General features: G+C 43.2%; 50 protein-coding genes (1 of these 50 running past the window's edge). 14 read left to right on the forward strand and 36 right to left on the reverse strand.

Annotation, left to right across the window (positions count from 1 at the left end):
• The coding region (locus tag AACQ42_RS15590; protein WP_303396284.1) for a transketolase-like TK C-terminal-containing protein at window positions 1-355 on the forward strand (355 nt) is incomplete at its 5' end.
• A 113-nt stretch (window positions 356-468) separates the two neighbouring features.
• Here the strand turns inward: AACQ42_RS15590 and AACQ42_RS15595 are convergent.
• Window positions 469-1,086: an OmpA family protein gene (locus tag AACQ42_RS15595; protein WP_013867846.1), complete on the reverse strand. Its 618-nt coding sequence runs from the start codon at window positions 1,084-1,086 to the stop codon at window positions 469-471.
• Window positions 1,087-1,240: 154 nt separating this feature from the next.
• On the opposite strand from AACQ42_RS15595, the gene AACQ42_RS15600 reads away from it, so the two are divergent.
• Both AACQ42_RS15600 and AACQ42_RS15605 read left to right on the forward strand, forming a co-directional pair.
• Window positions 1,241-1,867, forward strand: coding sequence for a thiol:disulfide interchange protein DsbA/DsbL (locus tag AACQ42_RS15600; protein WP_047690361.1), 627 nt, complete (start codon window positions 1,241-1,243; stop codon window positions 1,865-1,867).
• Between the two features lie 19 nt (window positions 1,868-1,886).
• Window positions 1,887-2,360: an FKBP-type peptidyl-prolyl cis-trans isomerase gene (locus tag AACQ42_RS15605; protein ID WP_064626184.1), complete on the forward strand. Its 474-nt coding sequence runs from the start codon at window positions 1,887-1,889 to the stop codon at window positions 2,358-2,360.
• A 27-nt stretch (window positions 2,361-2,387) separates the two neighbouring features.
• On the opposite strand, the gene AACQ42_RS15610 is transcribed toward AACQ42_RS15605, so the two are convergent.
• Window positions 2,388-2,993: a beta-phosphoglucomutase family hydrolase gene (locus AACQ42_RS15610; protein ID WP_013867849.1), complete on the reverse strand. Its 606-nt coding sequence runs from the start codon at window positions 2,991-2,993 to the stop codon at window positions 2,388-2,390.
• 194 nt (window positions 2,994-3,187) lie between these two features.
• Here AACQ42_RS15610 and AACQ42_RS15615 point away from each other — a divergent pair, with 194 nt between their 5' ends.
• On the forward strand, window positions 3,188-4,960 hold the full coding sequence (locus AACQ42_RS15615) for a methyl-accepting chemotaxis protein (RefSeq protein ID WP_176429633.1): 1,773 nt from the start codon (window positions 3,188-3,190) through the stop codon (window positions 4,958-4,960).
• A gap of 96 nt (window positions 4,961-5,056) precedes the next feature.
• Here AACQ42_RS15615 and AACQ42_RS15620 read toward each other — a convergent pair whose 3' ends face one another.
• Window positions 5,057-5,626, reverse strand: a complete 570-nt coding sequence (locus AACQ42_RS15620) for a YceI family protein (RefSeq protein WP_013867851.1) — start codon at window positions 5,624-5,626, stop codon at window positions 5,057-5,059.
• A complete protein-coding gene (locus AACQ42_RS15625) occupies window positions 5,623-6,162 on the reverse strand; it encodes a cytochrome b (protein WP_017047204.1) in 540 nt (179 codons plus the stop codon). Before AACQ42_RS15625 ends, AACQ42_RS15620 begins: the two co-directional genes overlap by 4 nt.
• A 341-nt stretch (window positions 6,163-6,503) precedes the next feature.
• On the opposite strand from AACQ42_RS15625, the gene AACQ42_RS15630 reads away from it, so the two are divergent.
• Window positions 6,504-7,139 carry a hypothetical protein gene (locus tag AACQ42_RS15630; RefSeq protein WP_026027861.1) on the forward strand — a complete coding sequence of 212 codons (636 nt, stop codon included), beginning with the start codon at window positions 6,504-6,506 and terminating at the stop codon, window positions 7,137-7,139.
• A 278-nt stretch (window positions 7,140-7,417) separates the two neighbouring features.
• Window positions 7,418-8,209 carry an EAL domain-containing protein gene (locus tag AACQ42_RS15635; protein WP_013867855.1) on the forward strand — a complete coding sequence of 264 codons (792 nt, stop codon included), beginning with the start codon at window positions 7,418-7,420 and terminating at the stop codon, window positions 8,207-8,209.
• 116 nt (window positions 8,210-8,325) lie between these two features.
• Here AACQ42_RS15635 and AACQ42_RS15640 read toward each other — a convergent pair whose 3' ends face one another.
• The 15 genes from AACQ42_RS15640 to AACQ42_RS15710 all read right to left on the reverse strand — a co-directional run bounded on the left by AACQ42_RS15640 (window position 8,326) and on the right by AACQ42_RS15710 (window position 27,565).
• Window positions 8,326-9,918, reverse strand: a complete 1,593-nt coding sequence (locus tag AACQ42_RS15640) for an ABC transporter ATP-binding protein (protein WP_088733397.1) — start codon at window positions 9,916-9,918, stop codon at window positions 8,326-8,328.
• A complete protein-coding gene (locus AACQ42_RS15645; protein WP_017047205.1) occupies window positions 9,915-10,958 on the reverse strand; it encodes an ABC transporter permease in 1,044 nt (347 codons plus the stop codon). The genes AACQ42_RS15640 and AACQ42_RS15645 overlap by 4 nt, the downstream gene beginning before the upstream one ends.
• A complete protein-coding gene (locus tag AACQ42_RS15650; RefSeq protein WP_013867858.1) occupies window positions 10,955-12,040 on the reverse strand; it encodes a microcin C ABC transporter permease YejB in 1,086 nt (361 codons plus the stop codon). Before AACQ42_RS15650 ends, AACQ42_RS15645 begins: the two co-directional genes overlap by 4 nt.
• Window positions 12,041-12,049: 9 nt before the next feature.
• Window positions 12,050-13,867, reverse strand: coding sequence for an extracellular solute-binding protein (locus AACQ42_RS15655; RefSeq protein WP_254918550.1), 1,818 nt, complete (start codon window positions 13,865-13,867; stop codon window positions 12,050-12,052).
• A gap of 251 nt (window positions 13,868-14,118) precedes the next feature.
• Window positions 14,119-15,066: an exopolyphosphatase gene (locus AACQ42_RS15660; protein WP_038148427.1), complete on the reverse strand. Its 948-nt coding sequence runs from the start codon at window positions 15,064-15,066 to the stop codon at window positions 14,119-14,121.
• A gap of 315 nt (window positions 15,067-15,381) precedes the next feature.
• On the reverse strand, window positions 15,382-16,002 hold the full coding sequence (locus tag AACQ42_RS15665; RefSeq protein WP_088733400.1) for an ATP-dependent zinc protease family protein: 621 nt from the start codon (window positions 16,000-16,002) through the stop codon (window positions 15,382-15,384).
• 28 nt (window positions 16,003-16,030) lie between these two features.
• Entirely contained in the window at window positions 16,031-17,212 is a 1,182-nt protein-coding gene (locus AACQ42_RS15670) for an amino acid aminotransferase (RefSeq protein ID WP_013867862.1), read from the reverse strand.
• A gap of 62 nt (window positions 17,213-17,274) precedes the next feature.
• Complete coding sequence (gene nrdG / locus AACQ42_RS15675) at window positions 17,275-17,742, reverse strand: anaerobic ribonucleoside-triphosphate reductase-activating protein (protein ID WP_013867863.1); 468 nt, start codon at window positions 17,740-17,742, stop codon at window positions 17,275-17,277.
• Between the two features lie 23 nt (window positions 17,743-17,765).
• On the reverse strand, window positions 17,766-19,886 hold the full coding sequence (nrdD, locus tag AACQ42_RS15680; RefSeq protein ID WP_026028505.1) for an anaerobic ribonucleoside-triphosphate reductase: 2,121 nt from the start codon (window positions 19,884-19,886) through the stop codon (window positions 17,766-17,768).
• Between the two features lie 544 nt (window positions 19,887-20,430).
• A complete protein-coding gene (locus AACQ42_RS15685) occupies window positions 20,431-21,861 on the reverse strand; it encodes a transporter substrate-binding domain-containing diguanylate cyclase (protein WP_094164876.1) in 1,431 nt (476 codons plus the stop codon).
• A 231-nt stretch (window positions 21,862-22,092) separates the two neighbouring features.
• A complete protein-coding gene (locus AACQ42_RS15690) occupies window positions 22,093-25,239 on the reverse strand; it encodes an efflux RND transporter permease subunit (protein ID WP_094164878.1) in 3,147 nt (1,048 codons plus the stop codon).
• A gap of 1 nt (window position 25,240) precedes the next feature.
• Window positions 25,241-26,260 (reverse strand): efflux RND transporter periplasmic adaptor subunit, encoded by a 1,020-nt coding sequence (locus AACQ42_RS15695; protein WP_411848012.1) that lies wholly within the window; start codon window positions 26,258-26,260, stop codon window positions 25,241-25,243.
• Window positions 26,261-26,316: 56 nt separating this feature from the next.
• On the reverse strand, window positions 26,317-26,775 hold the full coding sequence (locus AACQ42_RS15700; protein ID WP_013867868.1) for a YeeE/YedE family protein: 459 nt from the start codon (window positions 26,773-26,775) through the stop codon (window positions 26,317-26,319).
• Window positions 26,776-26,785: 10 nt separating this feature from the next.
• Complete coding sequence (locus AACQ42_RS15705) at window positions 26,786-27,205, reverse strand: YeeE/YedE family protein (RefSeq protein WP_013867869.1); 420 nt, start codon at window positions 27,203-27,205, stop codon at window positions 26,786-26,788.
• A gap of 30 nt (window positions 27,206-27,235) precedes the next feature.
• Window positions 27,236-27,565 (reverse strand): ArsR/SmtB family transcription factor, encoded by a 330-nt coding sequence (locus AACQ42_RS15710; RefSeq protein ID WP_013867870.1) that lies wholly within the window; start codon window positions 27,563-27,565, stop codon window positions 27,236-27,238.
• A 132-nt stretch (window positions 27,566-27,697) separates the two neighbouring features.
• Between AACQ42_RS15710 and AACQ42_RS15715 the strand changes: the two genes are divergently transcribed.
• Window positions 27,698-27,883 carry a YgaP family membrane protein gene (locus AACQ42_RS15715; protein WP_017042380.1) on the forward strand — a complete coding sequence of 62 codons (186 nt, stop codon included), beginning with the start codon at window positions 27,698-27,700 and terminating at the stop codon, window positions 27,881-27,883.
• 52 nt (window positions 27,884-27,935) lie between these two features.
• Window positions 27,936-29,639 (forward strand): FAD-dependent oxidoreductase, encoded by a 1,704-nt coding sequence (locus tag AACQ42_RS15720; protein ID WP_064626196.1) that lies wholly within the window; start codon window positions 27,936-27,938, stop codon window positions 29,637-29,639.
• Between the two features lie 41 nt (window positions 29,640-29,680).
• On the opposite strand, the gene AACQ42_RS15725 is transcribed toward AACQ42_RS15720, so the two are convergent.
• The 9 genes from AACQ42_RS15725 to AACQ42_RS15765 form a co-directional block, all read right to left on the reverse strand.
• The gene (locus AACQ42_RS15725; RefSeq protein WP_094164880.1) at window positions 29,681-31,036 is read right to left on the reverse strand and encodes an HD domain-containing phosphohydrolase; all 1,356 of its coding nucleotides are present in this window, start codon (window positions 31,034-31,036) and stop codon (window positions 29,681-29,683) included.
• A complete protein-coding gene (locus AACQ42_RS15730) occupies window positions 31,012-32,670 on the reverse strand; it encodes an EAL domain-containing protein (protein WP_094164882.1) in 1,659 nt (552 codons plus the stop codon). The genes AACQ42_RS15725 and AACQ42_RS15730 overlap by 25 nt, the downstream gene beginning before the upstream one ends.
• 4 nt (window positions 32,671-32,674) lie before the next feature.
• Complete coding sequence (locus tag AACQ42_RS15735; protein WP_088733407.1) at window positions 32,675-34,006, reverse strand: sensor histidine kinase; 1,332 nt, start codon at window positions 34,004-34,006, stop codon at window positions 32,675-32,677.
• A gap of 26 nt (window positions 34,007-34,032) precedes the next feature.
• The gene (locus AACQ42_RS15740) at window positions 34,033-35,340 is read right to left on the reverse strand and encodes a sensor histidine kinase (RefSeq protein WP_017047214.1); all 1,308 of its coding nucleotides are present in this window, start codon (window positions 35,338-35,340) and stop codon (window positions 34,033-34,035) included.
• A 9-nt stretch (window positions 35,341-35,349) separates the two neighbouring features.
• A complete protein-coding gene (locus tag AACQ42_RS15745; RefSeq protein ID WP_013867877.1) occupies window positions 35,350-35,931 on the reverse strand; it encodes a chemotaxis protein CheC in 582 nt (193 codons plus the stop codon).
• Window positions 35,928-36,293 carry a response regulator gene (locus AACQ42_RS15750; protein ID WP_019282209.1) on the reverse strand — a complete coding sequence of 122 codons (366 nt, stop codon included), beginning with the start codon at window positions 36,291-36,293 and terminating at the stop codon, window positions 35,928-35,930. Before AACQ42_RS15750 ends, AACQ42_RS15745 begins: the two co-directional genes overlap by 4 nt.
• Before the next feature lie 36 nt (window positions 36,294-36,329).
• Complete coding sequence (locus AACQ42_RS15755) at window positions 36,330-37,505, reverse strand: HDOD domain-containing protein (protein ID WP_088733408.1); 1,176 nt, start codon at window positions 37,503-37,505, stop codon at window positions 36,330-36,332.
• 4 nt (window positions 37,506-37,509) lie between these two features.
• Window positions 37,510-37,815: an Hpt domain-containing protein gene (locus tag AACQ42_RS15760; RefSeq protein ID WP_019282211.1), complete on the reverse strand. Its 306-nt coding sequence runs from the start codon at window positions 37,813-37,815 to the stop codon at window positions 37,510-37,512.
• Between the two features lie 164 nt (window positions 37,816-37,979).
• Window positions 37,980-38,954, reverse strand: a complete 975-nt coding sequence (locus AACQ42_RS15765; RefSeq protein WP_088733409.1) for a diguanylate cyclase domain-containing protein — start codon at window positions 38,952-38,954, stop codon at window positions 37,980-37,982.
• Window positions 38,955-39,092: 138 nt separating this feature from the next.
• Between AACQ42_RS15765 and AACQ42_RS15770 the strand changes: the two genes are divergently transcribed.
• On the forward strand, window positions 39,093-39,530 hold the full coding sequence (locus tag AACQ42_RS15770) for a DUF3069 domain-containing protein (protein WP_017046416.1): 438 nt from the start codon (window positions 39,093-39,095) through the stop codon (window positions 39,528-39,530).
• A 117-nt stretch (window positions 39,531-39,647) separates the two neighbouring features.
• Here the strand turns inward: AACQ42_RS15770 and modC are convergent, their stop codons facing one another.
• Genes modC through AACQ42_RS15790 form a run of 4 tightly spaced genes read right to left on the reverse strand, consistent with a single transcriptional unit; the run spans window position 39,648 to window position 43,683 of the window.
• The gene (modC, locus tag AACQ42_RS15775) at window positions 39,648-40,754 is read right to left on the reverse strand and encodes a molybdenum ABC transporter ATP-binding protein ModC (RefSeq protein WP_040122869.1); all 1,107 of its coding nucleotides are present in this window, start codon (window positions 40,752-40,754) and stop codon (window positions 39,648-39,650) included.
• A complete protein-coding gene (gene modB / locus AACQ42_RS15780; protein ID WP_176429635.1) occupies window positions 40,754-41,443 on the reverse strand; it encodes a molybdate ABC transporter permease subunit in 690 nt (229 codons plus the stop codon). Before modB ends, modC begins: the two co-directional genes overlap by 1 nt.
• Entirely contained in the window at window positions 41,433-42,206 is a 774-nt protein-coding gene (gene modA / locus AACQ42_RS15785) for a molybdate ABC transporter substrate-binding protein (protein ID WP_088733412.1), read from the reverse strand. The genes modB and modA overlap by 11 nt, the downstream gene beginning before the upstream one ends.
• Before the next feature lies 1 nt (window position 42,207).
• Window positions 42,208-43,683 carry a cobyric acid synthase gene (locus AACQ42_RS15790; RefSeq protein WP_094164887.1) on the reverse strand — a complete coding sequence of 492 codons (1,476 nt, stop codon included), beginning with the start codon at window positions 43,681-43,683 and terminating at the stop codon, window positions 42,208-42,210.
• A 157-nt stretch (window positions 43,684-43,840) separates the two neighbouring features.
• Here AACQ42_RS15790 and AACQ42_RS15795 point away from each other — a divergent pair, with 157 nt between their 5' ends.
• From AACQ42_RS15795 to glgC, 4 genes are all read left to right on the forward strand, one after another.
• The gene (locus AACQ42_RS15795) at window positions 43,841-44,212 is read left to right on the forward strand and encodes a YgiW/YdeI family stress tolerance OB fold protein (protein WP_026028331.1); all 372 of its coding nucleotides are present in this window, start codon (window positions 43,841-43,843) and stop codon (window positions 44,210-44,212) included.
• A gap of 136 nt (window positions 44,213-44,348) precedes the next feature.
• Window positions 44,349-44,873 carry a hypothetical protein gene (locus tag AACQ42_RS15800; protein ID WP_017046411.1) on the forward strand — a complete coding sequence of 175 codons (525 nt, stop codon included), beginning with the start codon at window positions 44,349-44,351 and terminating at the stop codon, window positions 44,871-44,873.
• Between the two features lie 182 nt (window positions 44,874-45,055).
• Window positions 45,056-46,966 (forward strand): sensor domain-containing diguanylate cyclase, encoded by a 1,911-nt coding sequence (locus tag AACQ42_RS15805; protein ID WP_094164889.1) that lies wholly within the window; start codon window positions 45,056-45,058, stop codon window positions 46,964-46,966.
• Between the two features lie 168 nt (window positions 46,967-47,134).
• Entirely contained in the window at window positions 47,135-48,349 is a 1,215-nt protein-coding gene (gene glgC, locus AACQ42_RS15810) for a glucose-1-phosphate adenylyltransferase (RefSeq protein WP_013867890.1), read from the forward strand.
• A 112-nt stretch (window positions 48,350-48,461) separates the two neighbouring features.
• Here the strand turns inward: glgC and AACQ42_RS15815 are convergent, their stop codons facing one another.
• Both AACQ42_RS15815 and AACQ42_RS15820 read right to left on the reverse strand, forming a co-directional pair.
• A complete protein-coding gene (locus tag AACQ42_RS15815; protein ID WP_094164891.1) occupies window positions 48,462-51,617 on the reverse strand; it encodes a chitinase C-terminal domain-containing protein in 3,156 nt (1,051 codons plus the stop codon).
• Between the two features lie 356 nt (window positions 51,618-51,973).
• A complete protein-coding gene (locus AACQ42_RS15820; protein WP_094164893.1) occupies window positions 51,974-52,855 on the reverse strand; it encodes an AraC family transcriptional regulator in 882 nt (293 codons plus the stop codon).
• 165 nt (window positions 52,856-53,020) lie between these two features.
• On the opposite strand from AACQ42_RS15820, the gene AACQ42_RS15825 reads away from it, so the two are divergent.
• The gene (locus tag AACQ42_RS15825; RefSeq protein ID WP_026029117.1) at window positions 53,021-54,169 is read left to right on the forward strand and encodes an iron-containing alcohol dehydrogenase; all 1,149 of its coding nucleotides are present in this window, start codon (window positions 53,021-53,023) and stop codon (window positions 54,167-54,169) included.
• A 181-nt stretch (window positions 54,170-54,350) separates the two neighbouring features.
• On the opposite strand, the gene AACQ42_RS15830 is transcribed toward AACQ42_RS15825, so the two are convergent.
• Window positions 54,351-55,619, reverse strand: coding sequence for a sigma-54-dependent transcriptional regulator (locus tag AACQ42_RS15830; RefSeq protein ID WP_013867894.1), 1,269 nt, complete (start codon window positions 55,617-55,619; stop codon window positions 54,351-54,353).
• On the reverse strand, window positions 55,609-57,671 hold the 3' portion of the coding sequence (locus AACQ42_RS15835) for an ATP-binding protein (protein WP_094164895.1). It continues 286 nt past the right edge of the window; only the last 2,063 of its 2,349 coding nucleotides appear in the window; its start codon lies beyond the right edge, outside the window; its stop codon occupies window positions 55,609-55,611. The genes AACQ42_RS15830 and AACQ42_RS15835 overlap by 11 nt, the downstream gene beginning before the upstream one ends.

A 57,671-nucleotide genomic window follows, 5' to 3' on the forward strand; every position in this document is an offset into this window, starting at 1 on the left:
TGGTCAGCCTGAGCTTATCCTGATTGCCACTGGCTCTGAAGTTGAACTGGCGGTGAAAGCTGCAGAGCAACTTACAGCCGAAGGTAAGAAAGTGCGCGTAGTGTCAATGCCATCGACCGATGCGTTTGATAAACAAGACGCAGCCTACCGCGAAGCCGTACTACCAGCAGCCGTGACTAAGCGTATCGCTATTGAAGCAGGTATCGCGGACTTCTGGTACAAGTACGTTGGTTTTGGCGGCAAGATCATCGGTATGACTACCTTTGGTGAGTCAGCACCGGCGGATCAACTGTTTAAAATGTTCGGCTTTACGACTGAAAACGTGGTGAAACAAGCACAAGAGCTGCTTGCTTAAGTCTTCTTATTTTTAATGCAAAAGCCCAGCGAGTCATTCGCTGGGCTTTTTTGATCTTGTCGCGTGTGAAAAGAGATACATCACTTAAAAGGCACGCCACCAAAAGGCATAACTTAATTATTGGAAACAATAAATAACACTTCCACACGACGGTTACATGCTTTACCTGCATTGGTTTTATTCGTACAAGCCGGAACGTATTCACCATATCCACGGGTAAAAATAGAGTCCATCGCCACATTACTTTTCACTAAAGTGTTCTTTACCGCTTTCGCTCGACGTTCAGACAAACCATCATTAAAAGTGGGCGCTCCACTACTGTCCGTATGACCATCAATCACAATATCAATACCGGGTTCTGAGGCTAAATAACGTCCCATCATAGTAAGCCAATCACCAGAGCCAGAGGAGACGGTGGACGAGCCCGTTTCAAATTTCACCGTATCTTTCAATTTAACCATAATGTGGTTACCCGGGAGAACCTCGTAATCAACGCCATTCTTCAATAAAAAACTTTGCAAAGAATCATAGCTACTCACGCGCTGCTGTCCCATCGGTCCTTGAACACCTGTTGAAGCAATCTTCGGCGCATAGCCCCATTCAGGGTAGAGCACGTCAAAATCACCTTTTGGCGCTGCATCCAATAGATTGTCGCTAAACATCCGATCTGCGGTGGCTAATGTTCCACACCCCGTTAACAACATCAATAACGGTAAGGCTAAATACTTCATTCAAGCATCACTCCATTCTCTTACTACCTAAACTGTATCGGCCAAGACTGTAAAACTTTATATATATTTGGTAGCAATTTCGTGGTTGTTTCTGTTTTCCTTGTCACGGTAAGCCGTTAGAATTCAAGTATTCTTTTTTAACTCAATACTCGTTATGAAAAAAAACACACGCTATTGGTTGACTCTCATCACAACACTACTGATTCTAGCAGGCTGCGGTGACAACACTACGCCACAAAAAGGGAAACAATATGATGAGCTTCCCGTAAGTCTTGCAACATACCGCCTGCCAGCCGTCACGGAAGTGTTTTCGCTGACTTGCGGACACTGTCGTTCAATGGAAAAGGTCATCCCAGAGCTAGAGAAAATAACAGGCGAAACATTTGGCAAACTGCATGTCACCTTTAACGAAGGCGCACAGATTGGAGCCATGATTTACTATTCAGCCGTGATGCAACTGGGAGCAATTCCCGATCATGCCATGATGGAACAGCTATTTTCGGTCGTGCAAATGGATGAAGAAGTAACGTTAAGTGAGCGTAAAGAAGCGATTGATTTGGCCTTCAGCCAACGAGGGCTAATCAGCCCGTATTCGTTAGATGATGAGCAGCAAAAACAGTTATTCCAAGAGATTCAGCTCGCTGATGATATTTCAGTGAAAGGCCAAATCAATGCCGTTCCAACCTTTATTGTGAAAGGCAAATATTTAGTCATCACCTCCGGTCATAAAGATGTAGCAGATATCGCGAATACCATCTCATATTTATTGACTCACCCCTAATCCACAAGGCTTTAAAAATATGTCTAAATTTGTATTTCCAATTATTATTTTTTTACTGGCTGGCTTTTTCATCTATCGTACGTGGAATAACCACAAAATTGCCGATGAAAATTTTGCTAAAGGCCAAGCGTTTTTGGCTGAAAATACTCAGCAAGATGGCGTGATAACAACCGAAAGTGGCCTACAATATCTCGTACTCCAACAAGGTACTGGCACCATTCATCCGAAAGCCAACAGTCGTGTAAAAGTGCATTATCACGGTACTTTACTTGACGGTTCGGTGTTTGATAGCTCAGTTGAACGTAACGACCCGATTGTGTTTGGTTTGAAGCAGGTGATTCAAGGCTGGCAGGAAGGTCTACAACTGATGGTGGAAGGACAAAAAATGCGCCTGTTCATACCCAGTAATTTAGGTTATGGCAAAAGTGGCAGCGGCCCTATCCCACCTGCATCCGTACTGATTTTTGATGTGGAATTAATTGAAATCCAGTAAAGCGGTGTTGAGCCGCATTACGCGGCTCTATTCTTGAGAAGGGACTGGATAAAACACCAGTTTTCCTTCCTCTACCATCACACAATCCATTCCTCCAGCGTGAGCGGCTTGTTTACCCAAATGAGTATCTTCAAACACCACACAATGCTTAGGTTCGAGATCTAATAAAAAGGCTGCACGCAAAAATGTATCTGGATTCGGTTTATGGTTTTCAACATCAGACGCCGTTACTACAGCATCAAAGCGATTTAATAGCCCAGACTTTTTAAGCAATGCGAGTGCACTTTGCCTTTGGCTTCCTGTCCCAACCGCAAGCTTCTTTTTACCATAAAACTGCTCAACAACTTCATGAGTACAAGAAATTACCTCGCCACTATTTTCGATAGAAGAAAATGCCGCCATTTTAAATTGGGCGACCAGCTCTGGCACCAATTTGAGATCGTGCAGCTTATTGATTTGTGAAACGATTTTAGCGCTAGGCATGCCACCTAAACTGTGCAACCACTGTTCTGAGAATGGGAAACGAAAATGTCGCGCTGTTTTTGACCAAGCCTCTAAATGCGCTGGCATGGTGTCAAGCAACGTACCATCCATATCAAAAATAAGTCCTTGGTAATTTTCTAATTCAATCATGTTTACAGAACGCCTCTAACAAATTCTATGGGAATCAACAAAATAAAAGTTCCAATATTGTGTCACGATAATGAATGTAATTTATATTTTTGCGTTCATTGATATACGCTTCATTTAATCCTAACATTCTAATTAAACATACTAATAATTACATTTTCATCAATTATTGTCATTTTACTTAGGTGTATAATCTCATGAGTATCAAACAAAAATTATATTCACTGGGTGCTATTGCGGTTATCGGGGTTCTGGTAATGTTAGCCACTACCACACATTTTTCCCAAACCACCGAAACGCTCAATCAAGCCATTAACTTAGTCGATAAACTTGAAATTAGACTGCTCAATTTGCGGCGCAATGAGAAAGATTTTCTTCTGCGAAGCGACGTGAAATACCTTGAAACCTTTAAAAAAAACAGCACTCTTTTTTTAGATCTGGAACAGCAACTTTCCCTCATCCTGTTAGATCGAGATCTCCCCTCTAGTAGCCAACTCCGACAAGATCTTTTGGCTTATAAACAAGGTTTTGAAAAATTGGTGCAGGCTTATAGCCTATACGGATTAAATGAAAAATCCGGCCTTTTAGCCACTTATTTACAAGCATTGGAAACCATAAAACCTAATGCTGATGATGCATTACTTTTAGAGCTGATGGCGTTTGATCAAAGCGTGCAGGTTGGAGAGCTGCAAAACAGCACAGTGACTAACCGTTTTCCGGCATTAGCACAGGCCGCCCAACAGCTTGCCGATCAGAAAAAAGTGATTGGTTTGAGATATAATCAAGGGCTGCTTGGTGAAGTACGTAACCTTTCTCATAATGTTGAACAACAGTTTGTCACCTTTTCTGAAGTGTTAAATAAAGAGATTACAAGTATTGAGCAAGAACTTAACTATGTGAAGCAAGGGCTCAGTGCGTTAGTGATCGTGCTAATCCTTGGCTTTATTCTCCAAATAGCGCGCTCCATTAACGTGCAAGTGAGTAAGTTGTTGTCAGTGATGCAAATGATTTCAAACAGCAACAACATCAGTTTGCGTGTTGAGCTGACTGGCCGCAACGAGCTGGTATCGATCGCAACTTACTTTAATATCTTACTCGATAAGTTCGAAACTCTTATCGCTGGCTCTCAAACAAAGTCTCACCAGCTATCGAACAGTACATCAAGTATGCATAACGAATTAGAAGATGTGATTGAACAGTTTCACGTTCAGGCTGACCACACCACGACAATGGCAACGGCCGTTCAAGAAATGGTGTCCACCATCAGCGAAATTTCAGAAAGTACTAGTGTAGCGGTAGAAGGTGTACACAAAGCCGCGCACAATGCTCAGCAAGGGCGTTTGGTGGTGGAATCAACGGTAAAAAATGTCGATGAACTCTCACGAACATTGGAAAAAAGTCAAATATCCATCGCCTCATTGAACAAGCATGTCGAACAAATTGGCGGTGCTGTTAACATCATTCAAGGTATCGCAGAGCAGACCAATTTACTGGCATTAAATGCCGCGATTGAAGCCGCTCGCGCCGGAGAACAAGGCAGAGGCTTTGCTGTGGTCGCCGATGAAGTCCGCGCACTTGCCAGCCGCACGCATCAGTCAACGGAAGAGATCACCAATGTCGTTTCTGCAATTCAAAGCCAAATGAGCACCGTTGTCACTGATATTGCACAATGCAATACTCAAGGCCATGCGACGCTAACGGCTTCAGGAGAACTGGATAATAGTTTACGTCAGATTCTCTCTGACATGGAAATGATACAAAGTAACTCTGAGCGAATCGCCTCTGCAATTGAAGAACAAGGCATTGTGATGAACCAAGTCAGTGAATCGATCACCGAACTTAACTCTATCTCTGATAATAATATGCACTCAGCTAAACAGTGTTTGATTGAAGTCGATATCGTTTCCAAACAAGCAAACGACATGGACAACGCGGTCGCCGAATTCCAGACTCAGAAATCCGTCAGTTAGCCAATGTATAGAGATAAAATATAGCGAGAGTTAGTGAAAAGGGTCTAGAGTTAGACCCTTTTATTCATGTTTGCTTAAAGCATAACAAGATGTGGATTACTTTTGTATTCCTTCAACATAGAGTTCCATATCGACGTAGCTTGAAGCGCCCATTACTGCAATATTGAAATCCGCGAGTTCGATACGTGTTGTCCCCGAAAAACCAGCGCGTTGGCCACCCCATGGGTCTTTACCTGCACCAATAAATTCTGCATCAATAGTAATGGGTTTGGTTTGACCATGCAGGGTAAGATCACCGAGCACTTCTAGTTTACCATTCCCTTTATCAACCACTTGAGTACTGGTAAACGTGGCTTGTGAATATTTTGATGCATCAATGAAATCAGCACTACGAATATGTTTATCACGTTCAGCATGGTTACTGTCCAAGCTGCGAGTATCCACATTAACTTTCACTTTTGAGCTTGCAAGGTCGTTAGGATCGTAGGAAAACTCACCATCAAACTTGTTAAAGCGGCCCTTGGTAAAGCTATAACCAAGATGGCTGACTTTAAAGTTAATTGAAGCATGCGCACCTTTGGTATCTATAACATAGTCAGCAGCGTTTGCACCTAGCGGCATGAGTGTTGCGAAAGCCAATCCAGTAGCAAGTAACGTTTTCTTCATTTAGAAGCTCCTATCATTTTTCGTAGCGTATCGTCTTTATCAATAAAATGGTGCTTGAGTGCGGCAACAGCGTGCACGCCTGCTAAAATAATCAGCGTCCAAGCTGCGTAAAAGTGAACCGTACCAGAGAGATCGGCTTGTCCTTCAAACAACAAGCCCATACTTGGTACAGTAAACCAATTGAAAACATCAATCCCTCGGCCATCTTCTGTTGAGATCAAATAGCCTGATACAAACAGCGTCATCAATAATAAATACATTAATCCGTGCGCCGCTTTAGCCGCAATGCGCTCATAGTGGCCGCCACCAATGGCAGGAGAGACACTCACCAACTTCCAGAGTATGCGGAACAGGGTGACCGCGAGCAGCAACAAACCGACAGATTTATGCCAATGTGGCGCGGTGTTATACCATTGACTGTAATAGGTTAACTCAACCATCCAGATCCCAGCACCAAACATACCGATGATAACGAGTGCGGATAACCAATGGATAAGACGCGTGACTAGGTTGTAATTTTTAACTTCAGTTGTCATAAATTTTCTAAACCAGCAAGTGAAACAGCAACAAAGTGAATTGAATCTATATTCTAGCCTAAATTATTAACACAGTATTTACCATACTTTACATTGTGGACATACTTTAGTACTGATTGAGTTATTCGAAAAAACTGAAGGAACTTATTGTGGATATAGATAACCACGACTTAGGCTCAAACAACTTGAAACAACGGTAGCTTCAAATCATAAGGGTTTAACACCTGTAGAATGCTCGTATTAGAAGAATAGTGTGAAAGATCAAGAACTCGCCATTTGCTGCTCGTGCTTGTTGATAACTGTGGTAATCTTGCTTGGCTTTATTAAAGGAGAACAACGAGTTGCTACTGGACATACTCACGCAAAGCGTCAACGAATTTCAAGCTGACTGTCTAAAACTTTGTGAAAAGCACTACCCCACCATACACAACCAAGGAATGAGTGAACATCACTTAGGACTAGCTTTTGCTCGCAGGTTGGCTCGTACACTCAGTGAATTTGGGCACCCATGCCACTATTCTGTTATTGAATCAATCCCTCAGCGAGACATGCCACACCACTACCGAGTGAGCAGTGATGCAGGAACAGTATGGATCCTGACTCACCATATGGTCAGTGCTGGTAAAACCTGTCGAGAAAAGTTGATGCAAGACATTGCGCAGTGGAAATATGAGTACGCTTACGCGATTCAACCGAATGATTTACTGTTATTACTGACCGATCACTGGATCAGTCGTAGCCAAAAAAGTCGCGAGTTACTTCATTGGTGGACAGGGCAATTACCCGATGAAATAGATCAATACCTCGCACAAGGTATCACGCTGTATGAAAGTGACTCATTGCTAACTCAATCTTTAGAGAACCGTTTTCAAATTAGCCCTTGTTATATTAAATTTAGCCATCCTTTAAAACGCTCTAAAAACCAGCAACTAGTCCGAAAATACGTTCAATTATATGCCGTATTACAATGGGCGTAACGTAAACAAACCGCCCTCATTTTCTTCCAAATTCTAGATTTTATATTACCCTCTTCATTGGGCTGTCTTCTGATTTAGCACACTCTCAATCAATTGAGCCTGCCGCATCACATTCACTAAATAATTCAATATTTGTGACGCTGTTTTGACAACCCACAAATTTTCATCTTAGCCAAAGGTACAATTGACAAAGGTCAAGGTGGGTCAATAATATGGCATGGCATATTGGCGCTCGGATGCTTCAAGCAAAAATTAATGATTAGGATGTCGAAAATTGTATGCTTTTAACTAACAAAACTCAGTTTTCAAAATGCATGTCTCTGGATTCCGATGGCCAGTTTATTGCTCATTACCAACATCTTGTGCTGCGAAGCGTTTTCCAGCCGATATTCTCGCGGGATAACCGTATTGTGGGCGTTGAAGCCCTAGTGAGAATAACCGCCAATGGCAGCACGACCATTCGCCCCGATTGTTTTTTCCATTCCGACACTATTAATCCCATCGACAAACTTAACGTAGAAAGACTCAGCCGAGTTATCCACATCCGAAACTATGCCCTTTCCGAATATCGTCAATGCCAATTATTTCTAAACTTACTGCCTGTCGCAGGTGAATTGTTTGCCATCAGCGACATCAACAAAGCATTGCTATGCGATCGCCTCAAAGAACTGCATATAGAACATAATCAACTGGTCATGGAATTGATTGAAATCGATTCAGAAAATGAAAGCAAGCTGCAATGCGCAACGCAAAGTCTGGCTGCAAATGGTTTTAAAATTGCCATTGATGATTTTGGTACTCAAGCCTCAACACCACAACGGGTTAATTTGGTGACGCCTGATATCATCAAATTTGATCGAAGCTTATTACTCAAATATATGCAAGGTGATTGTGACCCACTTATGGATGGCATTACCCTTGCGAAACAGAATGGTTCCAATACCGTTGTAGAAGGCATCGAAACCCAAGCGCAACTCGAAGCAATGCAAAAACTCGATATTGATATGTTTCAAGGCTATTTTTTAGCCATGCCGGAAGCGATAGTACCAGCCATTAAGATGGCCATTTAATCGCGATATTCTTTACATGCGCGTAGCACCCCAACTTTACTGCTACTTTCAAGGTTCACTCACTGTTTTCCTAGCGACAACATCACGTTATTTAACTGTCTGACATAGCGTGATGTTTAATAAGAAAAGGAAATAAGCTCTTGGGTATAAGGGTGCTGAGGATTGAGAAACAGCTGTTGCGTTTCCCCTTGCTCAACGACTTCACCTTGTTTCATCACCATAGTGTAATGGCATAATGATTTCACCACATGTAAATCATGGCTAATGAACAAGTACGTTAATCCATATTTTTGTTGCAGCGATTTAAGCAAATCCAACACTTGCGCTTGAATCGTACGATCTAAAGAAGAAGTTGGTTCATCAAGTAAAATGAACTCAGGTTTAAGCACCAATGCCCGAGCAATCGCGATACGTTGTCGTTGCCCACCTGAAAACTCATTGGGATAACGGTAGCGAGTGGCTGGGTCGAGTTCAACTTCTCGCATCACATCACAAATCATTCGTTCAACAGTTTGTCTATCATAACGGCTATGAACCTCTAACCCTTCACCAATAATCTGCGCCACCGACATTCTCGGATTCAGTGCTGAAAATGGATCTTGAAAAACGACTTGCATCTTGCTGCGATAAGGTAACATAGCTTTCCTATCTAACCCTTGCAGCTCATTATTGTCGTAACAAATCGAGCCTTCCGAATGGACTAATTTTAGTATCGCCATGCCAGTGGTCGATTTACCCGAACCGCTCTCGCCAACAATTCCTAATGAATGTCCTCTTTTAAGCTTAAACTGCATGTCGGTGACAGCTTTAATATGCGAGACCGTGCGCTTGAATAAGCCGCCAGTGATGGGAAACCATACTTTGAGATGCTGAAGCTGCACTAGAATTGGGTTGTCAGGGTTTACGTCAACGGGCAAACCTCGAGGATCGGATTCAATCAATTTTTTGGTATAAGAGTGAGAGGGTGATGAGAACAGCGTTTTGGCATCATTCACCTCGATCACTTGCCCATTTTGCATTACGGCAACGCGATCAGCGATACGCTTAACAATACTGAGATCATGAGTAATGAACAACATGGCCATACCCAGTTCTTGTTGCAGGTTTTTAAGTAGATCTAATATTTGCGCCTGCACAGAAACATCAAGCGCAGTGGTTGGCTCATCAGCAATCAGTAATTCAGGCTCATTGATCAAAGCCATCGCAATCATGACTCGCTGGCGTTCTCCCCCAGAAAGTTCATGTGGATAAGCATTGATCTTAATTTCTGGCGATCGAATACCCACTTTTTCTAACCATGCAATGGCCAACTGACGTGCTTTGCTGCCTCTTAGTCCTCGATGAATCTCAACAACTTCGATCAACTGTTTACCAACTTTGTGCAGAGGGTTGAGTGAGACCATTGGCTCTTGGAAAATCATACCAATCCGCCCGCCTCGTATACCTCTTAATTGCCTCTCGCTACAGTTCAACGTGTTGATACCATCAAAAAAGATCTCCCCTTGCAAATAGTGGGCAGCACTTTTCGGTAACAACTTCAAAATGGCATTCGCCGTCACTGATTTACCAGAACCACTTTCCCCCACCAGCGCTAAAGTTTCCCCTGCAGAGAGAGAAAGTGACACCGCTTTAATCACAGGTTCAAGATTGTCTTTTTGACCAAACCCGACCGAAAGATTTTGGATAGAGAGTACGATTTTACTCATCATCTTCTCCCTGTCGAATGCGGGTCAAAGGCATCGCGTACCGCTTCGCCGATAAAGACCAATAATGTCAGCATTAACGAGAGCACCACAAATGCTGAAATACCTAACCATGGAGCTTGTAAATTGGCTTTCCCTTGCGCCAATAATTCGCCCAAAGAGGGCGAGCCGACTGGCAAGCCAAAACCGAGAAAATCTAAGGATGTTAAAGTCGTAACTGAGCCTGAAAGAATAAAAGGCATCATGGTTAAAGAAGCCACCATCGCGTTAGGTAGCATGTGGCGAAGCATAATGCGGCGATCACTCACACCCATCGCTTGCGCAGCCCGCACATAATCAAAATTACGACAGCGTAAAAACTCCGCTCTCACCACGCCCACTAAACTCATCCAACTAAAAAGAACCATAATACCGAGCAACCACCAAAAATTCGGTTCGACGAAACTCGATAAAATGATCAGCAGAAAAAGCGTTGGCATCCCTGACCAAACTTCAATAAAACGTTGCCCAAGTAAATCAAGCCAACCGCCATAATAACCTTGAGTGGCACCAACGATAACGCCTATTACTGACGAGACGAGTGTTAATACAAAGCCAAACAAAACCGAAATGCGAAACCCGTAAATAATACGAGCCAACACATCGCGCCCTTTATCATCAGTACCAAGCCAGTTCACTGAATCTGGCGCTGACGGCACTGCACTATTGATATTAAAGTTGATGGTGTCGTAACTAAATGGGATCAATGGCCAAACAATAAAGCCTTTTTTTTCAATCAGATCGATGACGTAAGGATCGGTATAATCCGCTTCGGTTTCAAACTCACCACCAAAACGAGTTTCTGCATATTGTTGAAAGGTCGGGAAAAACCACTGCTGATCGTACTCAACCAAAAGGGGTTTATCATTTGCAATCAGCTCAGCAAATAGGCTCACCACAAATAAAAGCGTAAACAACCATAGTGAATAAAAACCGCGCCGATTGGACTTAAAACCGTGCCAGCGCAATACGTTTAATGGGTTGGACAGCCTTTTTTTTACCATCATGAACGAGCCTCAAAGTCGATTCGAGGATCAACCCAAATATAGGTCAAATCGGAAATGATGCTGAGGACTAATCCAAGTAACGTCATGATGTATAAAGAACTAAACACTACAGGATAATCCCGTTGAATGGTCGATTCAAAACCAAGTAGCCCTATACCTTCCAGTGAAAACATCACTTCAATCAGCATCGAACCGGTGAAAAATATGCTGATAAAAGCACTCGGAAAACCGGCAATAATAATCAGCATCGCATTACGAAAAACGTGCTGATAAAGAATACGTCCTTCATCCAGTCCTTTTGCTCGAGCCGTCACCACATACTGTTTGTTGATCTCATCAAGAAATGAGTTTTTCGTTAGCATACTCAAAGTGGCAAACCCACCGATCACCATTGCAAAGATGGGCAAAGCCAAATGCCAAAAATAGTCGCCAATTTGTTGATACCAAGTCAGATCAGCAAAATTATTTGATACTAAACCACGCAGTGGGAACCAACTGAAATAATTTCCACTGGCAAAAATAATGATCAAAATGATCGCAAATAAGAAGCCAGGAATGGCGTAACCGATGATAACCACTGCGCTTGACCATACATCAAACCTTGAACCGTGGTGAATGGCTTTTAAAATTCCGAGAGGAATGGAGATAAGGTAGATGATCAGCGTACTCCACAGCCCTAAAGAGATCGAAACGGGCAAACGCTCAGTGATCAAATCAATAACATTGCCCCCTTTGAATAAGCTGTCACCAAAATTAAAGGTTGCGTAATTTTTTAGCATTTCAAAATAACGGACATGAAGTGGCTTATCGAAACCAAACTGTTTTTTTATCGCTTCGACTACCTCGGGGTCTAAACCTCGAGAACCTTTATATCCTCCAGTGTTAGCCGACAGCGACATATCCACCTCTTGGCCGCCTCCAGTAAATCGCTCCATAATTCCGTCACCATGTCCTTCCATTTGTGCAATCGCTTGCTCAACTGGGCCTCCGGGGGCAATTTGGATGATAAAAAAATTAATGGTAATAATCGCCCACAGCGTGGGCACAACGAGCAGCAATCGGCGGAAAATATAAGCAGTCATTGCATCCTCTTAACGGCGTTTTTCTGGTAGCAATTGCGCTTTCTGCTCCGAAACCCACCAAGTATCAAGACCAATATCATATTTTGGCATCACACTAGGGCGCTCGAATTTGTCCCAAGTTGCGATACGATATTGGCTCAGATACCACTGTGGGATCAGATAAAAATTCCATTGTAGAACGCGATCTAATGCTCGGCCTAAAGGCAATAATTTTTCTGGATGCTCTTGATTGGCGGCAATTTGTTCAGTGAGGAAGTCGACAACTGGGTCTGCCACTCCAGCACGATTGTACGTGGAATCGATGTAGTTTGAATTCCAGATAATCAACAAGTTAGGACTTGGGTAAGGATTCGCCGCATAGGCCGACGAAAGCATGTCAAAATCTCTATCGCGCAAACGCTTAAGATATTGTGTGGTATCCACTGAGCGAATCTTCATCTCGATACCAAGCTGTTTTAGATTTTTTTGCAAAGGAATAGCAATGCGTTCCGTGGTCGGACTGTAGATCAATAACTCAAACTCAAACGCTTTACCCGTTTCTTTATGAGTCATCACTTTATCTTTCAACTCCCACCCCGCCTCTTTGAGCAATTGAAAAGCGACTCGTAGTTGTTGACGAATACGACCAGACCCATCCGTCACTGGTGGTTGGTATTCTTGGGTAAAAACACGTTCTGGGATCTTATCTTTTAGTGGTGTAAGAATAGTAAGTTCATCAGTAGAGGGAAGACCTTTCGCTTCATACTCTGTGTTTTGAAAATAGCTACGCGTTCGTGAATATTGATCGTAGAACATATTTTTGTTCATCCATTCAAAATCCATCGCATAGGTCAAAGCCTCGCGCACTTTCGGATCACTAAACACTTCTCGTTGAATATTAAATACAAAACCTTGGGTTGACGCTGGACTATTATGCGCGATCGCTTCTTTCTTGATGAATCCTTTATCGAAGTTCAATCCAGTGTATGAGCTGGCCCAAAACTTCGCCGAACTCTCTTGGCGAATATCAAATTCCCCAGCTTTAAATGCCTCAAGCATTACGGTATCGTCGCGGTAATAGTCGTATTGGGTCTGCTTGAAATTATGCCGCCCAATGTTGACTGGTAAGTTGGCAGCCCAATAATCTTCCTGCAACTCATAAGTGACACTCTGCCCAGTTTGATAACGTACGACTTTGTAAGGACCGCTGCCGACTGGCGGTTCATTTAATGGTTCTGCTAAGTTTTTATCCTGCCAATAGTGCTTAGGCAACACTTGAGTTGATTGAGCCAAACTAAAAAGCTTTTCTCTATTAGGTTCTGACATCTCAATACGAACCGTTAAAGGATGGATCGCCGTTACCGATTTAACCGCTTTGTAAAACAGTCGATATTGAGGCACCCCTTCTGTCATGAACTTGTTGAACGTAAACTCAACATCTTGCGCGGTGATCGGTTTACCGTCTTGAAAACGTGCGTTCGGGTTGATATCTAGTTCTAGCCACGAATAGTCATCAGAATAACGAACTTTAGAAGCAATCAATGGATAATAGGTATCAATTTCGTCGCTGGGCGCAAACATCAGTGAATCATAAAGCTCACCACTGCCTGCCGCCGGAGCGCCTCGGGAAGCAAAGCGGTTAAAATTGTCGTAAGTACCTACCTCGCCATAAGTTACTTTTCCGTACTTAGGTGCGCTTGGATTAACATAATCGAAATGAGAAAAATTGGCGGGATATTTGGCTTGCCCAACGCCGGATAATGTTGTGGTTTCTACAACATCCGCAGTCGCCAAAGCACTCATCAGCAGCACAGTCACACCTAACAGCGTAGGCTTAATTTTTCTCATACTAGAATCCTTCCATTGATAACTTCGCGACATTCCATCGGTGTAAACTATTAATAATTCAGTCACTTGGGTAAGTATAGAGAAAAATAAGATTTACGAAACCCCAAGCTGCAATTATAACGAAACAACTTGGCATTGCTGGTAAGTGGTGCGTCGCAATAAGAATTGGTAACTTTGTGGTTTTAGGAACGAAACGTATAGAAAACGCCGCGATGAGATAAAAAGCCCTGCCATGCAGGGCTTCATCGGCTTTAACCATCTGTGGTAATTTGGCTGATCAGCTCTTTTTCTACCTGCTCGGCCATTTCAAGAGCAATTTGGCACGTTCCAGCCGCTTGATGGCCTCCACCACCATATTTGAGCATTAATCCGCCCACATTGGTTTTAGAGCCACGATCAAAAATAGATTTCCCCGTAGCAAACACGATATTTTGCTTCTGAAAGCCCCACATTTTGTGAATCGAGATATTACACTGGGGAAATAAGGCATAAATGATAAACCGATTCCCCGCGTAAATAATTTCTTCGCCCGTCAAATCAAGAATGACAAGGTTTTTATAGACTTTGGCACAACGTTGAATCTGCTGTTTAGATAGAATTTCATGCTCACGGTACAAAGTAACGCGCTCTTGAACGTCCGGCAGGGCAAGAATCTCAGCAATGGAGTGGTTCGCACAGTAGTCGATAAGATCCATCATTAACTGATAATTGGAGATACGAAATTCATGGAAGCGCCCTAAACCTGTTCTTGCATCCATCAGGAAATTCAGTAAATTCCATCCCGCAGAATCAAGCACTTCATCCCGAGTAAACTGCGCGGAGTCACCTTTGTCGACAGCAATCAGCATCTCTTGCCACTGAGAGGGAAACGTATCTAGTCCGCCATAATATTGCCATACTACATGCGCGGCAGACGGCGCGTTTGGATCAATAATATGATTCGGCCTTTCACCTTGATTGCGAATAGTTTCCGATAAGTGATGATCAAAAATTAAGTGAGCATTAGCGACGTAAGGCAGGTTAGTGACAATGTCACGCTCAGTTGTCGTCACCTTCCCATCTTGCATATCCTTTGGGTGAACAAACACGATCTCGTCAATTAGGTTGAGTTTTTTGAGCAACACGGCACAAACCAGCCCATCAAAATCGCTGCGTGTCACTAATCTAAATTTACTTTCAGCTTGTTGATGCTCAGACATAGACAATTTCCTTATTAGCAGTCATATCACTGCTCGGCGTGGGTTTAAGCAGTGTTTTGTATATCAGATCCTGAGTTAACACCTTTTAGGTTTACCAATGCAGGTGGTATGTTTTAATTTTAGACGCCATCGTCCTTTTAACAAACTTAACACAATGGTTTTCAAACATTATTCAACACAGCGCATCATTTTATTGAGCAAATATCGAATGAAGTAATGATGTATGAAGACTGCTGTTACAACTAGGGAATTGAAGGTAAGAAAAAGCCAGCAACAAGTGCTGGCTGTTAGGTTGAGCTAAGAAGTGAGGTATCTCTATTTACGTTTATCCTGCACGTACTTTCGGCTCACATCAACAAGCGCTACATCTTTAAAGAAACTACGACCAAGTAACAGTGGATAAGTCAGATGTGTACGATCGGCAAGCGTAAATTCGGTTCTCTCTTTGAGATCACCAATTTCAATCCAAGCGACAACGACCGCACGTCTTTGTGTACCCTCTGCACTGGATTGCCGAATTCTGACCCAGCGTTCAACAGGTAAACTTATCTCATCACTTTTGATGTCATCGTGTTCAATCCTGAACTTGACCCAATCATTTCCATCGCGTTCAAAAGCAACAACATCCACGGCACTAATTGAAGAGGTGGCCGCTCCGGTATCGATACGCGCTTTGAAGCTTTCGTTCAAACTCGGCACATAAACCCACTCTTTTTCGCCCAAAATAAGCTTACCATCAGAGGTTTTTTTGGCCTTCACCACAACTGGCTCTTTTGAGGGTTTTTCAACCGGTTTTTGTGCCTCAGTATTGTGTTGTTTTGGCTCTTCAACTTTTGGCTTTTGCTCTGGTTGTGTTGAGGTTTGGTTTAGCGTACTACATGCCATCAAACCAGTACTCAACATTAAAAGAGCAATAAGTTTCAAGTGTTGTTTCATTGACCCACCTAATCAAACTGATAAATATTTAAGAGACATTCACTATGGCTTGAGCAACATACGGAATATGTTGTTCTGATAAGCCTGCAATGTTAATTCGGCCATCACCTACCCCATAGATTCCATATTGATCACGTAGCTGAGCCATCTGTTCTGGAGTAAAGCCTAGCACAGTAAACATCCCTTTGTGACTTTCGATAAAATCGAATTGTGAAGTATTGTGCTGATTTCTCAAATGATTACACAAGGTTTGACGCAGGTTTAACAAACGCTGTTGCATTTCACTTAACTCTTGCTTCCAAATCGCGGTTAATGCTTGATTTTGTAAAATAGTTTTCACCAGTGCAGCACCATGATCGGGCGGCATAGTGTAGGTCGAACGGGCTAACGTTAGTAATTTACCTTTTGCATTCGCTACATCTTGTGCATTTTTACCGACAACAATCGCGGCACCAGTTCGTTCTCGGTAGAGACCAAAGTTCTTTGAACAAGAGGTGGTGATCAACATCTCTTCGACGTTGTTTGCCATAAAACGCAGCCCTTTCACATCCTCTTCAAGACCTTCACCAAACCCTTGGTAGGCAACATCAACAAAAGGGATGAAGCCATTTTTCTGCGCAAGACTGGTGATCGCTTGCCATGCGGCGAAATCAATATCCGCGCCAGTTGGGTTATGGCAGCAACCATGGATAAGCACCACATCTTTTGGCCCTGCTTGCGATAAATCATCAAGCATCCGTGCAGTATCGACTTGTTTAGTCTCGCGACAGAAGTAAGAATAATATTTCACTTTTAAACCCGCCGCTTCCATCACAGGTTTATGATTGACGTAACTTGGGTCAGTAATCCACACCGTCGTTTCTGGTTGTGCTACGTGCATTAAGTCACCGAGCATACGCAGCGCACCACTTGCTCCGGGCGTTTGAATCGCAGCCACACGATCAAGCACTGAAGTGCCAGACAATAATAAGTTCACCATGCTTTGGTTAAACTCTTCACACCCAGCAAGCCCAACATACGATTTAGTGGTTTGTGTGGCAATCACGTGCTCTTGCGCTTTGGCAATGGCGCGCATAATCGGCGTCTCTCCTTGGCTATTACGATAAACGCCAATGCCTAGGTCAACTTTTTCGCTGCGAGGATCGTTGCGGTATGCAACCGATAATGAAAGTATTGGATCGAGTGTTGGTGTTGGTAAATGTGAAAACATGAAGGTCACAACCCTTTGAAATTCAAGTAATGACCTTCAAGTTAGCACTAGATACATAATTTTTACAGTTTAAATTGATGGATTATTTGATTGGCACTGCCTCGCCATTCTAAGCTTGGATCGGCTTTATCCTGTTCAAATTTTCCATCAATCAAGACATCAACATATTCAATGACTTGTCTTTGAGCATCACTGAGTTCGTTTAGGGTATATCCCGTCCATAACCAGATATCTTTCCCCACACATTCAGTCTTTACTCGTTTAACCAATTGCAAAATAGAAGTAAGGTTTTGCGGGTGTAAGGGATCGCCACCCGACAAGGATAATCCTCGGCGCTTGATGCGCGTGTCGTTCAAATCGGTGATGATCTGCTGCTCTAGTTGCTCATTGTAAGTGTGGCCAGAATGCAGCGACCAAGTCCCTTTGTTATAACATCCTTTGCATTGATGTTCACAGCCGGAGACGAACAGCGTACAACGCGTCCCCGGGCCATTCACAACATCAATCGGATGATATTGGTGATAATTCATGCCAACAGGTTACTCACTATCACTTACAAGTGTTTAACGCGACGTTTAACTTCTTCTTGTTTACCGAAGTTAAACGGACGAGCATCTGGGCTACCAAGGTAGCCACACACGCGGCGGGTTACGGAGACTTTGGATGAGTCGTGATTACCACATTTAGGACAGGTAAACCCTTTACTCGTACACTCAAATTCGCCAGTAAAACCGCATTCATAGCACTCATCAATTGGCGTATTGGTCCCATAATAAGGAACACGGCTGTAACTGTAATCCCAAACGTTTTCAAGCGCTTCTATGTTTTTCTGCATATTCGGAAACTCTCCATAACAGATAAAGCCACCACTTGAAACCTCTGGATATGGCATCTCAAAATCAATTTTATCGTATGGATTAACTTTCTTTTGCACATCCAAATGGAAGCTATTGGTGTAATAACCTTTATCCGTTACGCCTTCAATCACACCAAATTCTTTGGTGTCGATACGGCAGAAACGGCTGCAGAGGTTCTCACTTGGCGTACCGTACAAACTGAACGCGTAACCGGTTTCTTCCGCCCATTGGTTAACGGCCCCTTTCAGGTATTTAATGATATCTAACGCGCGATCTCGCAGTTCGCTATCATCATAAACATGTGTGTCACTGCCATAGAGCGCGGTAATGGTTTCGTGCACACCGATGTAGCCCAAAGAGATAGATGCTCGGCCATTTTTGAATATATCGGCAATAGAATCATCGGCTTTTAATCGAACACCACATGCCCCTTCCATATACAAAATAGGCGCGACGCGTGCTTTGACTTTTTCAAGGCGGCTGATGCGAGTTTCTAAAGCACGGCGAGCCAGTTTTAATTTTTTATCGAGTAATGTGTAGAACTGTTCAATATTTCGGCCCGCTTTCAGCGCGATACGAGGTAAATTGAGACTGACTACCCCCAAATTATTCCGCCCTTCGTGAATCAGCTCACCACCTTCTTCATATGTATTTAAGAAGCTGCGGCAACCCATTGGGGTTTTGAATGAACCCGTCACTTCAACTACTTTGTCGTAGTTGAGAATATCCGGGTACATGCGTTTGGTCGCACACTCTAATGCGAGTTGTTTAATGTCATAATTTGGATCTTCCGCTTTATGATTTAAGCCATCTTTGATGGCAAATACCAACTTAGGGAATACAGCCGTTTTACGATTTTTGCCTAAGCCAGCAATGCGATTTTTCAAAATTGACTGTTGAATCAATTTAGAGGCCCAACTGGTCCCTAGACCAAAGCCGAAAGTGACAAACGGAGTTTGCCCATTCGCGGTATGCAAAGTGTTGACTTCATATTCAAGTGACTGGAATGCGTCGTAGCACTCTTTTTCTGTACGGGACATAGCAAAGGCTTCGGGATGATGAATATCCCACTCTTTTGCTATTTCTAAATGTTTGTCGTAACTGGCTGTCACATAAGGTTCAAGCACTTCATCGATACGGTTGATGGTGGTGCCGCCGTAAATATGGCTCGCAACCTGAGCGATAATTTGCGCGGTCACTGCGGTGGCGGTTGAAATTGATTTTGGCGTATCAATTTCCGCATTACCCATCTTAAAGCCATGAGTGAGCATGCCTTTTAAATCAATCAGCATGCAGTTAAACATTGGGAAAAAGGGAGCGTAATCCAAGTCATGATAGTGGATATCACCCTCTTCATGCGCTTGCACAATATCACGCGGTAAAATTCGGGTTTTAGCGTAGTGTTTCGCCACAATACCAGCCAGTAAGTCACGCTGCGTTGGGATCACTTTGCCGTCTTTATTCGCATTTTCATTGAGCAGATCGGCATTACTTTCTTCGATAAGGCCTTCAATCTCTTGCGTCAAGGCACTTTGCTTCTCACGCGCGATATCACGATCGTGTCGGTACTCGATGTATGAACGAGCTAATGCTTTATAGGGCCCTTGCATTAGCTCGTTCTCTACTAAGGTTTGAATCTCGGCGATATGGACTTCATCGTAATCTTTGAGCTTCAGTTCTACCGCCAACGCCACATTGAGTGCGTAAATAGCGATCTCTTTATCAATATGTTCAGCTGCACTTTCCACGGCAGATTGAATGCGATCACGGTTGAACGGGGCTCTCGATCCGTCACGTTTGATTACGATAGGTTTCACCATTTCTCCTTACCCCTAGCATACTCACAGAGTTATCCACAAATACACTATATAGAGCAGTTTATTATCCGACTGACACAATATATTGTGGTGCATTTAACGAAAACTCCCAACTTAGGGTATTGATTTGGATCAATAAAAACCGAGCATTGAACAAGATCAATGCGATCTTGGAGTAGTAGATCTCACTTAGAAAAGAAACGATGAAAATTGCAAATTTTTGATTTTTCCTCTTGAAATTTCACCGAACCTGATAGGCTAAGCCTTCGGATTCGATCAGTGAGGTATTGCGATGTTAAAATCAAAATGTGTATGTCGATTAGCGGCAGCAATACTCTTTATTCCCTCTTTCGCGACTTGGGCACAAAGTCTCACATTAGCGACATGAAATGTCGAATTCCAGCACACTATTTCATGATTAATCGAGGTCATTTCGTTGCCAAAAAACATCATCCATACTTTTCTTGGAATGGCTTTTCTTGAAACACTGTCCTCGGGCGAGACAAGTGATAATAGATGGCCGAAATGAAGTTAATAGGAATGATCAATCCGCACATTGATCGACTTTAACAACTACAGCACGATTTTTACCCGCCGACTTGGCTTGGTACATTAAACTGTCCGCAACAGTAAGTGAGACCTTATCAGGAACAAGATCGTAATAGGCGCCACCCAAACTGATACTGAGCGTGATCGTATCACTGGCTACTCGCATTGGATTTTCATAGACAGATTGACAGATATATTGAGCTTTCAATTTGACCTCTTCAAAGGCATAGAGAGTAAGAATAATGGCGAACTCTTCTCCACCTAAACGAGCAATAAAGTCATTATTGGATAACTTTCTCTGTACATGTCTAACCACATGAATAATGGCTTGATCACCCACTTCATGACCAAACTGATCATTGATTAGCTTAAAGTTATCAATGTCAAACACCAATAAGGTGAAGGGGACGGGAGTTCCTTGCAATTCTGCTATCTTTGATTGGAAGTGTCGGCGATTACTGATTTTTGTTAGCTCATCAGTTTGCGCCAATTTCTCTAGCAAGTGATTTGCTCTCTCTAAATCGATGGTTTTATGTATGACTGCGCGTCTTAACATCAAGATGTAAATACAGAGAACCATCAGAGCTACGCTAATGATGATCGGGATAAAATTTTTTGGGTAAACCGTTTCCATGTAGATCCAGCGACTAAATAACTGCATTTTAGAGGCATCAGATACCTTATCTGTCGCATTTGCGAGCTTCTGCCAAAGAACGTCATTGCCCTCTTTCACCCCAAAGCGTAACGGCTCAGAATAGAGAAACTTAACTGGCACATATTTTTTCGGGCTATTTTCTGTAAACATAAAGAGATTAGCGACTTGATAATCGCTAATAAACCCTTCTAATTTTGCACTGGAAGCGGCATACAACATATCTTCATTCGTGGCAAAGTAGACCAAGTTTAATTTAGGTAAATATTGAGCTGCGTAATACGCCTCATAGCCACCCAATACAACACCAACCTTAATATCGATTTCACCTGAAAATATTTTGTCAAAATCCGTACCGAGTAAGTGTTGATCTAAGAATACGTGCGTCTCGATCGCCATAATTTCAGGTCCAAAATCGAGGAACAGATCTCGCTCAGGTGATTGAATTAGACCAGCATGAACGTCGGCTTGCCCATGTTTAACCAGCTCTAGTGATTCGTTCCAGCTTACTAGTTTAAATTCAACATCGAACTCGCTTTGCTCAGCAACGACTTTCCAATAATCGACTAAGATTCCGGCAGGCTCTCCTTGCTTATTAATATACGAATACGGTTTCCACTTGGCTGAGCTTGTAATAAGCAGAGGTTGAGAAAGATCATGCTCGCTGGAGAGCGGTTCACCGACTTCTGCCGTAGAAACGATGACTGGAAGCTGCAGCGCCAATACAGCCATCACTCGAGAAAATATCATCAATAACGCAGATTTCAGTTTCATGTTTTCCTAACTGGGGAGTTTGGTTGACTCAAACACGATTAAGCTTGCACCGCTTTTCTTGTTATGAAACACCTTTAGTTATAATCATAGCGAATTTATCCGTAATCTACCTATTTAAAACTGCATTTTTAATATCCATTGCCTGCTGACATTTTAAAGCTGACAAAAAGGGCGCTGACTACTCAGCGCCCTTTTTATAGTTAGAGCAAGGGAATAGTTAGAACAGAAAGATCAATGACGCATAACCGTATAATACAAAACAGGAATAACCAATAAAGTTAAGACGGTAGAAACAAAGATGCCGAAAATCAGGCTAATGGCTAGGCCATTAAAAATGGGATCATCTAAAATAAATACCGCCCCGATCATGGCCGCTAAAGCGGTAAGCATGATGGGTTTAGCACGAACAGCCGCCGACTGAATAACCGCTTCGGAAAATGCCACACCTTCTTCAACCTGCTGATTAATGAAATCAACCAGCAAGATGGAGTTACGTACAATAATCCCCGCGAGTGCTATCATCCCAATCATCGACGTGGCGGTGAACTGAGCACCAAGTAACGCATGGCCGGGCATGACGCCAATAATCGTCAGTGGAATTGGAGCCATAATGATCAACGGAACAAGGTAGGACTTAAACTGCGCGACAACCAGTAAGTAAATAAGGATCATCCCAACCGCGTAGGCAATGCCCATGTCGCGGAATGTTTCATAAGTGATCGTCCATTCACCATCCCAGAAGATTTCGACACCATTTAACCCTGTAGGTTGGTGGATATAATACTGTTCCACAGGTAGGCCAAGTGCATTGATGTTGAACACCATTTCAAACATACCGTATAAGGGGCTGTCTATTTCACCCGTCATGTCCGCCACCACCATCACCATTGGTAACAGGTTTTTATGCACAATGTAGTCATCCATTTGAGTTTGGCGAATAGTGACTAAATCAGACAGTGGATATGCACTGCCCGCAGTGCTCCCTACTTTCATGTTCAACACTTGATCTAATCGGACTTTGACATTTTCACTAGCTTGCACTTGAATGGGGATTGGGTACTTGCTGTGCTCACTGTGCAAATAGGTGATCGGCTTTCCACCGACGGCCGTCGCCAAAGCATCGACTATCGAAGCATAAGGTACTTGATAGTGTGACGCTTTGCTGCGATCAATCACTACTTGCCATTTTTGATGCACTTCCGGTAGATACATATCGATATCGACAATATCCGCTGTTTCGTGGAAGATCCCGCGTAGCATCCTTGCCGCTTGTGCCCGAATGTCATGTGTCGGACCATAAACTTCCGCTAAAATAGGTGACCAAACGGGTGGCCCCGGTGGAACTTCAACGACTTTGACTTTACCGCCAAATCGGCTGGCAACCTCATTAAGCTTGGGGCGTACCTCACTTGCAATCGTATGACTATCTTTATCGCGCTCTTTTCGCCCTAACAGGTTCACCTGAATATCGCCTTGGTTGGCTTGATTGCGCATAAAATAATGACGCACAAGGCCATTGAAGTTGATCGGTGCGGCTGTACCTGCGTAAATCTGATACCCACTGACTTCAGGCACGCTATTTAACACCGCGCCAAGTTCAAATAAAACGCGTTGCGTTTTCTCAAGCGACGCCCCTTCAGGCATATCCAATACCACTTGAAACTCTGATTTATTATCGAAAGGCAGCATTTTTAAAACCACGGCCTTTGTGATTGGCAGTAATAGGGAGCCAGCAATAAGCGCAAATACCGCAAGCATCAAGAAAAAGCGGTTACGTCTTTGTGCAGCCGAGACCACGAAAGGATTCATGATTCGGTGAAAGATGCCTTGAGTTGATTGAGATTGTGCTTGATGCGATGAAGGCTTAAGAAACTTGGCCGCTAACCAAGGTGAAAAGACAAATGCAACCGCCAATGAAATCAGCATTCCCATCGAAGCATTGATGGGAATTGGGCTCATATACGGGCCCATAAGCCCAGAGACAAAGGCCATTGGCAATAGTGCGGCAATCACGGTTAAGGTGGCAAGGATTGTGGGTCCACCCACTTCATCAACCGCCGTAGGAATGAGATCCACCAGCTTGCGCTTACCTAACGCCATATGACGGTGGATATTTTCCACAACAACAATGGCATCGTCCACTAAAATGCCAATAGAGAAAATTAACGCAAAAAGCGAGACCCGGTTGAGTGTAAAACCCCATGCCCATGATGCAAACAGTGTCATCATCAAGGTGACAACAATAGCCATACCGACCACGATAGCCTCGCGCCATCCCATCGCAATAACCACCAAAATAACGACTGCAGTGGTTGCAAAAATCAATTTACCGATCAATGTATTGCTTTTATCGGCGGCGGTTTTCCCGTAGTCACGCGTGATTTCAACACTGATTCCGTGTGGAATTAACTGATTTTCAAGTTCTGCAACTCGAGCTTCAACCATCTCAGCCACACGAACGGCGTTTTCACCTCCTTTTTTAGCGATGGCTAAGGTAACTGCTGGATAAATACCTTGCTTATCACTGGTCCAAACTTGTTGGGTTGATGTATCAACACCCAATTGAACCGTAGCGACATCCGCTAAATATACCGGTGTCTGGTTATGCAGCCCAATCACCAATTGCTTTACTTCTTCAACTTTTGTTAAAAACTGACCAATTTGGATGGGAAACTGCTGATTTTCATGCGTCAGTTTCAACATTGGAGAGCTGTGGTTCGCCGCAGGAAGATGCTGATTCAGTTGATCTAACGTGATGCCAAAGCTGTTCATTTTAACGGGGTCTAAACGTACATCAACAATAGTAGGGTGGCGACCTATCGTATAAATATCTCGTGTACCATCAATGCGTTTGAGCTCTGTTTCTAAACCATGGGCCACTTGCGTTAACTGCTGGTTGTCCAAAGTACCCGTTTTATCGGATAACGTAATGCTGACGATAGGCACATCTTCAATGCCTTTAGGTTTAATGATCGGCTCGCCCACCCCAACGCCTTTTGGCATCCAATCTTTATTGGAATAGAGTTTATTATAAATACGAACCACGGCGTCGTTTCTAGGAACGCCGACATCAAAGATAGCCACAATCATCGCACCATCGGGTTGTGAAAAAGAGTAAATTTTATCAATTCCCTCAATTTCAGAGATGATCTGCTCTGCTGGGTTCGTCACTAAACTTTCCACTTCCGCCGGAGAAGCTCCGGGAAAAGGAATATACACATCGGCAAAGGTCACATCGATTTGCGGCTCTTCTTCTTTAGGAGTAACCATTACCGCAAAAACGCCCATCAGTAACCCAACAATCGCGAGCAACGGCGTCATCGCTGAAGTCTGAAAAGCTTTGGCAATACGTCCTGAGACGCCTAAACGATTATCCATATCACTCACCTACTTGTGTAAATACACGGCTTGCAACCGTATCGCCTTGTTCCAAGCCAGATAATACTTCCACATATTCACCATAGGTTTGCCCTAATCGCACTGGATTTAGCAGTCGTTTATCATCAACGATGCGATATACGGCACTCAGTTCTGCTCGGCGAATCACAGCGGCAACAGGAATGAGCATCACCTCACGTTGACCATAATTAAACTCTGTCTTGACCCACATTCCTGGCATCACTTGCCCGGACTTGTTAGTTTGATCTGCACGAGGCAGCTCAAGACGGATTTTGAATGTATGTGATTGAGGGTCTGCATAACTGAATAAGCTGTAATCGATTGGGGTTATTTTATCGCCCGTAGGCATAATGACTTGGAATTGAGCAACATTGGTGACTGCAGGCTGATAGCGCTGCGGAATGGCCGTTTCAACACGCAACTCATTGAATGAGAAACCACTGAGCAGCGCAGTACCCGGAGCCACCGTTTCACCCAGCTCTACATGTCGCTCCGTCACGACACCATCATAAGGGGCGGTAATATTGGTGTATCCAAGTGACTCCTTCGCCTGCACGACTGCGGCTTTTGCCGCCTTGACGGCCGCAGCAGCACTTCGAGCTTGAGCTTCAGCGCCATCCATTTGGTCTTGTGAAATCGCACCTTTAGGAAACAGCAGTCGATAACGCTTTAGTTGAGCTTGAGCTTCACGATTTCGAGCCTCTGCACTGGTTAACTGAGCTTGAGATGCGTCTAAAGAAGCCGATTGCTGAATAGCGCTGATTTCTAATAGCACGTCGCCCTTTTTAACAAAATCGTTAACGTCGACATACACACCAACGACTCGACCAGAGGTTTGAGCCGCAACTGTCCCTTTGTTAACTGGCTGGACAACACCTTCAAATGCAATCTGCTGTGGTATCTGCTCATAGGTCACGATATAACGATCATCAGCATAGCCAACGGCCCAATAACCGCTCGTGATTAAGGCAATACACGCAATCCAAATTCGCCTTTTCATACCCATCCCTCATGTTAATCGTTACGATTCCACTTGCTTATTGAATTCTAGTTAGATTAAACCGTTTGCGTTTGCTGTTGTTTATTATTCTTAATGCAGATCAACAAATTAGTTGCACCAAGCCCAACCATCATTGAGACAAAGAATAGCCATACCTCAATATTACCCAGTGCAAGGCTTGATAGTGCTGGCCCTGGACAGATGCCCACTAATCCCCAACCTAACCCAAAAATCGCAGCACCAGAGATAAGCCGGGTATCAACACTGCGAGTCGTCGCTAAACAGAATTTTTCTGCGTTTATAGGCTGCTGTCTTGCTTTAATAACGATGAAATAGGTCGGCATAAAAACGGCCAATGCGCCTCCCATCACAAACATTAAGCTTGGATCCCAAGCACCAGCCACATCCAAAAAACCTACGACTTTGGCTGGATTGGCCATTCCTGAGATAACCATACCCGCACCAAACAAAATACCTGCCACTAACGAGGTTAATCTAAACAACATCTGATTCATTTTGACTCACTTATAGAAGATGAAGGCGTACAAACACAGTAATGGCAGCAACGCCCATGAAGGTACCTGTCGCCGCAATAGAGCGAGTGGATAGTCGACCAACACCACAGATACCATGGCCACTGGTGCAACCATTTCCTAATCGAGTGCCTACCCCAACTAATAGGCCAGCAAGCGCCAAAACACCGTTATTAAAGTTAAAAGTTTGCGGCACTTGTGCATTTAAAAACCAAACGGCAATAGCACCACCAGTTACCATGCCAAGTGCAAATAACAAACGCCATGCAAAATCACGCGTTTTAGGCGTCATCAATCCCGTTAATACCCCACTTATCCCAGCAATTTTGCCGTTAAACAGCAACATGAGTGAAGTTGATATCCCTAGTAAAACACCACCTAACAACGATTCCCAAGGAATAGAAAACAACATTATTTATCCTTTTAACCTATGACAAATGAACTAATTACAAAAAACGGTCTGCAAACTTTGAATAAGCTGTACAACCCGCGGATCTGATAGCGAATAGAAGACTTGCTGCGACTCCTTTCTTGCTTTGATCATATTTTGCTTACGAAGTACGGTTAAATGTTGCGAAAAGGCTGATTGACTTAACATCGAGCTTTGCTGCAATTCTCCAACGCCCACCTCACCATTAATTAACTGGCAAAGCACCATCAAACGCTCAGGGTGGGCCATCGTTTTAAGCAACTCTGAAACCTCTATCGCATTTGTTTTCATTTGCTCCACATTGACTGATGTGATCTCCATCATTCCCCCTTCGCATTGCATTTAATTAGATAATACTAATGAATGAGCTTTAGTCAACGCTTATTTAGCTTATCCAAAATTAGATAAATTAACATTAGACATTGCTAATCAATAAATTTATAGTGACTTTAATTTACAACGGAGGGTAACAACATGACGATTGAAAATGGGGTAAGAATATTGGCGGGCAGCATGGTACTGCTGTCGATCGTTTTAACTGTGTTTGTCCATTCAAACTTTATTTGGCTAACGGTATTTGTTGGAGTGAACTTAATTCAAAGCGCTTTCACAGGGATTTGTCCAGCGGCCTTTTTCTTGAAAAAGCTTGGCCTGCACTGAGGATTTACTTACCTTACCATGCCGCTTTTGTTTAATTTTACTGGAGTAATTTATGACTAAGATTGTGATTATTGGTGGTGTCGCGGGTGGTGCATCCGCAGCGGCTCGTGCTCGTCGACTCAGCGAAGAAGCTGAAATCATTATGTTTGAGCGGGGCCCCTTCGTTTCATTTGCTAACTGTGGCTTACCATATCACATCGGCGGTGACATCAAAGAGCGCAGCAATTTGCTGCTACAAACACCGGAAAGCTTTTTAGCGCGTTTTAATGTGGATGTGCGCACTATGAATGAAGTGCTGCGCATTAATCGTGCAGCGAAAACCATCACTGTACGCAATCTGCTCGATCAGTCAGAGTACCAAGAAAGCTATGATTTTTTGCTGCTTTCCCCTGGAGCGGGTCCTATTGTCCCGTCGATTCCTGGGATTCAAAACCCACTGACCCATTCGCTGCGCAACATTCCAGATATGGATAAAATCATTCAGACGCTGCAAATGAATAAACCTGAGCATGCAACTGTCGTCGGCGGTGGTTTTATCGGTTTGGAAATGATGGAAGCGTTCCATCACCTTGGTATCAAAACCACGCTGATCGAAATGGCTGATCAGGTAATGACACCTGTCGATAGTGAAATGGCGGGCTTTGCTCATGCGGAAATTCGCGCTAAAGGCATCGATTTACGTTTAGGTGTTGCCTTAAAATCGGTCGAATATAAACCAGCGACGACGTTACCTAGCACAGAATCGGGTGAAACTCTGGAGCACAAACACATCGAAGGTGAACTGGATCTTGTGCTCAGCAATGGTGAAATACTCACCACTGACATCCTGATTATGGCGATTGGTGTGCGTCCAGAAACCAAACTGGCTGCTGAAGCGGGCTTACAACTCGGTGAACTTGGTGGCATTTGGGTGAACGAACAGATGCAGACCAGCGATCCAGCGATTTACGCCGTCGGCGATGCGATCGAAGAAAAGGATTTTGTTACAGGCAAACAAACACTGGTTCCACTCGCAGGCCCTGCTAATCGCCAAGGTCGCATGGCAGCTGATAACATGCTTGGTCGTAACGAAAGCTATCAAGGGACACAAGGAACTGCCATCTGTAAAATATTCGACTTAGCTGTAGCATCGACAGGTAAAAACGAGAAGCAACTGAAACGTGACGGTGTTGAATACGAAAAAGTATATGTACACACCGCAAGCCATGCTAGCTATTATCCCGGTGCCGAAATTGTCTCTTTTAAAATGCTCTTTGATCCACAAAATGGAAAAATATTTGGTGCGCAAGCGGTTGGTAAAGATGGCATCGACAAGCGTATCGACGTGATGGCTGTCGCTCAACGTGCAGGTATGACAGTAGAACAACTACAACACTTAGAGCTGACTTACGCGCCACCATACGGCAGCGCGAAAGATGTGATTAACCAAGCAGCTTTTGTCGCGACAAATATAATGAAAGGCGATGCAAAAGCCATCCATTTTGATCAAATCGATTCGCTAAGTGACACGCATATTCTTTTGGATGTACGTAATCCAAGTGAACGTGAAAATGGTAATCATCTCAAAGGCGACATCAATATTCCGGTTGACCAACTTCGTCAACGTATGGATGAACTGCCCAAAGACAAAGAGATCATCATTTATTGCCAAGTCGGGTTGCGCGGTAATGTAGCCTACCGCCAACTGGCCAATAATGGCTTTAAAGCACGTAACTTGATTGGTGGGTTCCGTACTTATCTGTTTGCAAAACAATAAAAGATTCAATTGAGTGCTGCTGATGCGGCACTCTTTTTAAGTTAACCGATGTAAACCGCGATTGGCATATTAGTCTGTTCTTCAAGCTCTTTTAATTTCGCCAACAAAGCTGAGTTAATTTGATTGCCAGCGGTCAACATTAAGTTTCCATTGGGTAAGTACAAATCACGCTTAATTTTCATACCCGGTTTCACTTCACTCAAACCGATGCACAATTCTAGGCCATCCTCCAAGTGTTTTAACGAAGTTACTACCATTAAAAAAGCATCCACGACTGTGGGGTCATATAAGGTTCCAGCCTGCTCTTTTATATAACTCTGCGCACTTTTGGTATGCATACGACGTGGATTATTTGGTGATGCAATATAGTAGTCATAATCTTTAACCACTTTAATAATACGTGAACACAAAGGTATTTCTTCACCATGTAAATGGCCTGGCTTACCAGTACCGTTATACAACTCATCTTGGTGGCGAATGATTTCGACTAATGGCTCAAAGCGCTTAATTCGGCCTAAAATCTCGGCGCCTAATACAGAATTGGCGTTAGGACTCTGAGGAATTGAGGTTTCTGGATCAACAATCAACTTTTCAAGTTCTTTATCTTTCGCACCGATTAATCCTATTTGGTGCATCAAACCACACAAGTAGACATGACTTACTTGGCTTTCAGGTAGTTTTAACCGCTGCGCTACTACCTTCGCTTGGTTAGCAATACGCTCTGCGTGATCGGCTGGGTGTCCCGTTCGATATTGAATGATCGCAGTAACCATACCTAGTATATCTTTAAACGTCTTGTTACGACTTATCAACAAATGTTCTAACTTTTTATTAGATGATTGCAGCTCTAACGTTCTCTCTTTTACCTTCTGCTCTAAATCTTGATTAAATTCAGCCAGCTTACGATTATTGTCCTCCAAGGCTAGATTCACCACTTCGAGCTCGCTATTGCGTTTTTCTAACTCGATAGCCAAATGTTCTCGCTCTTTTGTCAGACGATAAAACTCCGCTGCTTTTGAAACGATCAGTTTTAGGTTTTCGTTATCCCATGGTTTGCCAATATAGGTATGAATTCCGCCGGAATTTACTGCCCTGACGGTTGACTGAATATCACTATATCCAGTAAGCAGGATACGAATCGTCTCAGGATATAATTCTTTTGATTTTGCGAGAAAATCGGCACCATCCATCTCTGGCATCCGCATATCAGAGATAATAATAGAGACCTCATGTTGATCTAAATATTCCAAGGCTTCCTTTCCGCTATTAAAAGAAACTATGTCATAATCTGTACGCAAAACCCTCGTTAGTGATTTTAGAATTTCGCTCTCATCATCTAGCAGCAGAAGGCTAAGTCTATCACCACCAATCGCTATTTTTTGTGCGACATTTTCCATCGTTCCTCCTCCATTCTAGACAAATAACTGACCACGTCGTCTGATGATAATGCCTGACTCACCAAATGCCCCTGGATAATGGAACAGCCCAAGGTTTTCAATTTATCCGCTTGCTCCTGAGTATCAACCCATTCGGCGATCACTCCCATTTCAAGTGATTCAGCACTGTCTATCATTGCCCTCAGAATAACTTCATTGGACGCTGATTTGCCAATTGCTTGAACAAATCGTCCATCAATTTTAAGTACATCGAAAGGCATTTCGCACAGATATTCATAGCCCGCATATCCAGTTCCAAAATCATCCAGTGCACAGCTCAATCCCAACCCTTTCAGTTTACTGAGTTCTTGTTTCGCCTGAATAAAATCCTCAATAAAGTCATGCTCCGTTATCTCTATTGACAAGTTATTCAAACCGCAACTGAGCTTTGTAGTTAGCTTAGTCAATAATTCGTAAAATTGCCCATTTATCAACATGTTCCCAGGCACATTAACACTGATATTTCGATCTTTAATTAGTTTCTGATGTTGTTTGATGAACATCAGTACGTCTTCCAATATTTTTTCGGTCAACACTTTAGTTAAACCATACTGCTCAATTATGGGTAAGAAGCTGGCTGGATATTGCCACCCATTCTCAACTGTTTTGCGCCTAGCTAATGCTTCAAATCCACAAACATCACCAGTTACCGTCGACAGTTGCGGCTGATAAAACGCGCAGAAATAGCGTCTATCGATATCGTTTAATACAGAAAATAGCGCCAATAACTCTCGGGATTGAGGATCATTATCGAGCCAGTAAATCGGCAGTTGATGATGCAAACGCACTCGCGAGCGTTCATTAAGGTCAGCAATAGATATATCATCGACTTGATGCAACGATTTGACATCACAGAGCAAAACCGTGTATCTGGTTTTAATAAGATGTGTGTCGACTTCAACAGGCTGAGAGAGTCGCGAACATAGACGCATCACAACTTGATAACCTTTGGGGCTGTATGGAATGCACATAAACAGCTTATCTTTGTAGCGATATATGGTTTCCGGCTCTGTATTACCATCACTCAGATGCCACGCCAGCGTTTTAATAAATTGATTACCAAGCGCTCCGCCGTATTGATGGTTAATTTCGTCTAGATTAGCAATATTCACCATGACCAAAGCGTATGAGGAGTCACCATGTTTTTTCAATTCGATAATCTGTTCATCTAACGTACGCCGGTTTTTTAAGTTCGTCAGCACATCACTACCTAGCAATGCTTCACGCTCCAATAAACTCAAACGTATAGTTTCAATCAGCTCCTCTCTATCCCATGGTTTTTGGAGAAAACGATGCAATTTCCCTTCGTTCAAAGCACGAGACAAACCTTTGATGTCAGCTTGACCAGATAGAATAATGGTTACAACATGAGGATACTTATTGCGAATATTGACGACCAGCTCTGTCCCATCCATATTAGGCATTCGATAATCAGAAATCACAATTTCGATAGGGTGCCGCTCTAAAATAGTCAGAGCCTCAAGGCCGCTACTCGCACAATGAACCACAGAAAAATGCGGTTTGAATTCACGAGTTAAAGCTTTAAGTACCGCTGGCTCATCATCTACAAGCAGAATTTCTTTATATCGAAACATACAATTACCCCAATCCTTTCATCGAATGATGAGGTGCAACATAAAGCGGTAAACGAATATAGACGCAGGTTCCTTGACCTATCGTCGACTGAATTTCAATTTTCCCGAGGTGCTCTTCTATGATTTCTTTCGCAACAGATAATCCAAGTCCTGCACCATCACCGATACGCTTGGTGGTAAAAAAAGGATCAAAAACGTACACTAAATCTTCCGGACAAATGCCTTTACCGTTATCGCATACCGATAGACAGACACTCGATTTATTCTCGATTAATAAGCTGTTTTCCATATACAAGGCGACATTGACTTCACCATCAGTATGAGAGAATGACTGTAACGCATTGACTAACAAATTAATCAGTACTTGTTGGAGCTTATGGGTTTGCCCTAGAACATAAAATGGTATTTGAGGAGGTTCATAATTTAAGCGTGCTTTCAGCTTCATTTCACCCAACACCATATTAGTTGCAGAGCTAACCACGTCTCTTAAATCGACCATTCCAACTGATAATTTGGACTCGTGATAATACACATTCAAGCTCGCTACAATGTTTTTAATACGCGAAAGCCCCTCTAAACTTTCCACAATGATAGACTCGCTATCATCAAGTATTTCTGCCAACTGACGGTCGTTGATCTGCTGGATCTCTGGGTGTGCCTTCACTTGGGCAAGATAGGAACTTAACGTGTTGAAATTACTCATCACAAAGCCGAGTGGATTATTGATTTCATGCGCAACACCGGCGGCCAATTTACCTAAAGAAACCCTTTTTGCATCTTGCTCATTTCGTTGAAGATCACTACTACTCTCCCGCATAGACGACAGTAATTTTAAGGCCATCTCAACCAGTAACATGCCTTCTTGGATTTTTTCTAATTCACTTAAGTCAAAAGCATTCAGCGTTGTTCGCGCAAGAAACAGGCTATAGCGCCGCGTCAGTGAGGAGACGGAAAAGGTAACGCCACTTTTCCAAGCAGGAAAGTCATTGTGATAGTCTGAGAATTTCCCCGCCTCATTGGCTAAATCAGGGAAGTAACTAAACTCCGTATCGGCTAAGACCGGGTATGTGCTTAACTTAATTGTATCGGTGATTGGAAAACTAGAACGCAGTATCTTGAGCCTCTGCTCAGAATTGTAAGAAAATAGCACGATATGTGTATTAGGGAATAAAGGCTGAACATGAGTAATAAACTGATCTAACTTGTCTTCTTGTGATTGATTTGAAAACATAACTCCTAGCAAAGAAAGTACGACGTAGTGAAATGTTGAGTCCAAGCTGTGTTCTTCTTGAAAGCGTCTATTCTCTTCCTGTTGCTGGGTTTTACTCACATGCATACTCCCTAATCAAATAACGATAATTTTCACTCTATTGCTAGTGTAGCCAATTCGATTGCGTCTATCGGCAACGTAATGATGAATTCAGTACCTTTATTCACTTCGCTATGAACTGCAATGGTGCCTTTATGACCATTGATGATCCCGTACGAAACTGATAAACCTAATCCTGTGCCGGACCCAACCGCTTTGGTGGTAAAGAAGGGTTCAAAGATGCGATCTTTAATCGCATCAGGAATACCGCTTCCCGTATCTTTAATGCGAATTTCAACCTGTTTCTCATTTAACTTAGCTAATGAGATGGTGATGGTGCCTTCTCCGACAATCGCCTGACTTGCATTGACAAGAATATTAAGAAGAACTTGGTTAATCTGCATTGGCTGGCAATACACGTCAGGCACGTTTTCTTGATATATCTTCTCTAAAGTAATGTTGTATTTGATTTCGTTATTGATGATTTTCAGCGTTGATTCGATACAGTTTTCCAAATTTGCATAGCTCCATTCAGAACCATCAACGTGTGAAAACTCTTTCAAATTTTTCACAATGGCCATTACTCGAGATGAACCTTCTAGTGATTCTGAAATCAAATCTGCCGTATCTTCTAAAATAAAATCAATCTGTTTCTCTTGTAGTAATGACTCACACTTTGCCGCTAGAGCGGTATCATTTGCTTGTGAAACCTGCTGTTTTATCCCTTCTAAAACGGCGGCTAGCGTTTGAAAATAGTCACTCAGTGTTTGAATATTGGATGTGATAAACCCTACTGGATTATTGATCTCATGGGCGATACCTGCTGAAAGCTGCCCAATAGAGGCCATTTTCTCTGATTGCAGTAGTTGTCCTTGTGCATCTTCGAGTTTTTTAATCAACACTTTTTGCGCTTGATGTTCTTGCTCTAATTGATGAGAAATGCGCTTAAGTTCCTGCTGCTGGCTAGCTTGTATCGTTACGTCATAGACACATATACAGACATGCTCGATAGTCCCATCTTCACTATGAATAGGGATGATCTCCAAATCTTGATACATCTGTTCTTCTTCACCCGATACAGGGCGGGAACTTTTAAAGGGCAATAGGTGAGGCTTCTGCTCCCAGCTACTAAAGCTTGAAGTTTCAATCACCAATGCCGTATCAATTTTTCGTTTAAGGTAGTCTGCGGAATGAGGAAATAGTTCAAGTATGTTCTTTCCTTGCATCACATCACCATCAAAAATGACTCGGGATTGGAAATAGTCATTAGCTTTCACGATAATGTAATCCTGTCGTACTATGCACAACGCAAAAGAGAGTTGATCCAGCAGATCAGAAAGCAGTAAGCGGCTTTTTCCCATTCCAAACTCCTACATCAACTCATCGAGGTGAATGAGTACCTTATCCAATTCGTTGTCTGCAAAACAGATGATGGTTTTAGCAGAGAATGACGCTTTTTCGACTAAAAAAGAGATTTCCATAATTAAAGATAGCTTCCACTGAGAAATGGGAAGCGGCTGTGTTGACGGATAAAACAGCACTGGAGACTGAATTTTAGTTTTTATGTCTATTTGCTGACATAGACCCTTTAGACTTGCACCAGATAAAATATTCGAGATATCTAAAATGCTCTCCTCTAGGCTCACGACATCTTGAGCATCACCTGTTGATTGTTTTAGATCGCTCACTATCTGTTCACAGCCTTTTCTGCTCATTAAGGTCACTAACTCACCATCCATGCCACCAAAAAAAGACTGCCGAGTGTAGTAATAATCGGTTTCATAAGATTGCAGTTGCGCTAAATCCTCATCCGTTGCCACTCCAATACTGGGTACAGATATAGTGACGTGTAAATTAAGTAAGGTAGCCAGTTTATTTGCTGCTCTGCCCATTGAGATATTCATAAATTCTTGCAGGGCGTCTTTATGGTCTTCTGAAAGTGCCATTGTCATAATAGTCCTACCTCGTGCAATGTTTGTTTTAGCTGTGCTGGGTCAAGTGGTTTTTGCAAAAAGGTGACTGCACCGAGTTCTCTTACGCGCTGCTGAGCAAAAGGTTGAATATCGGCACTAATGACAATGACAATACTTTTAGCATCAATGCTATGCAAATATTCAAGGACTTGGAAGCCATCCATTTCTGGCATCGTCAAATCTAAAAACATCACTTCAGCGCACCCATTTTGGTAATTGACTAGGGCTTCTTTGCCATTTTGGGCTTCGTTGATTTCTACATCCCACTCTTCAGGAATCGCCCTCATTACCGCTTTTCTCGACATCTTTGAATCGTCTGCTATTGTAATTTTAATTGCCATGCTCGCTCCCTCTAACCAAAAAAAGTAATTATATAATTACTCAATAAATATGGGTTTTAGCTCAACTAATACGCTTGCAATGGAACTTGGTACACCGTCAATCAGTGTTTGGTAGCTCTCATTTTCCTTACATGCTTCTATACGATTTGCAAGCCCCACAATACTGCCAAGTACAACAGATTTGTCATCTGAAAAAAAATCACTCTTACTTTGATTAAGAACGATCTCTCCAATCTCTGAACCGTATCCCCATATCATCAGCATATATGCCGTTACTATGTAGTAATCAGCATATTCTTGTTGAAGCTCCAAGAAAGAATCAACATTATGGATATCAGCGCCTTCCTCCATCAAAATCAATTTTCCGATTGCGGTAAGCAAGCTTGAGACAAACACCCGATCTTTATCTTGTAGGGAGTACCCCAAGTTTTTAGCCAGTAAACGGGATATATAGCTCACCCTCAGCGCCTGTTCTGAAATATCTTGGTGAGCCTTTTTTGAAACTAAGCTGTTAGCGTGATGGCTCAATAACGATATGGCGATGCTCTCCACTAAAGTCGCGCCTAAACGTCCAACAGCTTCCGATAGTGAATCTGTAGTTCGACGAAAACCTAAGTAAGAAGAATTGGCAATTTGAAACACTCGTGCGACTAATACAGGCTCATGGCTAATGGTGTCTGCGATCGATTGAAGATCACAAGTAGGAGAGGCGATAGTTTGTTGTAAACGATGTATCGAATTGGGTAACACCGGAAGATCTTTCAAGCTTCCGAGTTTAATTCGACACTCACTGTTAAACGGCATTTGATAAAGACGTTCGGTACATTCAAATAAGCGTTCAAAGTCCTCTTGTGTGAATGGCTTAGGCAGTACGAAGTGGGAATACGCATGCGCTTTTTGAGGCAAATTCTCCTGCGTATTCCCAGTTAAAAGAGCTCTCACTACTTGCGGGTAAGACTGCTTTACCTCTTTTAAAAGCTCATCGCCACATTTATGCGGCATGAGTAAATCTGAAATGATAATGGCTGGCGGTTGGCAATTATGCTTATTCCATTCTGACAACCAATCTAGTGGCTCTGAAACGAGTATAATTTCCCATTCTGGACGAATACGCCTGATCAAACGAGCAATGGCTTTAAGCATAAAAACATCATCATCTATGCACATGACTTTCAAATGTACTTTTTCCATTTGATTCTCACTTAGCTTCATCGTTTTATTTATTCATATATTGGTTGATTTCGTCCAACAACAACTTACTTTGATCATTGATAGAACTGATTGAAAACTCGGTGTCTTGAGTAACATTGGTTAGATTATCAGTTGCGGCTTCAAGTTTCTGGAATTCAGATGCTAATACATCCGCTCCGACAAACCGAGATGACGATTTCATGGTGTGTGAAATGTGATGAATCACCTCAACTTGGTTGCCACAAAACGCATTGCTAAGTTTGTTCAAAGCTTCCAACAGGCTTTTTCGATAGCCGCACAGCATCTCATTCACATTCTCTTCACCAACCATATCCGCCACCCTCTCTGGTGAAAAATACTGCAATCCGTCCATAAAGTGCACCCATAAGCCAAAAAAGTTGATATATGCATCCTGACTTCTAATCCAAAGCGTTAGTACTAGTGTAGACCATATTGCTTAAGTGCTAACAAAAAAGAGCGAGTGAAGTGTATGTATTAGCTTAATACTGCATTGGTAACATCGTAAGAAATAAAGCAATTTCTACCTTGATGCTTTGCTTGGTACAAGGCTTCGTCGGCCAGATTGTAAATATTAGCGATAGACTCAGTACCATTCGGCGTTAACGAGATGACACCTTGAGATAAGGTGACATGATCAGCAATTTCGCTGTATTGATGAGGATAGTGTGCCTTGATCATTGATTGTTGGATTCGCTCAGCGGCGATCAGTGCTTGTTCATAATTGGCATTGCCCAGCAGCACTAAAAACTCTTCACCGCCATATCGCCCTACATACTCACCAGTGCGCACAAATAACTGATTCACCGTTTGCGCAATGGTAATCAAGCAGTTATCTCCTTCTATATGGCCGTAGTTATCGTTAAACCGTTTGAAATAGTCCACATCGATTAAAATGAGGCTCATGGGAAATTTGTGCCGCCCATGCCAACTGATCATCTCTTTAAGCTTGTCATCTATAAATCGACGATTAAAGACTTGCGTTAAGCCATCTTCATTTGCTTGCTGCTGCAAAACACGATTTAGCTCTTCAAGTTTAACCGTTGCGCGTTTAAGCTCTCGACGCATACTTGCAATACGCTGCATGGCTAATAATTTGGAGTTGAGTACCAGTTTATCGACTGGCTTGGTTAAGTAATCATCACCGCCTGCCTCTATCGCTTGCGCGATCATCGACGGTTCATCATGCCCACTTAAAAAGATAATAGGCACCCATTCATGGTATTGCTGACGTATTTTTTTCGACAATTCAAAACCATTCATGCCGGGCATCGAAATATCCATCAGAATCAGTTCTGGATCAAATTGGCAATAGCTATCCAATGCCGCTTGTCCACTGGCAACCGCCTCCACGTGATGACCGAGCTGTTTAAGACGAATGGTGAGTTGCATTCGATCCAATTGTACGTCATCGACCAGTAAGATCCTCATAGAAGAGCCCGAACTTACCATCTGTAACCCCTTTAAATTTCAATCATATGCTTACGTATAACATAGATTTATTCACTTTCTTTGTTTAATTTTGCGCACAATATTGACTTTTCGCTATAAATTTTTAGCATGTAGCTTTTCCCCTAAAGAGATATCTTCATGTCTGAAGTAAAGCAAACCGAACAACCTGTAGTGGACTTAGACGCCATCTCGCCAGAATTGCGCCAAGTAATTGAATTTGATCAAGTGCCACAAGAGATGTACTACATGGTCGTGTCTATACATGAAGTCTCTGAAGAAGCGGTACGCGAGTCTTGGAACTCTCTACCAGCCAGTGCGCAAAATGTGTTGGATAATTTTGAACAGTTTCATGCGTTGATCTCTGTCAGCCAAGCTTTTGCTGGTGTCAATGTCATGGAGGAGTTCCCAACATTGAATTTACCGAAAGAGATGACAGACCAAGATAAAGAAGAGTACCGAGCAGAGCTTCTTGATCAAGTGCTGCATAACTGTGTGAAAGATATGGTTAAACAGATCAAAAAAGCACGCCGCGACCCGATTCTAAAACGCGATTTTAAAGACGTGTTTGCAAAATAAAACGCACACCATTGAGCATAAAGCCGTCAATTTTATATGACGGCTTTTTCTATTGAACCTGAACTCGAGATAAGAGAGGCTTAGGTTATTGAATCAATACATTAATAATGAAAAACATTAATGCGTTAAGACGATATCACGCTGCGACACGCTCACGCCTTTAATTTGCACATACAGCGAATCACCAACATCCAGTTGTAGCTCATCGGCCGCCCATTTGGTTACCGTAGCCCACAGGTAACACCCTTCGCCTAACTTGAGTTTTATCCCCACACTCTGTTTATCAGTACCTAGAGGCTGCTTTTCAAGCTGGCAAATCTGCGCAGGCAGAATATTACGAATTGACGTCCGGTTTGGCTTATCAAGCGCCACCGAAACATCATTTGCACGGATCTGTAATCGCAGTGCAGAGCCTACCTCGCCTTCCACATATTGCACCCAAAGTTTGACATCATCTGCAAGCGAGACCTGTGTGAGCGCATAATCTTTGTTGTGCTGGCAGATGTGGGCAGAAAACAGACTACTTTGGTCGGCAAATGATTGCCAAGGACGCATATAATTTGAAGACCACACTTGCTCTAGCTCACCGCTTATCAGCACAGCGCCCTGCTCTAACACAACTAAATGATTAGCCAGACGCAAAATTTCATTCATGCTGTGCGTCACATAGAGAATGGGAATATGTACGCTATGAGCCAGCTCTTCCAAAAAAGGCATCACTTCACGTTTGCGCGGCATATCGAGCGATGCCAACGGCTCATCCATCAATAAAATATCTGGCTTGGATAGTAAGGCTCGGCCAATCGCTACTCGCTGTTTCTCCCCACCAGATAAATCAGGCGGATAACGTGTAAGTAATGGCGCTAAGGCCAATAATTTTACGATGGCGGCGAAGTGGTCGGCATCCTTTTTTTTGACACCATAGTTTAAATTGCCATGAACGGTGTAATGTGGAAACAATCGAGCATCTTGAAAAACGTAACCAACATTGCGCTTTTCAACAGGCAAGTTGATTTTTTTTCGTTGACTAAATAGGATGCGGCCATTGATCTCGATTTCACCAAGTTCAGGCTTCACCAATCCACTAATAATATTGATGAAGGAGGTTTTACCCGCCCCTGAACGCCCGAAAACAGCACAAATACCACGGCTTGGTAAAACCAAATCCGCATTAAGCTTGATATCACCTAACTGTTTTTCAAATTGAATCTTTAACCCACTCATCATTGAGTCCCTAAGCGCCGAGTCATTCGGCGGCTAATCACTTCAGAAATGAATAACGAAGCCAAGGCAATCATGATCGAGATAATACACAAACGCATCGCTTCCATTTCGGCTCCTGGCGTTTCTAAAAAGTTATACATCGCAAGAGGAAGCGTTTGTGTTTCACCGGGAATATTGGACACAAAGCTAATGGTGGCCCCAAACTCGCCTAGGCTGCGAGCAAAAGAGAGCATCGCGCCAGTGATCAGCCCGGGTATCGTTAAGGGTAATGTAATGGTCAAAAAAACTTTGAGTGGTGAAGCGCCTAAGGTTCGAGCCGCTTGCTCTAACTTAGGATCGACGCTTTCAAGGCTTAAACGAATCGCACGAACCATCAAGGGCAGTGCGATGATGACACACGCCAACACGGCTCCACGCCAACTGAAGCTGAAACGCAAGCCAAACATATTATCAAGCCACTGCCCAATTACGCCTTGTTTACCCATGGTGATCAACAGAAGATAACCCACGACCACTGGCGGTAAAACGAGCGGCAAATGCACTAGGCTATCCAGTATACTTTTACCCCAAAACTGCTTTCTGGCGAGTAGCCACGCAAAAAACATTCCCAGCGGTAAGAGCCAAAGCACGGTATAAATCGCGACTTTTAAGCTCAGTTGCAGTGCAACCCATTCGTACTCAGAAAGCAAAGGAATCCGTTCCTGTTATCACGCTAAAACCGTAGTTCTGTAAGATACTTTTTGCTTGATCGCTGCGTAAAAAAAGCATGAATTGATTCACCGTATCACGCTCAGTTAGCTGCACTAAAGGATAATGGATAGCGCTGTGTAGGCTTGAATCAAATTCGTGTACCACTTTGACCTTATTGCTCATCAATGCATCCGTCTTATATACAATACCAAGTGCGGCTTCTTGACGTTCCACTAGCGCAAGCACTAAACGTACGTTATTGGTTTGAGCCAGCATAGGGGCGAGCGACGACCACACTTTTAACTTTTCTAGTGCCTCTTTGGCATACATTCCCACAGGCACTGCCATTGTGTTACCTATCGCTAAACGTGAACCGTTCAAGGCGTCAAGCCATGCCGCAACATCATTTACCACCAGCGAATTGAGCTTCGACGATTGAGGGGCGATAAGCACCAGCTGATTTCCAGCCAACAATGTGACCTTATCGCTCGTCACAATGTTCTTGTTAAGCAAGTGAGTAACCCAGTTATCATTGGCTGAAATGAAAATATCCGCTGGTGCACCTTGCTCAATTTGACGAGCAAGCGCGGATGAACCCGCATAAACGGGCACAATGTCTAACGGTTGTTTCGGCTGGTAAGCCGCAATCAATTCATTAACCGCATTCGTCATGGATGACGCTGCATAAACAGTGATTTTCTCTTGTGCATAAACCGCCGTGCAGCACAGCATGGCGACGATAGAGAGCAGTATTTTTCTCATGTTAACGCTCCGTTAATTCTGGCCATAATAAGGCCAAGTTCAAATGCTCTTCAATCGCATCCGCAATGCGGTTAATGGCTTGTTCTTTTTGCGCCACATGATCGTAATAACTTATATCAGCGGCACCAGCCCAGCGACAGATAAGCTCAGTTACGGGAAAACTATCAAAAATTCCGTGCATGTAAGTCCCCAACACTTGCTGGCAATCACTTAATAAACCATCACGGTTGCCATTGTCTAACGTGATGATTGCTGAGGATGATGCATCATCGAGCGTTGTGCGTCCAACGTGGATCTCGTAGCCTGAGACCTTCGCTTTACCTTGCGGTAAAATAAGCTCGCCTTGAACATTCCTGAGCGTTTTTTCAGCGGTGAGTTCTGTACTGACGTTCAACAACCCCAGTCCTTCACTTTCGCCCGCTTCACCTTCAACGCCGAGTGGATCGCGAATTACCCGACCTAACATTTGGTAACCACCACAAATGCCCATCACTTTGCCTCCGAAACGCAAGTGACGTTTGATATCCTGATCCCAACCTTGTGAGCGAAGATACGCAAGATCGTCCCTTACAGATTTACTGCCCGGAAGCAGAATCAGATCCGCATTTTCGATCCGTTCACCCTTTCCCACATAACGCAAGTCAACATCAGGATTTAAACGCAACGCATCAAAATCAGTATGGTTACTAATACGAGTTAACACTGGCACCACAATATTCAATTTACTGTTGCTGCTGAGGGTTTGCGCTTGAGTGATCGCATCTTCAGCTTCTAAATCAAAGCCATGTAAATAAGGCAGCACACCAATAACGGGTTTACCCGTTTTTGCTTCTAACCAATCAAGGCCAGATTGCAGTAACGCAATATCACCTCGAAAGCGGTTAATCACAAACCCTTTTACACGCAGCTGTTCCGATTCAGAAAGCACTGCTAACGTGCCATACAGATGAGCAAATACACCGCCTCTGTCAATATCGGCAATGATAATCACAGGTACATCGGCCGCTTCAGCAAACCCCATGTTAGCAATGTCATTTTCGCGTAGGTTGATTTCAGCCGGGCTTCCCGCCCCTTCAATCATGATACTTTGATACTCGGCTTGTAACCGAGCGTAGGAATCAAGCACAGTATTCATCGCGACTTTCTTATAATCGTGATAACCCGTTGCTTCCATATTAGAGAGCGCTCTGCCTTGCAGGATAACCTGCGCACCCGTGTCTGAATTTGGCTTGAGTAATACAGGGTTCATGTGTACCGATGGCTCAACGCCACACGCTTGAGCCTGAACAGCTTGCGCTCTCCCGATTTCGCCACCATCGGCCGTCACCGCACTATTGAGCGCCATGTTTTGCGGCTTAAAAGGGGCTACTTTTATTCCTCGACGTGCTAACACTCGGCATAAGCCTGCAACTAGCACACTTTTTCCAGCGTCGGAAGTGGTGCCCTGCACCATCAATGACCTTAATGTTGATTCCATATTAACTCTACGATAGGCGTTTGCTGGTAATCATACCGTCACAGCTGCTACTCACTCAATAAAATGAATGGAATATTAATGTTCCGCTCAGAGTGTGTTCAACATCTTAGTGTTTAAATCGCTTCATCAAAACAACAAACCCATAGAGGAATTAAAAATGAAACGTACAACACTAGCCCTAGCAGCTTCGATGATTATTGCTCCTGTTTTCGCTTTTGCAGGTAACCATAACCAAAACAGTAGTGCCATCAATTACAATGGTCCTATCGAACTTACGTCTGTGGAATCGTTGCTAAAAGACACCAATATGTTTACAGAAAAGCATGTTGTGGTTGAAGGAAAGTTGATTCGTCAAATCAGAAAAGACACATTCGTATTCAGTGATGGCAACGGTGAGATTCAAGTAGAACTGGATGATGATATCCACTTCACAGCGCCACTCAATGCTGAGACTAAGGTTCGCCTTTATGGCGAATATGAAGGAGGACTGACACCTGAAATCGAAGTGGATCAGATCCAAGTTCTATAATCATTACTGTTTATTGCTCTCTTGATGGTAAAACACAAAAAATAAGATGGATTTTTTTGTGAAAATGGCCTGTAATTTGCAGGCCATTGCTGTATCTTATTCAGCTTAATTTTCATCTTTTCAGGACGAAGCGTACATGTATAAAAAAGCGTACTCACTAGGCCTAGTCGGTTTGTCATGCGTTCTTTCTTTCTCTGCGCAAGCTAACAATTTTAATTATAACTTCTTTGAAGTCAGAACCGCTATCAGCCCTGAATCCTCAGGTGCAGAATTTAGTACTTATTTAACCGATAACACACACCTGGTCGCTCGTTACGATTCGAGATTTGACGGAGATTGGGATGCCGCTGGCGGAATTGGCTTTAACGGTCCAATAAACCAATTTGCTGATGTCTACGGACAAATGCTTGTTCACCACATTAGACCTACCGATGAACAGGGTGGCAAAAGCGAAACCCAGTTGGAGTTTAATATTGGCAGCCGGATCTGGTTATCAAGCCAAATTGAAGCCAATATTAAACTGGGTAAGAACGATGAACACTCGGTATTTTGCGCTGGATTACGTTTTCACTCTACCGAACAATTATCGTTAGGAGCTGAAACCAAAAACAACGGCGTTTACGGCCCACAGATCGTCATGAATGTTCGTTTTCAGTTCTAAAACGTAAAGCGGCCTTCAGGTTTAAGCGCATGATGCTTCTTCGCTACTTGTGCGCTTCTTTTACTCTTTGTATCAACAGAATTACCCCACAAATTTGATGTACTCCACGATATCAGATATTTGGAAGCGACTTCTCATATATCAGCGATATACTATGCACTCAATAACTTATATGTGCCGCTATGTTTCGCTCTTTCTATAAATACTTAGCTCAATGGCTATTTGTTAGTGTCGTGCTTGGGGTTGTGCCCTTTCTTTATTTCGTCAAAGAATTCGACAAAGCTCATGAACAAACTGTGCAAATGATCGAACAAAAAAGCCATTCTCAACTCGAATACAATAAGCACGAACTGCTTACTGCGTTTAATGACGTTTACAATTCCACTCAAATATTGTCAAACAACACCATGTTGTACAGCGCATTACGTCTTCCCTCCACCGAAAATATCGAAGCGGTACAGGCGTTTTGGTTATTAGCAGCTCGTATTCAAACTCTTTATTCTCGGCTCAGGCTTTTTGATATAGCGGGTAACGAATTAATTCGCGTGAATCAGAGTAATGGATCAACAGAAGTAGTACCAAGATCACAACTAAAAAACAAATTGCACCGAGACTATTTTCAGTATGCGCAAAACCTTTCCCCAAACCAAATTGGGATCTTCGGTGTTGATAGTGAAAGAGAAGAAGAAAATTATGGTACTGCTCCCCAGATAACCGCAGTATTTAGGATTATTGCACCAATAGATTTTGATGGAAAAAGGCAAGGCTATTTTGTAGCAAATCTTAACTTAACCCAATTGTACAAAAAATTTAACCAGAGTTTAAATTCACTGAGTCGCCCAGACATCATCAGTTTCAAGGGTCAGTATATTCATCATGAAAATGAGATCTTATCTCAGCAAGAAAACCCGTCGAAATACCACATGCTGAATATTAACAGTGTCGCCCCTATACTATGGAAAAGTATGCAAGAGCAAGCTTCTGGCACGGTATGGGATAACAACTGCTGGTATAGTTTTACTCAAGTTCCTTTGCAATCCATATTCCCAGAAATGGAGCCAATTTACCTAATTCAGTCATTAAATGGTGATGCGCTCAATAAATTGCTTTCTGCCACAGAGCTAAAAATTGGCTTTCAAGCAGTTGGCATCGCGCTATTAGTAATGACGATTGCCGCCGGTTTTATTCGTTGGAACGCAAACCACGATAAAAACAGTATCGAGAGCAAACTGGCTAGGGCGGCGATGAATGGTATGTCCGCTATGGTGATTACCGATCGTAATAACCGCATTATCAAAGTAAACAATGAGTTTACCCGGATCAGCGGCTACACCTTAGCCGAGGTAAGAGGTAAACAACCTTCCGTTTTTTCCTCCGGTAAGCACAATCAAGCTTTTTACATGAATATGTGGAAAGTGCTGCAAGACGAAGGGTTATGGGAAGGTGAAGTCATTAATAAGCGTAAAGATGGCTCAATGCAAACCGAGATCTTACGTATTCAAACCATCCGTGATTCAGACGGAATTATTCAGTTTTATGTGGCCTCCTTTGTTGATATTAGTCATCGCAAAGAGCTAGAAAATCGCCTGCGTGAGCTCAGCGAGAAAGATGCGCTCACCAACATTTGGAACCGCAGGAAATTTGATCAAGAAATGCGTTCAGAATGCTTACGCGTAAAACGTTACCAAGCTCAAGTGCAGTCGTGCTTAGCAATTATTGATATCGACCATTTTAAACGTATTAATGATAAATTAGGCCATGCAGAAGGCGATAAAATCATTCGTTCTGTCGCAACACAATTAAGTGAGCACCTAAGAGAAACGGACTTTTTAGCTCGCATCGGAGGCGAAGAGTTTGCCATCATTATGCCTCATACACCACTGGCAGAAGCTGAGTTGGTCATGCACCGTTTACGAGTAGCCGTTCACTTAAATCATCGTTTAGAAGTGTCGATCAGCGGTGGCATCACTGACATTACAGAAAAACCAGAAGAAGTGTATAAACGGGCAGATATTGCATTGTATGAGTCAAAAGCTTCGGGGCGTAATCTTGTCTCGGTATTGACCAGTGTCGAGATGGAAGAATTTGCTTAACAATTAGCACCATTTAAGTGCATCGAGAAATAAAATGGGTTTATTTTCGTGCAATTATCGCAAACTTAGTTTGTAACGTATTGTTCGCTATCATTTTTACTTTTGGCTTAAAACTTGTACTACTCTCTAATATGTTAAATAGATTGCACATATTTAGGGAGAAATAAGATGCAAGAAACACTAACCGTTGTGTTAGCAGGTGGCGTCGGTTCGCGGCTATCTCCGCTAACTGATGACAGAGCAAAACCGGCTGTACCCTTTGGTGGAAAATATCGAATCATTGATTTTACACTCACCAACTGCCTACACTCAGGGCTACGAAAGATTTTGGTCCTGACTCAATATAAATCTCATTCATTACAAAAACATTTACGTGATGGCTGGTCTATTTTCAATCCAGAACTCGGCGAATTCATTTCTGTGATCCCCCCGCAGATGAGAAAAGGCGGAAAATGGTACGAAGGAACGGCGGACGCTATCTATCACAATATGTGGCTACTTTCACGCAGTGATGCCAAACACGTCGTTGTTTTATCTGGTGATCATATCTACCGGATGGACTATGCCTCTATGCTCGAAGCTCATAAGCAAAAAAATGCTGCACTGACTATCGCCTGCATGGATGTCCCAAGAGAACAAGCTTCTGCCTTTGGCGTGATGAATGTGGATAATGACTTCAAAATCACCTCATTCATCGAAAAACCAAGTGACCCACCCTCCATGCCCAATAATCCTCATCGCAGCTTAGTTTCTATGGGGATCTACATTTTTGATATGGAAGTATTAAAAAGTGCTTTGATTAATGATGCTGAGCTGGAAAACTCGAGTCACGATTTTGGCAATGACATCATTCCCAAATTGATTGAAAGCCATGCTGTTTATGCGTATGAGTTTTGCGGTGACCGGGGGCGAGTCGCTAAAGATTGTTACTGGCGTGATGTCGGAACACTTGATTCTTTTTATAACGCTAACATGGATTTACTCGAACCCGTTCCACCAATGAACTTATACCAAAAAAACTGGGCCATTCGAACATACGAAGCGCAATACCCACCTGCGCGCACGGTTTCTTCTGCAACAGGTAACGAAGGTATATTCATTAATTCGATCATTTCAAACGGTGTGATTAACTCTGGAGGTTCTGTACAACACTCCATTATTTCTTCAAACGTCAGAATTGATGATGGTGCAACAGTGGTCGATAGCATTTTATTTGATGACGTTGAAGTCGGCGCAGGGTGTCAGCTCATGAGATGTATTATTGATAAACATGTAAAAATCCCTCCACATACTCAAATTGGCTTAAACCCAGTTGAAGATGCCCAGCGTTTCCGTATTTCAGAAAATGGCATTGTTGTGGTACCCGAAAGTTATCAATTCTAAACCTAGATTTTTTTGCCCACTCAATTTATCCCTCATTAAAATGAAGCCTTAGCACACGCTAAGGCTTCTTACTTTACACTGAGTTCAAAACATACCGATTAATCACGCTCGGTTATGGACACGTTGTTGCATCCCAAAACCAATTTGACTGAATCGGTGACTCCCAAACGCCGGGGTTGTTTTTGGCAATAAAACATTTCCCGTTGTAAATCACAACATCGCCAGTTTTCACCTGTGTGGATCCGGGAACCCAAGTAATGACATTGCTAGGATTCGTGGTACCACCGGTATCGCCACCGCCAGTATCTCCACCGTCACTGCCACCAGAAGATAGGTCAGCAAGTGGAAGATCCGGTTGTTCAAACTTGAAGGCGTAATCGACACCATTAATGTTTACGCTGTAATTTGCAGGCCCAGAAATAGGCAGATAGTAAACCATATCCAGTTCATACACGCCGCCTGCGGGCAGAGCTTTCCAATTAGGTAAGCTAAACGCTACGCGGTGCATGACGCCGTCTAAACCACCGACGTTGTTGGCGCGAGTATGGCCAGAAGCAATCACCTTCAAACCACCACCAGATTGGTCTTTAGCATTATCAGGTGCAGATACGGGGATATCAAACTGGAACTCAGTACCTCCGGGGATATCTTGACCCGTGTTGTTAGTAAAGCTGATTTTCGGATTGATTGGGTAGTTTTGATCACCCACCTTAAATCCACCAACGGAGACCGCGATGTCTACGGTTTCACTGGCAATCGTTCCTGTTGCAAGCGTGTTGCCATAAGGCGTTGCCGACTTAAACTTGTCATAAATTGCTTTCGTCATGGTATTACCCATGTGGTATTCGCCATTTCCGCTTGCACAAGCTTGCTCTGTTGAATCCACTTGAGTACGTTGGCCATTAGCATCCAATACATAACAGTTATAATCGCCTGCTAACTCCCAAAACATGATGCCGCCGATCTCTTTATCGATGACATAATCGGCTTTGGTGTTGATAGACTCTTTATCTTCAGTTGATAAGAACACCCCTTTATCGGCATTCCACAGCCAAGGCGCGACGGCAACGCTGTCGTAGTGACGTTGGTAAAGACCGACAAGTTGATCGGCAGGCTCATTCACTGGATCAAGGTTATAAGCTTGGGCGTAAGAGCCCCAAATTCCCTTCTCTAGGTTTTTGGCATGCCACATTGGGTTTGAACCTGCGCCCATCTCGTTTCCTTTCTGATCGGTGTCGTGCCACATGTTGTCAATACCCACCGCGCCGTGACCACAGTTGTTTTTCTCACCTTCACCAGTGCCCGGAGCACATTCCGCTTGGTTAGGTAATGCCGCTCGCCCCCATAAACCATTCTCTCCACCCGTGACACCTTGCCAGCCGCGCGTGTAGTAAGGAACGCCGATGTTGATACGCCCTGCGGGCATAGAACCGCGGAAATAGTGATAAGCCCAGTCAGTGTTGAGGTAACCAATGCCACCGTATTGAGCCGTGCCATATACGTTCCACTGTGCTAACTCTGAATCTTTACCAGTGTCGTACAATGCCGCGTTGTGACCCACGTGATCATTCCATGCACCATGTAAGTCGTAAGACATGATGTTCACATAATCAAGGTACTGAGTGACATCAAACGTCTCCATACCACGCAATAGATAACCAGAAGACGGTGCTGCGATCGTCAGCATGTAATGGTGCCCATCTTGTGCCGATGCTTGATCAAGCTTCTGACGTAGTACCTTCATGAGCTCTTGGTACGACGCCCATAAATAAGCACGGCGAGGTTCCATAATCGCTTTATCATCTGGATTACCTGCGCCCGCCATTGAGGTTGGATATTCATAGTCGATATCGACACCATCGAATTGATATTTACGAATCATTTCAACAGCCGATGTTGCAAATTTTTCAATACCAGCGTGGTTGATAGAGCCATCCGCGTTGGTTGTCATCGTATAAAAACCACCATCGGCGACACGGTTGCCTGCCGTATCAAAGTGCCCGCCAGTTTCAGCCCAGCCTCCGATAGAAATTAAGGTCTTAACATCAAATTTTTTCTTCGCTGTTGCCAACGCACCAAAATGACCTTTAAAGCCTAATGCAGGATCAATCTCAACCCCTGGCCACTCTTTGCCCACTGCCGCATTATTGGCATCGTTCACATCGCCCACATTCACTTTGCCATCGGAACCTATGCTGACGAAGGCATAGTTAATGTGCGTGAGCTGCTCCCACGGGATGTCTTTTACAAGGTAAGCCGATTGCGGATCATCACCCGCACGCCAACTGGTGAAATAACCGATCACACGACGTGGATGATCCGCCCCCATGATCTCACGACCTTCCGCATCGTAAACGGTGCAATAAGGTACATTCACACCTTCGGTTTGATATAAACCATCAGGACGACAATTATTAGCTATTGGCGCGCCATTGACTGTTAAAGTCGCTAACGTGGAATCTGTCGTCGCACCAAGGTTATCAGTGGCGCGTGCAAACACCGCCAAGTTACCCGCTTTTGTCGCGGTGTATTCTAAGGTATACGGAGCACTAACAGCCGTTCCAACCAGCGTTCCCGCAACGAAGAAATCAACTTTATCGACGCTTCCATCAGTATCAGCAGCGTTTGCGGTTAAGGTGACTAAAGCCCCCACATCAACGGAAGCCGCAGAGAGCGTAATATCAACGGTTGGAGCCTGATTGCCTGGTTGTTGTGCCTCTTTCACCGTTAAGGTCGTTGCACTTTTCACGCTGGCATCACCTTTATCATCGATGGCTACAACACTGAATTCATGCTGACCAGCGGTTGCGACCCACGTGGCTTTATAAGGTGCCGTGGTGACTATACCCACAATTGCACCATCGACAGAAAACTCGACTCGAGCAACGCTGCCGTCACTATCGGTTGCGTTCGCACTTAATATTACGGTATCACCGACAGCAATCACATCTGCTGCGGAAGGTGAAGAGAGATTCGCGGTCGGTAGCTGGTTCTCACCACCGGAAGTGGCGCAAACATCCAACACTTTCCACTGGGCATAATCACCAGAAAAGTTGGCTGGATCGTTACCTTGAGTCCAATAGTTGGCTTGGTAGGCGGTACCACTGTGCTGAACCTTGTTACCGCCAGTATAAACTTTTGACGATTCCCAAGGGCTTAGTGTCGTGCAATCAACGGCTGCATAGCTGTTAAAAGCCATCAAGCAAGAGGCCGTTAAAGTGCTCAGTGTAAAAACACCCTTTGCCACTGTCCTGTTGTTTAAATGCATAGCTGCTCATTCCTTAAGTTATTGTTTCACTGTAAAAAGCCTCGTATCAAGAAGAAACCAGACTTTAATTCTCACGTGAAACAACTGTAGAACAGAGCGATAAATAAGCACCTCAATTTGTTCAAATATCAAAAATCACTCGCAACAAGTTGCACTATTTCTGCAAAAGAGGCATCGTTATTTTGCATCAACAACTAATTATTGGTTAATTTTCCGATTCTAAAAAAAGCTCCGAAATCAGAACAATGTACGGACTGCCTGCCGGTTATTTAACTTACACACTATCAAAAAGAGCAAAAAATATGCAACAACACTAATTGTTACAAAAATGTAGAGTTTAACTTTATGCGCTATTTCTAACGCTGTACTCCTCTTGGGGTTTCATTAAAATGTCGCTTATATTCTCGACTAAACTGAGATGCGCTAGCATAACCAACTAAGCGAGCGGCATCGTTCACACGCTTGCCTTCCACACGAATCAGCTCTTTCGCTCTGTTAAGCCTGACTTTTTTTAAATATTGTAAAGGAGATTCTAACGTCACCAGCCTAAAGGCGTGGTGAAACGCCGAAACACTCATATTGGCTTCTTCGGCGAGTAACTGAACGGTAATGGACTGATCATATTCTTGATGTACTTTACTCAACGCTTTGGCTATCCGGGCGTAGTGCCCTTCTTGATGAGCGAGATCAAAAAGCACATAACCGTGCTCGCTGGTTAATGCCCGAAACACAATCTCCTCGACTAAGCTTTCGCCAAGCACTTTAGCTTCAAGATCATCAACCAATGCAGACATCAAACGAATCGCACTTGCTTGCATCTTTTCGCCCATTTCTACTGATTTCAGCCCGCATTTTGATTTGTCTATGCAATCAGATAAAAAACCAGAAGCCTCAAGTCGATCAACCTGCTTAAGGAGAAGTGAGTGATCGATATTAATAGTCAAGCCCAATAACGGTTCACTTTCTGACGCAAAAGCTTCGCACTCAAGTGGTAAAGGTACCCCAACAACCAAGTAATCATTGGGGCCATAATTTACGGGTTGGCTACCAATATGAATGCGTTTATGTCCTTGCCCCAACAATATGATACCGGATTGATACACAAGGGGTTGTCTACCATTACCGCGGCTGCTGCGATAAAACAATACGCCCGGCACTGCCGTTTGGTGAATACCTTCCAAATGATCTAAAGATTGTTTTTCAATGTATTGCTGCATCAGTTGCGCCAGTTTACTCATAATGCCCCCTTATCAAAACTGAAGGAAGAATACGACAATTAGAGAATTAGGCAATTAATTTCGAGAAATTGGTCTATATTGACTGGATAATTAATACTAATATGCACATCGTAAAACACTGCCTTGGAGGCGCCGCCTCCTTTTCTATAAGCAAAGGTGAGAATAATGAAATTTACTTATGTTAACCCTACTCTAATTCACTTCGGCCAAGGCCAAATCTCGGCGATCAGTCAGGCGATTCCAACTGACCAAAAAGTACTGGTGATCTACGGTGGCGGTTCGATCAAAAAAAATGGTGTTTATGACCAAGTCGTGAGTGCACTCACTGACCACCAATGGGTCGAGTTTTCAGGTGTAGAAGCAAACCCAACCAAAGAAACCTTAGATAAAGCGGTTGCTATCGTCAAAGAACAGGACATCGACTTTATTCTTGCCGTGGGTGGTGGTTCGGTTATCGATGGTTCAAAATACGTTGCCGCGGCGGCTAAGTATGATGGGGATGGCTGGGACATCATGGTGGGTAAACATCAAGTTACTGAAGCTACGCCTATCGGTGCAATTCTGACTCTGCCAGCAACCGGTTCTGAATCCAACATGGGTGCGGTCATTACCAAAGCACAAACACAAGACAAATTGGCCTTTATGGCTCCAGCGGTACAGCCTAAGTTCGCAGTGCTTGATCCAGATGTAATGAAATCACTGCCTGAGCGCCAGTTGATCAACGGTATTGTTGATGCTTGGGTACACGTCTGTGAGCAATATTTAACCTTGCCAACCAATGCAATGGTTCAAGACGGCTATGCCGAAACTTTACTTAAAAACTTGCTGGTATTGGGTCAACAATATGACCAGCGTGATAATGATGGATGGCGAGCAAACCTGATGTGGACAGCAAACCAAGCACTAAATGGCCTGATCGGTACTGGCGTTCCACAAGATTGGGCGACTCATATGATTGGTCACGAGTTCACCGCATTATGGCATGTTGATCACGCCCGTTCGCTAGCGATTGTGCAGCCTTCCCTACTGCGCAATCAACTTGAGAACAAACGCGCTAAACTTGAGCAAATGGGCAAAAATGTCTTTGGACTCAATCAAACTAGCGATCTTGCCTTACGCACAATCGATGCGATTGAAGCCTTCTACCACAGCTTGAATGTTCCAACTCAATTTGCGGATCATAATAGCAGTAAGCAAGCAGCCATAGACGCAGTTATCGCTCAACTGAACGCACATGGAATGCTTGTTTTGGGTGAACAGCAAGCCATCACGCTTGAAAAATCACGGGAAATTTTGGAACAAGCTATCATTTAGCCTCATTTTTTAGACGAGTGAATAGTGATTTCCACATTCCAATAGCATAGATTCAGCTACATCAAGCAGCGCAATTGGGCGCTGCTTTTTTTGTACTTTTTTTGTATTGGATACTTTATGTAGCGGCCTTTCATTACCATGTCAGCATTATCAAACTGATCCACCACCTAAAATTGAAAAACTAATAACGACTTTTAAAGTCATCCTTTTCTAAACCATGTTTTTTCATTCGTAAGTAGAGCTTTTTACGCGGTACTTGCAGATAATTTGCGGCATCAGCGACGCGACCAGAATGGAGAAATAATGCATCTTCAATAATTTGCTTTTCGTAATCATCCACCAATTCATCAAGCGGTGATAAAAGATCAGACTGATTGTACAAACGCTCTTTTCCCGTCAGTTTTACAATACCTATCGCATATAATTCAGCTACATTTCTCAGCTCTCGTACATTTCCCGGCCATTGATGTGCACGCAGTAGCGACAAATAACTCAGTTCTACCGCTGGCAAAGGTTTCGCCAATTTATTACAACTCTGCTTGAGAAAATAATGGAACAAAGTAGCGATATCATCGGGACGATGTCGAAGTACAGGCACCTCTATCACGCCTTGGTTTAGCAAATAATAGAGTTCTGGCTGCAACCGATTAGCCGTAATCAAGGCCTCAGGTTCCGTACCTAAAATAGCAATAACGCGCGTTCGAGCTTTGCTTAGGCGTTCTTGGTTAAGCATCCTCTGAGTCAAATAACGCTGCAATTCTTCAGAAAGTAATTCGATGTGGTCTATTAGCAATGTACCGTTTTCACTTGCATCTAATTTTTGTTCAATCTGTGCGAGCGTGGTCGCTGATGAAACGGTTAATTCCACCAGAGATGAAGCATGATTACCCTGTGTCAGTTGGTGGATGAGATATGCAATAGTATGCCGCCCAACACCCGATTCTCCACAAATAACAACATGACTGTTGAGCATTGAATACTGAGCAACATGGTGGCGAATTTGCCCCATTTGAGCGGATTTTCCGATGAGTTCGCATTTGATTGAGTTGGCCATAGCCGTTTTTTGTTGTACAAAATGACGACGAATATCGAGATTTTTCTTCACTAAGCTCAATAACTCCGCAGGATTGATTGGCTTTTCAAGAAAATCGCATGCCCCTATTTTGACCGCCTCTACCGCCATAGGAATGTCTCCGTGGCCAGTAATGACAATCACAGGAATATGCTCATCAATCGATTTAATCGCTTTAAGCAATTCAATGCCGTTCATTTGTGGCATATAGACATCAAGCAATATCACTCCAGCCCAATCAGAATGGATAAACTCACACGCTTTGGTGGGGTTAAGAAGTGCTTTTGATGGCAAATTAGCTATCGACATAAGATGAGAATATGAGTCAAGGACATCTTGGTCATCATCAATCAATAAAACAGAATAATTATGATTCATAAGGCAACTCCAGCACGACCATTGCACCTCGACTGACTGTCGAGGCAAGATAAATTTGACCCTTTATTTTTCCTATGAGCGAGCGGCAAATATTCAGCCCTAAGCCCAACCCTACTTCTTTGGTCGTGGTAAAGGGCGTAAAGAGTTTTTCAACGACATCATGAGCAAATCCAGCCCCTGAATCGCATACTGCAACAACGTGATGCGTTGGCGTACTCGACAGCAATATCACGTCAACTTTTTTGTGCTCACATCCCACAACCGCTTCACAGCCATTTACCAACAAATTAATCAATACCTGTTCCAAGCCGATTTGATCTGCAATGACTTGAATTGGTTGATGAATATGGCTTTGCAATACTATCTGTTGACGTTTCGCTTTCGTTTCAACCAACAACATAGCCTGACCGATAACGTCAGTAATCAAGACAGGGGTAAGGGTTTCATCACTGCTACTTTTACGAGAAAAATGACGTAACCCATTGATGATTTTGCCCATTCGCTCTGTTAAATGTTCAATATGATCGATGGAATGTCTGATTTGCTCTGTTTTCTTCTGCTCTAAAGCAAGGTTTACGCTATAGAGATAAGTCGACATTGCGCTTAATGGTTGATTCAATTCGTGCGCTAAACTGGTCATCGTTTGCCCGACCACCGCCATTTTAGCGGCTTGTACTAACTCACTTTGTGTTTTTTTAAGATGGTTTTCGGTCCGGTGGTGCTGCTCAATTTCAGCGAGTAACTGATGATTTTTTTCACGTAATGAATGAGTTTTTGCTCGAACTCGCTCTTCTAATAATCGATTAGCGTGCTCTTGATCGGTAACATCCGTAATCGTGATGATAACTTTATCGCTTAAACCGTGGGTATACTTACGTAAATACAAGCGCAAGTAATAAGGTTTATCCACATCGCCTAACGATAGCGTAATGACATCTGCACCATTTTCGATCAACTTAGCCTCTGGGTTAAACAGTGCTCGCAACTGCGATTGAGTTGACGTTGAAAAACAGAGCCAAAAGGCTTTCGGGTCCTCATTCTGGTCTATATTCAAGCGAACACGAGCGCTTAAATTAGCCGATTCAATATAACCATCCAAATCACAAGTGATTAAACTCGCTTGCGTATTGTTAATCAAACTCAGTGCGTTGGTTCGGTCCATTTCCTCCACTTTTTTACCATACTGAACCAATTTTTCACTGATCCGGCCAATTTCATCTCTGCCGTCTACCACAATAGGGTGTGAAAGATCATTATGAATGATGGCATCTAAACTGTCGCTAAGGCGGTTAAGTCGGCCCACAATCCGACGATTGATGAAATAGTAAGTCAAAAACAAACTGATAATGATCGATAAGCTAAAGCAGACAAACAGAATACGGTTACCATGAGAAACCAGTTCCGTGGTCTCTTTTTTCGCTTGAACAAACGACTCATCGGCGTTGGCGACCAACATCGCAATATCAGTATGTTGGTGGAGAAGCTGTTGCTGAACTTCAGCTCGAATATCATCAAGCTGGGCATTTAAACGCACCATAGAACGTAAGTTTTGATGGAAAGAGCCATTCAAACTCAATACATCCATTAGCTCACTGAGTAATTGTTGATAGGCGATGGTTGCAGGTTGTGAAAAAATCGGCGCACTCTGTGCGTACAGTTCTTCAAGGCGGTACTGTAGTACTTTCATGCCATTATTCACTTGGCTAATATGCTTAGATTGGATGAGCTCTTTTGCGAACATAAACGTTTGAGCCTCACCATCTAGGATAGACTGGACAGCCCCTAAACTCGCAAACAGCATGTCGCTTTCATTGCCTTTCATTTTACGCTCTAGCTGCCACTGTATTTCTTGGCGCAGCGGAGTCAACTCAGAACCAATATCTTGATGTAGCCATTGGATCTGCTCTTGAAGTAACTCAATTTGACGACTTTGATCAATCCGTTGCCCGACCAGAAGACCAAATTGCTCACTAAGATTACGTAGCCGTTGATACCCAGCAAGCAGCCGTTGCTGCTCGCTGTTCAATTCAATCTCGCTTAATATTTTGCTGA

This window comes from Vibrio sp. V12_P9A6T4, assembly GCF_963874835.1.
GTDB classification, from domain to species: domain Bacteria; phylum Pseudomonadota; class Gammaproteobacteria; order Enterobacterales; family Vibrionaceae; genus Vibrio; species Vibrio anguillarum.

What these genes read in the sequence shown, in the direction of transcription:
- AACQ42_RS15595 (WP_013867846.1), bottom strand. Translation starts at nt 1,086, where the DNA reads ATGAAGTATTTAGCCTTACCGTTATTGATGTTGTTAACGGGGTGTGGA.
- AACQ42_RS15600 (WP_047690361.1), top strand. Translation starts at nt 1,241, where the DNA reads ATGAAAAAAAACACACGCTATTGGTTGACTCTCATCACAACACTACTG.
- AACQ42_RS15605 (WP_064626184.1), top strand. Translation starts at nt 1,887, where the DNA reads ATGTCTAAATTTGTATTTCCAATTATTATTTTTTTACTGGCTGGCTTT.
- AACQ42_RS15610 (WP_013867849.1), bottom strand. Translation starts at nt 2,993, where the DNA reads ATGATTGAATTAGAAAATTACCAAGGACTTATTTTTGATATGGATGGT.
- AACQ42_RS15615 (WP_176429633.1), top strand. Translation starts at nt 3,188, where the DNA reads ATGAGTATCAAACAAAAATTATATTCACTGGGTGCTATTGCGGTTATC.
- AACQ42_RS15620 (WP_013867851.1), bottom strand. Translation starts at nt 5,626, where the DNA reads ATGAAGAAAACGTTACTTGCTACTGGATTGGCTTTCGCAACACTCATG.
- AACQ42_RS15625 (WP_017047204.1), bottom strand. Translation starts at nt 6,162, where the DNA reads ATGACAACTGAAGTTAAAAATTACAACCTAGTCACGCGTCTTATCCAT.
- AACQ42_RS15635 (WP_013867855.1), top strand. Translation starts at nt 7,418, where the DNA reads ATGCTTTTAACTAACAAAACTCAGTTTTCAAAATGCATGTCTCTGGAT.
- AACQ42_RS15640 (WP_088733397.1), bottom strand. Translation starts at nt 9,918, where the DNA reads ATGATGAGTAAAATCGTACTCTCTATCCAAAATCTTTCGGTCGGGTTT.
- AACQ42_RS15645 (WP_017047205.1), bottom strand. Translation starts at nt 10,958, where the DNA reads ATGATGGTAAAAAAAAGGCTGTCCAACCCATTAAACGTATTGCGCTGG.
- AACQ42_RS15650 (WP_013867858.1), bottom strand. Translation starts at nt 12,040, where the DNA reads ATGACTGCTTATATTTTCCGCCGATTGCTGCTCGTTGTGCCCACGCTG.
- AACQ42_RS15655 (WP_254918550.1), bottom strand. Translation starts at nt 13,867, where the DNA reads ATGAGAAAAATTAAGCCTACGCTGTTAGGTGTGACTGTGCTGCTGATG.
- AACQ42_RS15660 (WP_038148427.1), bottom strand. Translation starts at nt 15,066, where the DNA reads ATGTCTGAGCATCAACAAGCTGAAAGTAAATTTAGATTAGTGACACGC.
- AACQ42_RS15665 (WP_088733400.1), bottom strand. Translation starts at nt 16,002, where the DNA reads ATGAAACAACACTTGAAACTTATTGCTCTTTTAATGTTGAGTACTGGT.
- AACQ42_RS15670 (WP_013867862.1), bottom strand. Translation starts at nt 17,212, where the DNA reads ATGTTTTCACATTTACCAACACCAACACTCGATCCAATACTTTCATTA.
- nrdG (WP_013867863.1), bottom strand. Translation starts at nt 17,742, where the DNA reads ATGAATTATCACCAATATCATCCGATTGATGTTGTGAATGGCCCGGGG.
- AACQ42_RS15685 (WP_094164876.1), bottom strand. Translation starts at nt 21,861, where the DNA reads ATGAAACTGAAATCTGCGTTATTGATGATATTTTCTCGAGTGATGGCT.
- AACQ42_RS15690 (WP_094164878.1), bottom strand. Translation starts at nt 25,239, where the DNA reads ATGGATAATCGTTTAGGCGTCTCAGGACGTATTGCCAAAGCTTTTCAG.
- AACQ42_RS15695 (WP_411848012.1), bottom strand. Translation starts at nt 26,260, where the DNA reads ATGAAAAGGCGAATTTGGATTGCGTGTATTGCCTTAATCACGAGCGGT.
- AACQ42_RS15700 (WP_013867868.1), bottom strand. Translation starts at nt 26,775, where the DNA reads ATGAATCAGATGTTGTTTAGATTAACCTCGTTAGTGGCAGGTATTTTG.
- AACQ42_RS15705 (WP_013867869.1), bottom strand. Translation starts at nt 27,205, where the DNA reads ATGTTGTTTTCTATTCCTTGGGAATCGTTGTTAGGTGGTGTTTTACTA.
- AACQ42_RS15710 (WP_013867870.1), bottom strand. Translation starts at nt 27,565, where the DNA reads ATGCAATGCGAAGGGGGAATGATGGAGATCACATCAGTCAATGTGGAG.
- AACQ42_RS15715 (WP_017042380.1), top strand. Translation starts at nt 27,698, where the DNA reads ATGACGATTGAAAATGGGGTAAGAATATTGGCGGGCAGCATGGTACTG.
- AACQ42_RS15720 (WP_064626196.1), top strand. Translation starts at nt 27,936, where the DNA reads ATGACTAAGATTGTGATTATTGGTGGTGTCGCGGGTGGTGCATCCGCA.
- AACQ42_RS15725 (WP_094164880.1), bottom strand. Translation starts at nt 31,036, where the DNA reads ATGGAAAATGTCGCACAAAAAATAGCGATTGGTGGTGATAGACTTAGC.
- AACQ42_RS15730 (WP_094164882.1), bottom strand. Translation starts at nt 32,670, where the DNA reads ATGTTTCGATATAAAGAAATTCTGCTTGTAGATGATGAGCCAGCGGTA.
- AACQ42_RS15735 (WP_088733407.1), bottom strand. Translation starts at nt 34,006, where the DNA reads ATGCATGTGAGTAAAACCCAGCAACAGGAAGAGAATAGACGCTTTCAA.
- AACQ42_RS15740 (WP_017047214.1), bottom strand. Translation starts at nt 35,340, where the DNA reads ATGGGAAAAAGCCGCTTACTGCTTTCTGATCTGCTGGATCAACTCTCT.
- AACQ42_RS15745 (WP_013867877.1), bottom strand. Translation starts at nt 35,931, where the DNA reads ATGACAATGGCACTTTCAGAAGACCATAAAGACGCCCTGCAAGAATTT.
- AACQ42_RS15750 (WP_019282209.1), bottom strand. Translation starts at nt 36,293, where the DNA reads ATGGCAATTAAAATTACAATAGCAGACGATTCAAAGATGTCGAGAAAA.
- AACQ42_RS15755 (WP_088733408.1), bottom strand. Translation starts at nt 37,505, where the DNA reads ATGAAGCTAAGTGAGAATCAAATGGAAAAAGTACATTTGAAAGTCATG.
- AACQ42_RS15760 (WP_019282211.1), bottom strand. Translation starts at nt 37,815, where the DNA reads ATGGTTGGTGAAGAGAATGTGAATGAGATGCTGTGCGGCTATCGAAAA.
- AACQ42_RS15765 (WP_088733409.1), bottom strand. Translation starts at nt 38,954, where the DNA reads ATGGTAAGTTCGGGCTCTTCTATGAGGATCTTACTGGTCGATGACGTA.
- AACQ42_RS15770 (WP_017046416.1), top strand. Translation starts at nt 39,093, where the DNA reads ATGTCTGAAGTAAAGCAAACCGAACAACCTGTAGTGGACTTAGACGCC.
- modC (WP_040122869.1), bottom strand. Translation starts at nt 40,754, where the DNA reads ATGAGTGGGTTAAAGATTCAATTTGAAAAACAGTTAGGTGATATCAAG.
- modA (WP_088733412.1), bottom strand. Translation starts at nt 42,206, where the DNA reads ATGAGAAAAATACTGCTCTCTATCGTCGCCATGCTGTGCTGCACGGCG.
- AACQ42_RS15790 (WP_094164887.1), bottom strand. Translation starts at nt 43,683, where the DNA reads ATGGAATCAACATTAAGGTCATTGATGGTGCAGGGCACCACTTCCGAC.
- AACQ42_RS15795 (WP_026028331.1), top strand. Translation starts at nt 43,841, where the DNA reads ATGAAACGTACAACACTAGCCCTAGCAGCTTCGATGATTATTGCTCCT.
- AACQ42_RS15800 (WP_017046411.1), top strand. Translation starts at nt 44,349, where the DNA reads ATGTATAAAAAAGCGTACTCACTAGGCCTAGTCGGTTTGTCATGCGTT.
- AACQ42_RS15805 (WP_094164889.1), top strand. Translation starts at nt 45,056, where the DNA reads ATGTTTCGCTCTTTCTATAAATACTTAGCTCAATGGCTATTTGTTAGT.
- glgC (WP_013867890.1), top strand. Translation starts at nt 47,135, where the DNA reads ATGCAAGAAACACTAACCGTTGTGTTAGCAGGTGGCGTCGGTTCGCGG.
- AACQ42_RS15815 (WP_094164891.1), bottom strand. Translation starts at nt 51,617, where the DNA reads ATGCATTTAAACAACAGGACAGTGGCAAAGGGTGTTTTTACACTGAGC.
- AACQ42_RS15820 (WP_094164893.1), bottom strand. Translation starts at nt 52,855, where the DNA reads ATGAGTAAACTGGCGCAACTGATGCAGCAATACATTGAAAAACAATCT.
- AACQ42_RS15825 (WP_026029117.1), top strand. Translation starts at nt 53,021, where the DNA reads ATGAAATTTACTTATGTTAACCCTACTCTAATTCACTTCGGCCAAGGC.
- AACQ42_RS15830 (WP_013867894.1), bottom strand. Translation starts at nt 55,619, where the DNA reads ATGAATCATAATTATTCTGTTTTATTGATTGATGATGACCAAGATGTC.